This is a genomic window from Kribbella sp. NPDC048915, assembly GCF_040649595.1.
In the GTDB taxonomy this organism is placed as follows: domain Bacteria; phylum Actinomycetota; class Actinomycetes; order Propionibacteriales; family Kribbellaceae; genus Kribbella.
The window spans coordinates 1-54,125 of record NZ_JBEZFT010000027.1 but is presented as its reverse complement, the minus strand read 5'-3'; the positions used below and the strand labels follow the sequence as shown (position 1 = coordinate 54,125).

Genomic DNA, 54,125 nt, shown 5'->3' with positions numbered 1-54,125 from the left:
TGGTGTGCATGGTCCCGGGATGGTGTGCATGGTCCCGGGATGGTGTGCATGGTCCCGGGATGGTGTGCATGGTCCCGGGATGGTGTGCATGGTCCCCGTTGGGTGTGCCCAGGTCCCGGTTGGTGTGCGAGGTCCCGGTTGGGTGTCCAGCGTCCCGGATGGGTGTGCATGGTCGCGGGTGGGTGTGCACGGTCCCGGGACGTGGTGGACGGTCGCGGGTGGTGTGCGAGGTCCCGGGCTGGCGTGCACGGTCCCGGATGGGGGTTCGCGGTCCAGAGGGCCTCGGCTGCGGGGCGGGCGTGGTCGTGCAGCGCGGGCGCCGGCTCGGTCGCCCGGGCCCACCCACGGATCGGTCGCGAGAGCCGGAACCCGGATGACCCGGATTCGGTCCGTCGGTATGGGCGCCGTTGCGGCGCCATGGCGCGGCGGCGTTTCGGTCCGGCGGTACGGCCGCCTCTCGGTCCGGCGATACGGCCGCCTCTCGGTCCGGTGGTGCGGCGGCCGGTTTGGAGGCGGGGGCGCTTGTTGGTAACCTGAGTCTTCGCGCGCCCACGGGTGGTGTTCAGCCGTGCGCCGCAACACCTTCCGTAAGTACCCGCACACACCTGATCGAGGCTCTGCTCCGTGGCGAACATCAAGTCCCAGATCAAGCGCAACCGCCAGAACGAGGCTGCGCGACTTCGCAACAAGTCGGTGAAGTCGACCCTCAAGACGGCTGTTCGTCGCTTCCACGAGGCCGTTGAGGCCGGCGAGGCCGAGAAGGCCCAACAGACCGCCCGCACGGCCGGTCGGCTGCTCGACAAGGCCGTCAGCAAGGGCGTCATCCACGCCAACCAGGCGGCGAACCGCAAGTCGGCCATCTTCAAGAAGGCCGCGTCTCTCTGACGCTCGGGCCGCTCCGGCGGCCTGCCGAACGATCGGCCCGTCCCGCGAGGACCGGCCGGTCGTTTTTGCGTGTCCGCAGGCTTGACCTTTGCGGATCCACAGGCTCGAATCACGCGTGAACCGTCGGTTGGAGGGCGTCGTGCGGGTTGTCGTCATCGGTGGCAGTGGTCATATCGGCTCCTTTCTGGTCCCGCGGCTCGTCCGCGCCGGCCACGAGGTCGTCACGATCAGCCGCGGCGCCAGAACGCCGTACGTCGACGCGCCCGAGTGGCAGCAGGTCCGGACGGTGCTCGCCGACCGTCAGCAGGAGGATCGCGACGGCACCTTCGGCGACCGCGTCGCCGAACTGCGGGCCGATGTCGTCGTCGACCTCGTCTGCTTCACGCTCGAGTCGGCGACCGCGCTCGTCGACCGCCTCCGGGGTGAGATCGGGCATCTACTGCACTGCGGATCGATCTGGCGGTACGGTCCGAGCCACAAGCTCCCGATCGCCGAAGGCAGTGACTCGGCCGCGCCGCCGTCCGACGAGTACGGCATCCAGAAGGACCGGATCGCGCGGATGCTCAAGGCCGAGTCCGGGCTGGCCACCACCTCGCTGCACCCGGGTCACATCGTCGGGCCCGGCTGGCATCCGATCGGGCCGCTCGGCAACCTCGACCCCGCCGTATGGCGCACCCTGTCCGCCGGCGAACCCCTCCGGATCCCGGGCCTGGGCACCGAACTGATGAATCATGTCCATGCCGACGACGTCGCCCAGGCCTTCGACCTCGCCATCACTCACCGCGACGCGGCCGCCGGCGAAGACTTCAACGTCGTCGCCCCGACCGCGCTGACGGTCCGCGGGTACGCCGAGATCGCCGCCTCCTGGTTCGGCCACACCGCCGTACTCGAATCCGTCTCGTGGGACGACTTCCGGCACTCGACCGCCCCGGACCACGCCGATGCCAGCTGGGCGCACCTCCACCGCAGCCAGTGCTGCTCCATCGAGAAGGCCAAGTCCCTGCTCGGCTACTCGCCGCGGTACGAGCCCGAAGAAGCCATCCGCGAATCCATCCACTGGCTGACCACCCACAACCAACTCCCGGTAGCCAACCCCCTGCTGACCACCTAGCCTCGCTTGGCACGACCCGTGGCGACCGTAAGGATCCGGGGCGAACCTGGTCTCGCGCCCGACGCGACCGGTCAGCGGCGGCCGTGGGCTCGCGTGATGGTGAGGACCATGCGTTCGAGGGCGTAGCCGGCGTCGCCTGAGGCTCCCTTGACGTCGGCGTCGGCCTGCGCGACCGCCTTGATCGCGGTCGCGAGCCCGCCGGGCGTCCACCCCCGGGACTGCTGCTTGAGCTGCTTGAGCTTCCAGGGCGGTACGCCGACCTCGCGCGCGAGATCCGCCTCGCGCATCCCACTCGGCGCACTCGAGTACTTCGCGAGCCCCCGCAGTCCGCCCGCCATCGCGCTCGTCACCAGCACCGGCGCCACACCGCAGTCCAGCGCCCAGCGCAACTGCTCCAGCGCCGGCTCGGTCCGCCCAGCGATCGCCGCATCCGCGACGGCGAAGCTCGTGACCTCGGCGCGCCCACCGAAATACCGCCCGATGAGCTCGGTGGTCACCGCCTGACCGCCCGAATCCGAGACCAACTGCGAACACGCCCCGGCCAGTGCCCGCAGATCATGCCCGACCGCATCCACCAACGCCGCCGCCGCACCCTCGTCGATCGTGCCGCCGTGCAGCCGGATCTCCCCCGCCACGAACTTCGGCAGCTCCCACGTCTTCGGCGCCGTCGCGACGACCTCGTTGACCGATGCCTTCCGCAACTTGTCGAGGACGCCCTTCCCCTTCTGCCCGCCGGAATGCACCAGCACCACCAGCACGTCCTCCGACGGCGCCCCGGCGTACTCGATCAGATGCGGCGCCATCTCGCTCGGGAGATTCTCCAGCCCGCGCATCACGAGGACGCGCTCCGTGGCGAACAACGACGGCCCGGTCAGCTCCGCGAACACCCCGACGTCCAGCGTCGACGCCTCGAGCTCCGTCACCTCGACCGCACCCTCGCCGGCCGTCGCGCCCTGCGAGCCGGCGGCCTTCGACGCGCCCGCCTTCGACACCGCCGCGATCGCCGACCGCACCGCCCGATCCGCCAGGAACGATTCGGCCCCGGTCACGAGTAGCACATCGCCCAACTTCGGCGCAGAACCTTTACGAGCAGCCACCCGGCCAGCATCCCACGCCCCACCGACAATCCCGGTGCACCCCCACTTAATCCCTGCACGCCCACCCCAAACCGACCAAGATGACCCCATGCCCACCACAAATGCAACCAACACAAACCCGCGCACCACGAACCCGAGCGACACGGCCACGCGTGCCGGCGGGCAGCGGGCTTCCGAGGTGGTCGGGGGTCTGTTGGAGCCTGGCGGGTCGAGTGAGGCTGTCGACGCTCTGGTGCTGGTGGATCTGCAGACTGCGTTCGTCTCAGGCGAGGGCGCCGTACCGGGAGCGGACTCGCTGCTGAAGCGCGTACATGACCTGCTGGATCGCGCCCGAGCCGCGGGCGCCGTCGTCGTACACCTGCAAAACGACGGACCGCCCGGAGCAGACGACGAACCGGGTACGCCGGGCTGGGAGCTGTACCTACCGGTCCAACCCGGCCCACGCGAACACGTGATCCGGAAACCCCGCGACGACGGCTTCGACGGTACGCCGCTCGGCCCGGTCATGGTGTCCGCGGGCGTGCGCTCGATGGCGATCTGCGGCGTGATGTCGGAGATGTGCGTACGCGCCACAGCCGCCACCGCCTTGGCCCGCGGGTACCAGGTCGTTCTCCCGCACGACGCCCACGCGACGTACGACGTACCAGCCGTCCCCGGAATTGCTGACGAGATCCCCGCCCATGTCGCGTCCCGAGTAGCCGCCTGGTCGCTGGGGTCCGACGTCGACAACACCTCCTCCGCCGCCTCCGTCGCCTTCTGAGCCCTGCATGCTCTGGCGGCGCGCTTGTCACCTGGGGATGCTGCTGCCTGGTTGAGGGTGGGTGGTCAGAGACAGGTTGTTGTGGGTGTTGGCGATGGCCAGCGGGCCGCTGGTGACAGTGGTGGCCGTGCGGGTTGAGGTATGGGACAGGAGGTCGAGGGTCCTGGGGGCCGGGTGGCCGTAGTCGTTGTCGCGGCCGGCGGAGATGACGGCGAGCCGTGCTTGGACGGCCGCGATGAAGGTCGGGTCTTGCTGTGCCGAGCCGTGGTGCGGGACTTTCAGGACGTCTGCTTTCAGGTCGGCGCCGGTGGCGACGACGGCACGTTGGGATGCGGGTTCGAGGTCGCCGGTGAGGAGGATCCGGAGGCCGGCGAGCTCGACCATCATGGCGATGCTGGCGTTGTTCTCGGGCGAACCTTCGTCGGTGGCGGTCGCCGACGACGTACCCGGTGCGGGCAACGCCGGTACCCGCGCCGGCCACAGCGTCGTCCAGCGCACCTGTCCCGCCGTACGTTGCTCGCGAAAGGCGACGGTACGGACCGTGACGCGGTGCTGCGCTGCGAGTGCGACCACCCGGTCGTACTCTCGTCTCGGTGAGAAGTACGGTGTCACCTCGATCTCATCGACGCGCCGACCGTCGAGCACGCCCGCGAGACCGCCGACGTGGTCCGCGTGGAAATGACTCAGTACGACGACCGGGATGTGCTGAACATCGAGGTCCTGCAGACATCGATCCATCGCCGCCGGATCCGGCCCGGTGTCGACGACAACCGCCGCACGTGCACCCGCCCGTAGCACCAGACCGTCGCCCTGCCCCACATCGCAGACCACGAACACCCAGTCGCGCGGCGGCCAGCCCAGTGAGCCGACGGGACGCAGTACGACGACGGCCAGGATCGCCACCGCCAGGATCATCGCGATCGGGCGCGCGAGAATGCGATGCAGGCCGAGAACGAGTGCGAGGCAGAGCAGCGTCAGTACGGCGACGCCGACGACTGTTGCAGGCCATGCGTTCGCGGCGCCGGGGAGCTCGGCGCCTTCGCGGGCAACGAGGATGATCCAGCGCGCCGGCCAGCCCGCGGCCCAGCCGACGAGTTGTGCCAGTTCGCTGCTCACGAGGGCGACCCCGGCCGCGGCGAAGCCGAGAATGGTTGCCGGGCCGACCATTGGTCCCGCCAGCAAGTTGGCCGCGACCGCGACCAGCGACACCTCGCCCGAGATCCACGCGACGATCGGCGTACACGCCACCTGAGCGGCCAGCGGGCACGAGATCGCGTCGGCCAGCCAGCCCGGGAGCCACTTGGCCAGCGCCGCTCGCCAGCCGGGGCCGAGCAGGATGATGCCGCCGGTCGCTAGAACCGACAGGGCAAACCCGGGCGAACGCGCGAGCGACGTCTCCAGGAGCAGCAGCACGATCACCGCTGCGGACAAACTTCGTACGGCGCGGCGCTGTCCCGGCCCGCCGGTCATCGCGGCCAACGCGATCAAGCCCATGGCGGCTGCCCGGAGGACGCTTGGTTGTGGTCGTGCGAGCACGACGAAGACGACGACGGTGAGCAAGCCGACCACCGTCAGGCCTCGCGCGCGTACACCGATCAGCCGGGCCAGTGGGAGGAGGAACGCGAGGAGAAGCGTCAGGTTGGTGCCTGACACCGCTGACAGGTGGGTCAGCCCGGTGGTTTGGAAGTCTGCGTTGAGGTCTGCTGATACTCCGGATTCGTCGCCCATGACCAGCGCTGGGACCAGGCCGCGGACGTCGTCGGGCTCGTTCGCGACGGCGTTGCGGAGACCTGCACGGACGCGTTCTGCTGCGCGTAGCCACCATGGCGGACCCTCCAGTGTCTTCGGTGGTGAACGGGTTGAGAGCAGGGCGGACACTTCGGCGCCGTTGTCGGCCTGCTCCAGGCGGCCGGTTGCGTTGATTCGTTGGCCGAATCTGACGTGTTGCCATTGGGCGGTGCCGACGACGAGCACCGGCGTACGGACGCGTGTGTTGGCGAGGTGGTTGCCGGCGCGGATCTCCTCGACGGTTGCTCGGACGACGACGTACGGCGGTCGTCTGCTGGTGGTGCTTTGGCGTAGGGACGGGTCGCTGGTGATCTTGAGTTGGACGGTGACAGTTTTGGAGGTGGTCGCGAGGTCGTGGACCGGGCCTTGGCTGAGTGCCGCGGTGTGTAGGGCGGCGGCGATCGCGAGGCCGCCGACTACGACCAGCGAGCCGACGATCGTCCAGCCTGTTGACTGGGGTTTCGCCAGCCGACGGGCCAAGCCGAGTGGGGTGCGGGCTTCGGGCACGCGGGCTGTCCCGCGTGCGTGGTGGCGGAGTAGCAGAGCGAGGGTTGTGGCGAATACTAGGACAAGGGTGGCTACGAACCAGGCGGCTCTAGGGCTTTGAGCTACCAGAACTGCAGTGGTCAGCCAACCGGCGGCGGCTGGGACGAGCAGGCGTGCGTCCAGTCGGCCGTCGTCGGGGCTCGCTCCGGCCGAGGGGTCTGGCGTCGGTGACAGGCCCGGCGTCGGTGCGAAGTCTGGCGTCGGTGACGGGCCCTGCGTCGGTGCGAAGTCTGGCGTCGGCGAGAAGTCTGGCGTGGGTACGTGGTCAGGGGTGGGCGCGGGGGTGGGATCAGATGCGGACATGGGACTTCAGGGAGTCGAACTTCTTAGGGCCTACCCCCGGGACCTCTTGTAGTTGATCGATGCTCGTGAACGGGCCGTTCTCGGTGCGGTGATCGAGGATGCGTTGGGCCAGCACGGGGCCCACGCCCGGAAGGGCGTCCAACTCCGCAAGGGTGGCGGTGTTGAGGTTTACGGGTGTTGATGGGGCTTTCGTCGGCGGGCCGGTGGTGGACGGCGGTTGCTGGGTGGACGGGGGTTGGGTGGGTTGGCCGACGATGATCTGTTCGCCATCGGTTACCTGGCGGGCGAGATTGAGGGTCGTTAGGTCAACGCCGGGGACAGGGCCGCCGGCCATAGCCAGTACGTCCGCCACTCGGGAGCCGGCGGGGGCTCGGACCAGGCCGGGACGGCGGACCTTTCCGGCCACGTGGACGACCACCTGCGGTTGGGTTGGGGTTGCTGCCGTGCCGGCTGTCTGGGTGTTGCCTGGCTGGTTTACGCCCGGCTGCGTTGCGGGTGGGGACGGTTGCTGGCGTGTGGGTTGGACGACGGGACTGCCTGCGGTCGCGGTGGTTGGTTTGGTTTCCGGTATTGGTTCGGGGCGAGCTCGGAGGAAGGCCCAGGCAGCCCAGGTCAGGCCGAGGACGAGCACGACCGCCAGCACCATGACGTGGCGCGCGCTCAGAGTCCAGCGGGCGTCACGCAAGCGCTCGAGTCGAGGCAACTCTGGGCCTAGGTCGTCGGCACGTGGCGGGTCGGTCAGCCCATACTCTGGGTGGATGGTTTCGGGGGTGGGGTGAGCTGAGCGGAACTGGGTGGGATCGGATTGGTTGGGGGTCCAGCCGCCTCGCACCACTTCGCGCTCCTCAGGGGGATCGGGTTGGGTCGTGAAGATTGGATGGGGGCTCGCGGTGGTTGTGAACTGGGGTGTGGGTGGGGTGAGAAGGTCGGGCCGCGGGTCTGGGGTCGCGGCGAGGCGGGCAAGGGCGCGGGCTCGGCCGGCCGGGTCGGGTGGTGGGGTGCGGCGGAAGACCTTCACGCCCTGAGAAAGTACGAGCTTCGGGCGCGCGGCGAACCGGTACTTCGAGGCTGTGGATTAATCCGCGGGATGGACAGTCGAGCTGGAGTCGCACCGGGACCGAGCATGTCCCGCGATGTACGTCGCGCCGCGCCATCGTCGGATCGCCTCGCTGCATGCCCACCGCTGGCGGGCAGTGTCGCCGGCGGCGGGTTACAGAGCCTGTTGCAGAATCAACGCCCGGTCGAGCTTGGTGGGGGATAGAGCGGCGATATGGCTCGAATCTGCGGCTCAGGTGGAGTAAACCAGCCGCAATCGCTGGAAAAATCACTGCGTTTTGGTGCGGACGGAAACACCCAGATCCAATTTGCAACAGGCTCTACAAGCCGCCAGCGGCGACACAACCCGCCATTCAACGCCGCGGTCGGGCGAGTGGCGCGCGATCCCGCGCCGGGCGGGCAGGGCGGCGGTCGCGCGGGGCTCGGGCGGCGTCGGGTTCGGCTGGTTGAAGGAGGTCGCGGACGGCACTTTGTGCATGGGATCCGTACGTCGAGGGTCGCGGAGTACGGATCTGGTGCACAAAGTCGCGGCGACACCGCTCGGGGCGGGCGGCAGGTGCCGTTGGGGCGGTCAGAGGGGGCTGACCGGTCCGAGGGGTTACCGGTCCGAGAGGTTACCGGTCAGAGAGGGCTACCGGTGCGAGAGGGCTGACCGGTCCGAGAGGGTCACCGGTCAGAGAGAGCTGACCGGTCCGAGAGAGCTGACCGGTCCGAGAGAGCTGACCGGTCAGAGGGGGCTACCGGTCAGAGGGGGCTTACTACTACTGCTAAGAGGCCGGGGCCTACGTGGGCGCCGATGACGGCGCCTACTTCTCGGAGTACTACCTCTTTGGCCTGGGGGATTCGGGTGGTCAGGTCGTCGGCCAGGGTTTGGGCTTTTTCCAGGTTGGCCAGGTGGTGCACGGCCAGTTGGACGGGGGTTTCGCCGGCTCGTTGGACGGCTATGTCGGCGAGACGGGCGATGGCTCGGCTGGAGGTGCGGACCTTTTCCAGTGGGACGATGCGGCCGCCGCTGATGGTGAGGAGTGGTTTGACGGCCAGTGCTGTCCCCAGCAGCGCCTGGGCAGCGCCGATGCGGCCGCCGCGGCGGAGGTATTCGAGGGTGTCGACGTAGAAGTACGAGGAGATCGCCTTCATCCGGGCGCGGGCGGCGGCTTCGACGGCGATCGCGTCTTCGCCGGCGGCTGCGGCGGCGGCCGCGGCGAGGACCGGGAAGCCGAGGCCCATGCCGAGGGAGCGGGAGTCGACCACGTGCACCGGGACCGGGGACTCCTTCGCCCCGATCATGGCTGCCTCGAAGGTGCCGGACATGTCGCCGGAGAGGTGGATAGACACGATCGCTTCAGCTCCGTCGGCGGCGCAGGCGGCGTACGTGTCGGCGAAGGTCTGCGGGGCCGGGCGGCTGGTCGAGACCGGGGTGAACGTCTTGAGCGCTTCCGCGACGGCGTCCGCGGAGGTGGCGCCGTCGTCGTACGACGTCCCGCCGATCACGACCTGGAGCGGTACGACGATGAGCTGGTGGCGGAGCACCTCGTGCGTGGACAGACCGGCCGTGGAGTCGGTGACGACCTGCACGCGGGCTGCCATGAGGCGAGGTTACCGGACGGTTTATGTCGGAGCGCAGTGCCAAACTCCACAAGATGAGGGAGACAGCGGAGGAAGTCACACGGTTGCAGGAGTTGCTCGACGCCTCGTACGGACGGTCGACGGAGCATCTGCGCGGCATCATCACCGGAGACAGGCGGTTGAGCGCCGACGAGTTGGTGCGGGTCCTGACCGGAATGTGCACCCTGAATCTGGCCACCGTCACCGCGCGCGGTGAGCCGCGGATCAGTGCGGTCGACGGGCACTTTCTGCACGGGCGGTGGGTGTTCACCACGGCCGGGTCGGCGGCGAAGGCGCGGCAGCTGCGGGCGCGGCCGGCGGCGAGCATCTCGTACGTCGACGGTGAGCGGATCGGGGTGTTCACGCACGGGAGCGTCAAGTTCCTGACCGCGGACCATCCGGACTTCGCGGAGATCGAGGCGCACCTGACGGCGCACTACGGAAGTTCTCCGTCGAGCTGGGGCGACGACATCGTGTACTGCCGCCTCGAGCCGACCTGGATGGTCGGCTACGCCGCAGACAAGGCCGCACTCCTATAGGCCCCAGCGGTCCGGGGACACCGCGACCCGACCCCGTCACCGCCACCGTCACGGCCACCGCCACCGCCACCGCCACCGCCACCGCCACCGTCACGGCCACCGCCACCGCCACCGACACCGACACCGCCACGGTCGCCATCACCGCCACACAGCGAGCCCGGAAACGCCAGCGAGGTGAAGGCCACCCCTCCCGGGCCTTCACCTCGCTTCCTGGTTGTGCCGGGCTACTGACGTCCCCTGTGCGTCAACAGCCCGGCTCGTCGTGCTGACTCCCCCTGGTTGTCAGCTGAAATCGTGTGGGACCCCGGCGAACTACTCCCCGTTTCCGGCTCGCGCGGAGCCGGCCTGACCGCGAGTCCACCGAGGTCCCGGGAGGTCCCAGCGGCCGGCCCGCCGGCGGATGACCAAATCCGCCGGTTGTTCGGTGCCTGCCGGGTCGTGACACTCGTCCCCTGTTTCGTGTGCCCGACCTGGTGCTGGGACCCCGCCCCGGAAGCAGTGCCCTGACGGTGCGCCGCGCCCGGTACAGGCAGAACAGGTCCGCAGTCCGCAGCACTCCGGAGCTCTCGGTCGCCGGCCGGCGCCCCCACCGAGCCGGTGCCGGAGGCCCTCCGCGTCGCCGGCACCGGGCCGGGCAGTCGGGTGGTGTCCCATCGCCTCTTCATGGTCCACCGCCTTTCGCTGCCGGTCGCCGCTGTCGGTCTCTGCTTCGTGGAACCTGCCCTACGGCTGTAATTCTTCGTGCGACAGCCATGTCAGGACGAGGCAGAACAACCGGCAGTTACCCGGCAGCTTCAGCGGATCGGCGTCACGAAAGCGCGGTGAGTACGTCGTGGGCCAGCCGCTGCACCGCGGCCGCCGCATCGGGCTCCGGCCACCCGGCCGCGACCGATGCGCTCTCGCACGACTCCTGCAGGACGCCCCAGGCCGTCGGCAGCATCGGCGGGTCCATCGACTCCTGCCATGCGAGCAGCTCCCCGCAGACAGCGTCCCCAGCCTCCGAACGGCCGAGGGCATGCAGCACCGCCACAGCTTCGGGCAGTACTTCGAGCAGGTAGACGACCCGCCCCTCGAGCAGCATCCGGTTCAGTGCTTCGAGGATCGTCATGCGTGCCTGCTCGATCTCACCGGCCTCACGGGCGAGCCGGGATCGGTACAGCATCACCAGGTAGTCGAAGTACCCACGGTGCCCGCGGATGTCCGCCTCGGCCTCGTCGAGCAGTGCGCGCGCCGCGTCGTACCGGCCCTCGTGGTACTCGACCATGGCGAGGCAGCCGGCAACCTTGGTGCGCTCGGGGTCGTCCGATGCCTGGCTGTCGCGGGCGAGCTCCGCCCAATGGCGTGCGCTGGCCAGGTTCCCCAGCTCGAGCTCCACGCGGCTGAGCGCCATGTACGCGATCTCGTCGGGGTAGACACCCGGGTTGACCAGAGCGGCCTCCCAGGCGAGCAGCAGCTCCTTGGCCTCCTCCAGCCGTCCCCACCGCAGCAGCGCCAGTCCACAGGTCGCCTGGACCGTGGCAGAGCGCTGTACGTCGTCGTGCTTGCGGGCGTCCGCCACCAGCGCCGGAATCTCGGCCAGACTCTGTGTGTCGAGCAGATGCGAGCCCGAGGACACCCAGCCGCCACGAGCGAGCAGGCCCATCTCGGTCTCGCCCGGAATCCGTGTCCGCGCCTCGCCGTAGTACCGGCGCGCGCCTCGGATGTCACCGGTCAGGTTGGACAACCGGCCCGCGATGGCGAGCAGCCGACCACTCGTCTCCTTGTCGGCAACGTTCTCGGCGCACAGCGTCGCCCACCGGATCCCGCTCTCGGCCACACTCGCCTGGTACTGCCAGGCGATCCGGAAGCCGAGCACGATCCGCGCCGCCGTGTCCCAGTCCCCCAGCTCGGCAGCCCGGGTCAACGCGACCTCGAAGACCGCCGAGTTGGCGTGTGCTGCGCGGTACCGCCGGTCGCGGTCCGGCGACGACCACGCGCCCTCCAGCCCGGACACGTACGTCGCACACCATGCGACCGCACGGTCCCGGAACTCGGTCAGATCGTCCTGCGCCGACAGCCCGGCGTACGCGTGCTCGCGAATCGTTTCCAGCAGCTTGTAGCGCGCACCGTACAGCTGCTCGAACTCGTGCACCGGCTGCAGCAGCGACTTCTCCACCAGCTCGGCCAGCAGCATCGGTACGTCGAGCTCGTCGATCGGATCGCCTGTACAGACGCCCGCGACGGCGTCCAGCGTGAACGGCGACCCGAGCACCGATGCCCGGTACAGCAACTGCCGCGCCGCGTCCGACAACGCGTCGACGCTCCACGCGATCGTGTCCGCCAGCGTCCGCTGATGCGGCGCACCGAAGCGCCGTGGCCCCGACAGCAACCGGAAACGGTCGTCGAGCGCCGCCAGGATCGTCTCGACCGACAACGAACCGGCGCGCGCGGCGGCAAGCTCCAGCGCGAGCGGCAACCCGTCCAGCCGTCGGCACAGCCGCGCGACGGTCGGCGCGTTCGCCGGGCTCAGCTCGAAGCCGGGCCGCACCCGCGCCACCCGGCGGCAGAACATCTCGACCGCCGGCGACGCCGCGATCTCCTCGAAACTCTCGTCGTTGACCGGTACGTCGAGCACCTGGACGCGCCGTACGACCTCGTCCGGCAGCCCGAGCGGGATCCGCGACGTGACGAGCACGCCGACACCTGGGAAGCTCCGCACCATCCGGTTGGCAACCGTGGCGACGCCGTCGAGAACATGCTCGGCGTTGTCCTCGACGATCACCAGGTCACCGGGCCGGCGTCCGGACAGCACGTCGTCGAGGTCCGACGTACCAGGGGCGGTGCCGAAGGCGTCAAGAATCGCGGACGGTACGGCGGCGTCGCGCTGGACCGTGGTGAGGTCGACGACCACGACGGTGGTGTCAGCACCGGAGAACCGGTCCGCCGCGGCCAGCGCCAGCTCAGTCTTGCCGACCCCGCCGGGGCCGACGAGCGTGACGAGCCGGTTCTGCCGCAGCAACGACTCGAGCTCGGTCAGCTCCTGGTCGCGACCGACGAGCCCGTCCGGGATCGGACGCGTGCCACGCCACCGCAGCCCGGTCGTGGCGGCATCCGCCACGGACACGACCGGAGCGGCAGCAGCGGTCGGCCGTACGACGGGACGCGCCGAGCCGTGCCCTGCCGCGGCGAGGAACGCCGCCGCATCGCCGTCGCGCAGATCCAGCGCGGTGGCCAGCAGCCGGACGGAGTCCTTCCGCGGCCGCGCCACCCGGCCGGCCTCCATCTCGCGGATCGACCGGACGCTCAGCCCGGCCCGATCGGCCAGCTCTTCCTGGGACAGTCCGGCCTGGACCCTCAAGTCGAGCAACAGATCGGCGAATCCTCGCCGACCGCCCGCCCGGCTTTCCGCGTCCGACACAGCCCGTCACCCCTCTGAAGGCCCCTCGTCCTCCGCACAACATAGCGTGACGAGCGTGTCGTTGCGGGACCGGATCGGCGTGCGGGATGCGTCCTGGGTCACACAATTCGTTGACCGAGGCAACAGAAAAGACGAATGTGCACGTGCACAAATACAACGCTCAAGCAGTCGCCCGGACCGATTCCGGCGCATTGCCGACGGCATACTCAGCGGCATACTCAGCGGCATACTCAGCGGCATACTCAGGGCCGTAGTCAGGAGCGTAGAGAGAAAGCACCTCGGCCCAGTCGTCGAGCCGGGCGCGGGCGTCGGCACGACCGGAGTCCGCATTCAGCAGGCTGCCGGCGGAAATGCCCTGCGTGGCGCGAACCAGGAGCTCAGCGGTGACGTCGCGGAGCGTGTCGAAAGCAGCCATGCGGCTATTCAAGACCAGGCGTGTTTCGCACACGTAACGCGACCACCAACATCACGATAAGTCACCAAAATCCCCCAAATGCCTTTCTCAGGTGATCTTTTAACCGGGCAGCCAGGAAAGCCGGACCTGGCGCCGGGGATTGTCGACGTTGGTGTCGACCAGACAGATCGACTGCCAGGTCCCGAGCATGATCCGGCCGTCGAGCACCGGGATCGTGGCATGCGGCGGCACGAAAGCCGGCAGCACGTGATCCCGCCCGTGCCCGGGCGACCCGTGCCGGTGCCGCCAGGAGAAGTCGCGCGGCAGCAGCTCCTCGAGCACCGCGAGCAGGTCGGTGTCGCTGCCCGCGCCGGTCTCCAGGATCGCGATCCCGGCAGTCGCATGCGGAACGAAGACGTGGAGCAGCCCGTCGCCCTGGGCCTGATGGGCCTCAGCGGCGACGAACTGCTCACACCTGCTGGTCAGGTCGAAGACGACCTCGGAAGTCCCGGTCGGGACGTCGATGAGCTCGGAACGCATCTCGCCAGCGTGTCAGGCCGGGACGATGTTGACCAGCTTCGGCGCTCGGACGATGACCTTGCGGGTCCCGCGCCCGTCCAGGGCCTTCTGGACCGCCTCGGAGTCCAGCGCCAGCCGCTCCAGGTCGGCATCGGAGATGTCCGGCGCGACCTCCAGCCGGTCCTTCACCTTGCCGGCGACCTGAACGACGCAGGTGACCGACTCCTGCACCAGCAGTGCCGGGTCGACCGTCGGCCAGCCGGCCTTGGCGACGGTCGGCTCGTGACCCAGCTCGGCCCACATGTCCTCGGCTGTGTACGGCGCGACCAGGCTCAGCAGGATCGCGACCGTCTCGACCGCCTCGCGGACCGCCGGGTCGGCCGCACCGGGACCGGAGTCGACCGCCTTGCGGGTCGCGTTCACCAGCTCCATGATCCGGGCGACCATCACGTTGAACCGGTGCGAGTCGATCAGCTCGGCCGCGTCGGCCACCGTGCGGTGGGTCACCTTGCGCAGGGCGATGTCACCGGTCGCCGGGTCGGCGCCGACCGGTGACTCGACCGCACCGGCCAGTCGCCAGGCCCGCTGCAGGAACTTCAGCGAGCCACCCGGCGACATGTCGGCCCAGTCGATGTCATCCGCCGGCGGTCCGGCGAACACCATGGTCAGCCGGACGGCGTCGACGCCGTACTCGTCGATCTGGTCGCCCAGGTTGACGCCGTTGCCCAGCGACTTGCTCATCGCCTTGCCCTTGTTGATCACCTGGCCCTGATTCAGCAGCCGGGTGAAGGGCTCGACGGCCGTCAGCATGCCCATGTCGTGCAGCGCCTTGACGAAGAACCGCGCGTACAGCAGATGCAGTACGGCGTGCTCCTTGCCGCCGACGTACTGGAACACCGGCATCCACCGCTCGGCCGCAGCCTGGTCGAACGGGCCCTCGGTGTACTCCGGAGACAGGTAGCGCAGGAAGTACCACGACGAATCGACGAACGTGTCCATCGTGTCGGTGTCGCGCTCGGCCGGGCCACCGCACTTCGGGCACTCCACCTCGACCCACTCGCGAGCCGCAGCCAGCGGCGAGACGCCCTTCGGCGCCAGGTCGGCGCCGCGCAGGTCCGGCAGCTCCATCGGCAGCTGGTCGTCCGGTACCGGGACCTCGCCGCAGGACGGGCAGTGGATGATCGGGATCGGGCAGCCCCAGTAGCGCTGCCGGCTCAGCAGCCAGTCGCGCAGCCGGTAGTTGATCGTCCGCTCCCCCAGGCCCTTGCTCTCCAGCCAGTCGATGATCCGCGCCTTGGCCTCGTCGACGTCCAGGCCGTTCAGGTCGATCTCGTCGTTCGCGCTGTTGATCGCCGGGCCGTCACCGGTGTACGCCTTACCGTCGAAGTCCTCCGGCGGCTGCACGGTCCGCACGATCGGCAGGTCGAACTTCTCCGCGAACTCCCAGTCCCGGGTGTCCTGTCCGGGCACGGCCATGATCGCGCCGGTGCCGTAGTCGGCCAGCACGTAGTCGGCCGCCCAGATCGGGATCCGCTGCCCGGTCACCGGGTTGATCGCGTACGACCCCAGGAACACGCCGGTCTTCTCGCGCTCGGTGCTCTGGCGCTCGATCTCGGTGGTCGCCTTGACCTTGGTCAGGTACTCGTCGAAGGCGGCCTGCTGCTCCGGCGTGACCAGCTCGGCGGCCAGCTTCGCGTCCGGCGCGACCACCATGAAGGTGGCGCCGAACAGCGTGTCCGGGCGGGTGGTGAAGACCCGGATCGGCTCGTCGCGGCCCTCGACCTTGAAGTCGGCGAAGGCGCCCTCGGAGCGGCCGATCCAGTTCCGCTGCATCAGCAGGATCTCCTCCGGCCACTGCAGCTGGTCCATGTCGTCCAGCAGCCGCTGCGCGTAGTCGGTGGTCTTGAAGTACCACTGGGTCAGCTCGCGCTTGGTGACCTCGTGCCCGCACCGCTCACACCGGCCCTGCACGACCTGCTCGTTGGCCAGCACGGTCTGGTCGTTCGGGCACCAGTTGACGTACGACGCCTTCCGGTACGCCAGGCCGCGCTCGTACAGCCGGACGAACAGCCACTGCGTCCAGCGGTAGTACTCCGGGTCGGACGTGTGCAGCCGGCGCGACCAGTCGAAGCTCATCGCGTAGCGCCGGATCGACTCGGCCTGCGTCTCGATGTTGGCGTAGGTGTACGTCGCGGGGTGCTCGTTGCGCTTGATCGCGGCGTTCTCCGCGGGCAGGCCGAACGAGTCCCAGCCGATCGGGTTCAGGACGTCGTACCCCCGCTGGAACCAGTAGCGGGCCAGCACGTCGTGCAGCGCGAACACCTCGGCGTGGCCCATGTGCAGGTCGCCGGAGGGGTAGCAGAACATCGTGAGCGCGTACCGGCGCTCCGCCGAGCCGTCGTCCTTCGCCCTGAACGGGTCCAGCTTCTCCCACACCGGGCGCCACTTCGCCTGCATGGCGTTGAAGTCGTAGCCGCCCCGGTCGATCGAGGCGTCGTCTACCTGCTCGCTCACGGTCCTACTCCTGCTTCGTGGTCTGTTGAGCCCAAATCTGCCAGAAATGAAAAATCCCCTCACACAGGAGGGGGGTGCCGTACCGACCGGCGCTCGGCGCCTGGATGCCAGTACGGCTAGGTAAGGAGCAGGCTCACTCGCATGCGACCAGGATAACACCGGGGCCGCGACCGACCGGACCGACCATCGAGTCGTGGCGAATGGCTCCGCGCGGGATCACCGATTCGTGGAAAGTGCTTGCGGCCGCCGACCAGAATCCACGACTCGGCGGCACGGACCATTGCCGGGTCCTCAGACGAACTTGGTGCCGCCTGCGCGGCGGTGGTCACCTGGTGTGCGGCCGTAGTGTCGTTTGAAGGCTGTGGAGAACGGGCGGACGTCGGAGTATCCGCAGGCCTTCGCGACCTCGGTGACGGACAGCGTGTGGTCCATCAGGAGCTGCGCGGCCAGCTCCAACCGCAGGCGGCGCAGCGTGGACATGATCGACGCACCGGTCTGCTGGGTGAACAACCGCTCCGCGTGCCGTTCGGAAAGATGCGCGGCGGCTGCGACGTCCCGGACCGTGATCGGACGGGACAGGTTGTCGCGGAGGTGACGCTGCATCGCCTCCACCACCAGCGGACCACGGTCGCGCCGGACCGGTTCCACAGCGAGGTCGTCGCCCAGGGCGAACGCTCGCGCGGTCTCCAGGACCAGCGTGGACCCCAAAGCACCGAGTGCGGTGCGGTAGCCCGACACCGGAGCAGCTGCCTCCGCAGCGAGCGCACTGATGAGAGCCGGCAACGAACCGACCCGGTCCGACAGCACCGGCCCGTCCGTGCGCGTCAGCCCGGACCACCACTGCCCGTCCTCCCCCACCGTCCCGCCGCCGCCCGTCGCCCCACCTGCAGCCGCCCCACCTGCAGACGCGCCACCGGCCGGGGTCCCACTGGCCGACGCCCCACCGATCGATGCCGGGCGGAACGTGAAGCCCCAGAAGGCGATCCCCAGCGGCGCACTGTGCGACGACTCGATCTCGTGGATGTCTCCCGGCCGGGCCAGGAACACCGAGCCCGGCGCCACGTCGTACTGCGTCTCGCCGTTGTTGAAGCGCCCCTCGCCGGAGTACGCCAGGCACACCTCGTGGAACGAGTGGCTGTGCCAGTAGTTGCGCCAGTACTCCGGCCGGTAATGCCCCCAGCTGAGGAAGTCCGCGCGGAAGCCGTCGACCTCGCAGGACTCGAGCAGCCCTACGAGGTCGACGAAACGATCCGCCGCGGCCACCGCGGCCAGACCTGCTGAGAGGGTCAAACACTGCTCCTGCCGGTCGGGTCGATCCCTCGCAGCATCATGCCCTGGCCGAGCGACCATTCGTGGGTCTTGACCGTCGGCGGGTCCGCCGGGTCGCGGTACTGGATCAGCCAGGTGGTGCGAGCCTCGTCGCTGGTGTTCACACCGGACCCGTGCACGGTCAGGTAGGTGAAGAACAGTACGTCGCCCGCCTCGGCCGGCTGCGGTGTCGCCGCGTCGAACGACGGCTCGAGCAGGTGGAACGAGCCCTCCGGGCTGTGCTCGCGCGGCCCGTCCTTGTGGCTGCCCGGGATGACCCGGACACAGCCCTTCTCCTCCGGCGCGTCGTCGAAGTGGAAGATCGCCGCGCCGACCCGGTGGTACGCGTGCGGGAAGAACGGGTGGTCCTGGTGCAGCGGGAACGGCGAGCCGTTCTCCGGCGGCTTCACGAACAGCTTGGTGTGATGCAGCTGGACGTTGTCCACACCCATCACCGCGGCGGCCACGTCGGTGAACCGCGGGTCCACCAGCAGCTTCGCGAACTCCGCGTCGTAGAACTGCGCGTCGTGCAGGTGCTGCAGCTTCGTCGGCGCCTCGGTCATCTCCTTGGCCGCGCCCCAGGTGGGGTCGTCGGACTTGTTCAGCCGCGCCAGCAGGTCGTGGCTGCGCTGCCGGTAGTAGGCCGCTTCTTCCTTGCTGAGCAGGCCTTTCACCAATACGAAGCCCTGGTCGGCGTAATGCTGGGCGAGCGTCGCGAGTTCGGGACGCTCGGACGTGATCGTCATCTCGGAGTACCTCCTGATCGGGTACTTCGAGACTACGAACGCCGGCGTCCGCGCGGGAGGACCCGACCGGACGCCGATGTTCGTGAAACGGACATGCCTACTCGCCCGCGGCGCCGTCGCTGTCGGTGGATCCGGTCGGTACGACGATCGGCCGCAGCCGGGCCCACGCCACGAACAGGGCCGCGAACACCAGCATCGCGATCCCGCCCCACAGGTTGATGTTGATCCCGGCCGCCTTGTCGATCTCGGGCTGCTTCTCGACGATCCCGAGGATCGTCAGCACCAGGCCGTAGATCCCGATCAGCGCCGCGATCACCACCCGGATGTCGAACGCTCCGGCCTTCTTCTTCGGTGCGGTCTTGTCTGCCATGACGCTGCTCCTTTCGCCGAAGCTCAGCCGAAGATGATGTTCAGGGCGATGGTCATCGCCAGCGAGATGCCGGCGAGCAGGACCGGCCGGCGGTACCAGCCGTGGTCACCGCGCACGGTCACCTCGGTGCGCTGTTCCTTCGGCGTCAGCGAGTACACCAGGCCGACCAGGTCGGACTCCTCCTTCGGCCGGGTCAGCTTGCTGACCACGACACTGACCAGGATGTCGACCACGAACGCCGCGCCGGCGCCGACGAAGCTGGCGCCCTGCCCCGGCAGGTTGATCACGCCGGTCTCGGACAGGATGAAGACCAGCACCGCGGTCGCCGTACCGCTGACCAGGCCGATCCAGCCGGCCGCGGCGGTCATCCGCTTCCAGAACATACCGAGAATGAAGGTGGCGAACAGCGGCGCGTTGAAGAACGAGAACAGCTGCTGCAGATAGTCCATCAGGTTGCTGTAGCCGGAGGCGATCGCGGCGGTTCCGATCGCGATCACCGTGCCCGCCACGGTCACCCAGCGGCCGGTGCGCAGGTAGAAGGCGTCCGGCCGGTCCTTGATCACGTACCGCTCGATGATGTCGTACGACATGACCGTGTTGAACGAGCTGAGATTGGCCGCCATACCGGCCATGAACGACGCCAGCAGACCGGTGATGGCCAGGCCGAGCATGCCGTTCGGCAGCAGGTCGCGCATCAGCAGCAGCAACGCGTCGTTGTAGTCGACCTCGCCGCTGCCGGTCTGCTTGAACTGGGCCAGCTCCGGCACCAGCACCGCGGCGATCATGCCGGGGATGATCACGATGAACGGCACGAACATCTTCGGGAACGAGCCGATGATCGGGGTCCGCCGGGCGGCCGACATGTTCTTCGAGGCCATTGCCCGCTGCACCTCGACGAAGTTCGTCGTCCAGTAGCCGAACGAGAGCACGAACCCGAGACCGAACACGATGCCGATCACCGACAAGAAGTTGTTGCTGAAACCGCTGAGCGCGTTGCCCGGCCAGGCGGACAGCTGCTCGCTACCGCCCGGCGAAGCCGACACCTTGTCGACCAGACCCTGCCAGCCGCCGACCTTGTGCAGGCCGACCAGGGTCAGCGGCAGCAGCGCGGCGACGATCACGAAGAACTGCAGCACCTCGTTGTAGATCGCCGCGGACAGGCCGCCGAGGGTGATGTAGCTGAGCACGATCAGCGCGGCGACGATCACCGACACCCAGATCGGCCAGCCGAGCAGGACGTTCACGATGGTCGCCAGCAGGAACAGGTTCACGCCCGCGATCAGGACCTGGGCGAGCGCGAAGCTGATCGCGTTCACCAGGTGCGCGGGCCGGCCGAACCGGCGCAGCATGAACTCGGGCACGCTGCGGACCTTCGACCCGTAGTAGAACGGCATCATCACGACGCCGAGGAACAGCATCGCCGGGATCGCGCCGATCCAGAAGTAGTGCACGGTCGGCATGCCGTACTGCGCGCCGTTGGCCGACATGCCCATGATCTCGATCGCGCCGAGGTTGGCCGAGATGAACGCCAGACCGGTCACCCAGGCCGGCAGGGAGCGGCCGGACAGGAAGAAGTCCAGGCTGTTGGAGACCGCCCGTCTGGCCAGGTACCCGATGCCGAGCACGAAGCCGAAGTACAGCGCGATGATGATGTAGTCGATCGCCGTGGCATCCAGTCTGAGGATGGATTGTTGCGCGAGCATCGGGCCTCCGGGTCGCCGCTGTGCCAAGAGTCAGTGCAGAAAATCGGTGCAGTGCCAGACTCGGTCACAACACGTGTTGTTACCGCTCAGGAACGTTACTCCCCCTTTCAACCAGAACAATGCAGACCCGTCGGACGACGGATCTGCACCCGAATCTCCACCCCCGGCATCTCGGTAGGAAGACCGCGCACCCCTAACCTTTGTGACGCGGGCCGAGGCGAGCGGAGGCGTAGGGTCATCGACGGAACGCAGGCGGCCGCGCGGATCACCGCCGACCACCCGGACGTCGCGGTCCTCGTGCTGGCGACGTACGCCGACGACGCGTCGATCGCGAACGCACTTCGCGCCGCGCGGCTGTTCATCGGCGAGGCGACCATGAAGACGCATGTCAACAACACGTTCGCGGACATCGGCGCCCAGCACCGAAGAGAAGCGGTGCGCTACGCGTAGGAGAACGGGATCGCGTCAGATCCGTAGCTCGGCGACCACGGGCCGATGGTCGCTGCCCGTCGAGCCCATCACCCACGCCTTGGTCGGGGTGACGCCGCGGACCAGGATGTGGTCGATCCGCGCCATCGGGAACGCGGCCGGCCAGGTGAACCCGAACCCGGTCCCTGCCGCGCCCTGCGCCGACCGGAGCCCGTACGTCAACGGGGCCAGGCTGCGGTCGGTCGCCGTACCGTTGAAGTCACCCATCACGATCACGCCCGCGAGCTTCTCGTCGGCGATCTGCCGCCCGAGCGCCTTGATCGTGTCGTTGCGCTGATCGGACGTGAACCCGCTGGTGCCGATCCGGACCGACGCCAGGTGCGCGACGTACACCGCGACCTTGCCCTCCGGCGTGCCGACCTCGGCCCGCAGCGCCCGCGTCCACTTGAAGCCGACGTCGACGGACTTCGTCTCCACCACCGGGTACTTCGACCAGAGAGCGACCGTGTCACGTGAGACCTGGTACGGGTACTTCTGCGCGAACGCGGACTTGTAGATCTTCAGATCCGCGGAGGTCAGCTCCTCCAGCGCCATCACGTCCGCGTCGGCCGCCAACAGATCCTGCGCCGTCTTCTCCGGGTCGGGGTTCGCCGCGTCGACGTTGTGCGTCAGTACGCGCAGGTCGTACGGGCCGCCGCTGCCCTTCCCCGGAATCATCAGGTCGCCGAACATGTAGGTCCACACCAGCGCGGGAACCAGCAGCGCCACGCCGGCCGTCGCGGACCGCCGTACCAGCGCCGCGATGCCGAGCACCGGCACGGCGACGCCGACCCAGGGCAGGAACGTGTCGAGCAAACTGCCGAGGTTGCCGATCGAGTTCGGCACGTAGCGGTGGAAGATCAGCGGAACCGCCGACAGGATGGCCAGCACCGCGATCACCCGGCCGCGCTGCCACTTGCCGCCCTTCTTCCGCCGCGACGCACTCCTGCGCCGCGGCTGCGGTTGGCGGGTGACGACTGCGGTCTGGCGGTCCGGCATGCAGCGATTGTTGCGGACGCCCGGGCTGCACCAAAGTCGCTCCCCGCTCGGCGGAGGCGAATTCATCCGTACGAACGACGGGCAGGCACCGGAATGATGAGGAATCGGCGAGGGGTCTGGCGCCTTCGGGTGAGGACCACCACAATGCCCGTATGCCGTCAGTGCAGGCCGCCGAACCGTTCGTCGTCAAGCGCCATGGGCTCGGGACGACGCGGACCGCGCTCGCGCTCGGCACCGCGGTGTTCGGGCTGATGGTCGCGCTGACGCTCGCCATCGTGATCGTCCAGGCGATCCGCGGCGCCTCGATCCGCGAGCCGCTCGAGGCGGTCTGGCTGAGCTGGGGCGGGACCCCGCTGATCTTCGCCGTCGGTCTCCCGATCCTGCTCCTGGTCGGCGCGATCACGGCGTACGAGGAACGTCGTGAGGAGGACACCGAGGACGTCCTGCTGACCGTCGACGCGACCGGAATCCACCTCGGCGGCGAGCAACCGCGGACGATCCCGTGGGGCGAGATCCGCGGTGTCTGCCGGGTCGAACGGCACGAGGTGAACGACGAGGGCGAGGAGACCTGGGAACCGCGCCTGGTCGTGATGCTGCTCGACGAGGCCGCCCTGCCGCGCAGCAGCAAGGCCTGGGGCCCGTCCTGCCCGTGGCCCGGGACCCACGAAATCCTGAGCCGTTCACTGCCGTACGACGACCTCGCCGCCGCCGTCGCCCGCTACGCGCCGCACATCCCGGTCACCGACCGCGGACGGGTGACCGACTGATCACGGATGGATAGTGTGGCGCGATGAGCGCACTCGTCTACGCCGCCATCTGCTCCGCTGACGGCTATGTCGAAGACGCCACCGGCGACTTCCAGTGGGCCGCGCCGGACGACGAGGTGCACGCCTACGTCAACGACCTCGAGCGGTCGATCGGCACCTATCTCTACGGCCGCCGGATGTACGAGACGATGGCGTACTGGGATACCGCGACGGACCTGCCGCCGGTGCCGCAGGACTACGCCGAGGTGTGGCGCGCCGCGGACAAGATCGTGTACTCCCGCACCCTCGCCGCCACCACGACCCAGCGGACCCGCCTGGAACGCGAGTTCGATCCCGAGGCCGTCCGCCGGCTCAAGGAGACCTCGGCCACCGACCTGAGCATCGGCGGCGCCGAACTGGGCGGGCAGGCACTGACGGCGGGCCTGGTCGACGAGATCCACCTGATCCTCGTCCCGACTGCGGTGGGCGGTGGCAAGCGCGCCCTCCCGGACGGACTCACCACACCGCTGACCCTGGTCGGTACCCGCTCCTTCCGGAGCGGGTTCGTCCACCTGCACTACACGGTGGGCTGATCAGCCCTTCGGGCCGAGCAGCTTCTGCAGGTCGTCGAGGACCTTCATCGCGCCGATCGGGCCGAGCCCGAGGAACCAGACCTCGTCGTCGACGCGCGCCGACTTGCCGTTTTTCACCGGCGGCAGCGACTTCCACAAGTTGCCGTTGACAACCTTGTTCTCGTCGGTGGCGTCGGGTTTGCCGTAGCTGGAGTAGAACAGCCAGTCGCCGTCGGCCTGGCCGATGTTCTCCTGCGAGACCTCGACCGCGAGGTCCTGGACGTCCTGCACCTTCGGGCGCGGCAGGCCGACGTCCTTCAGAATCACGCCGATGAACGACAGGTTGCCGTACAGCCGGATCTCGCCGGGACGGAAGCGGACCAGCGAGATCGTCGGCGATCCGCTGACCTCGGCCTTCACCTCGTCGGCGCGCTTCTGGTAGGCGTTCAGCAGCTCGACGGCCTTGTCCTCCGCACCGACCGCGTCCGCGACCAGCAGGAAGTTCTCCTTCCACGGGAACCCGGGCCGGATGCTGAACACCGTCGGCGCGATCGCGTTGAGCTTGTCGTACAGGTCGTTGGCGCGCAGCTTGCTGCCCAGGATCAGGTCCGGCTTCAGCTCGGCGATCGCCTCGAGGTTCAGCTCGCTGATCCCGCCGACGGTCTTGATCCCCTGGGCCTTGTCGGCCAGGTACGACGGGACGCCGTTCTGGCCCGCCGTCGTCGCCATGCCGACCGGGGTGATCCCGAGCGCGAGCACGTCGTCGAGCTCGCCGCTGTCCAGGACGACGACCCGCTCCGGCTTCTTCGGGATCTCGACCGAGCCGAGGGCGCCCTTCACCGTCCGCGGGAACGCGCCGGGCGCGGCGTCCGAGCCGAGCTTCGCGGTCTCGGTGTCGGCGGTCGAGAACAGCCGCCCGCCGGTCGCCACTTCCTTGTCACCGACACCGGTGTCCGCACTCTTCGTGCTCCCGCCGCCACAGCCGGCCAGCGCCAGCACGGCGCCCGCCACCACGATCCCGATCAGCTTTTTCACAGCCGCTGACTCTACAACAAAACTTAGGCTCACCTAACCCACGGTCCACTGACTAGACGAGCACCTGCGACGCACCGGCTGCCAAGGTGAGGCCGATTTCACCGCTGGGCAGGGCGATCCGGAAGGTGCCGGCGTGCGCGGCCCGTACGACGGCACTTGTCAGCTCGCCATCACGCCAGGCGGCGTCGAAGGTCAGACCGCCGCGCGCCCTCAGACCGCGGAACGCGCCGTCCGGCCATCCGCTTGGCAGGGCGGGCAGGACGCGGATGACGTCGGTGTGGCTCTGCAGCAACAGTTCGGGGATGCAGCCGGTCATGCCGAAGTTCGCGTCGATCTGGAAGATGTCGCCGTCGCGGTGCATCAGGTTGCCCGACACCAGCCGGCTCAGGTAGTCCTGGATCACGGCGAATGCACGGTCCGGCTCGAACAGCCGGGCCCACAGCGCGACCAGCCAGGCCGCGGTCCACCCACCGTTCACAGCGCCGTCTGTGCGCGTCTCCAGTGAGGTACGGGCAGCTGCGGCCCACTCCGGCGTACGCACCGGGTCGATCTCCGCGCCCGGGTAGAGACCGTAGAGATGCGACTGATGCCGGTGATGAATCTCGGACGGCTGCCAGTCGGTCGGCCACTCGTGCAGCCGCCCGTCCGGCGTCACGCGGATCGCCGGCAACCGCTCCGCGGCCGAGGCCGCTCGGTCCGCCAGTTCAGACGCGACGCCCAGCACCTCTTCCGCCGCACGCAGATTCGCGAACAGCTCGCGGATCAGCCAGAGGTCGTACGTCGACGTGAGATCGACCGATGCCTTCGCACCGGAGGGCAGCACGAAGTGATGCTCCGGCGCCGTCGACGGGACGAACTGCAGCACGCCGTCGCGGTCCTCCACGAGCATCGCCAGGACGAACTCCGCCGCACCGGCGATCACCGGATAGGCGCGCTCGCGCAGGAAGCCGACATCCAGCGTGAACCGGTAGTGCTCCATCAGATGCGCGGTCAGCCACACGCCGCAGGTCGCGCACATCGCCCAGACGGGATCGTCCCCGCCGTCGCCGACCGGCCAGGTCGCCCGCCACAGGTCGGTGTTGTGGTGCGTCACCCAGCCGGGTGCGTCGTACAGGATCCGTGCCGTCTCGGCTCCGGACTCGGCCATGCCGTCGAGCAGGTCGGCGAGTGGTTCGAAGCACTCGCTGAGCCCGGTGAGGTCGGCGAGCCAGTAGTTCATCTGGGTGTTGATGTTGTTGGTCCAGTCGCTGGCCCACATCGGGCGGCGATCCCGGTTCCAGATGCCCTGGAGGTTCGCGGCCTGCGTCCCGGGTCGGGACGACGCGATCAACAGGTACCGGCCGAGGTTGAAGGTCAGCGCGACCAGATCCGGATCGTTGCCGCCGGCAGCGACCGCGCGCACCCGCTCGTCGGTCGGGAGGTTCACGAGCGGGCCGAGCTCCAGCGACGCGCGGTCGTACAACGACACGTGATCCTCGACATGCCGATGACGCAGCTTGTCCAGGTCGACCGCATCCAGAGCAGCCGTCGCCTGCGCCAGCGCGACGGAGAGGTCGCGCCCCGGTGGGACATTCCACCCGGCGAAGGTGCTGGCCGCGGATACCAGCACTGTCACTCGCGAGGCTCCACGCACCACGACCCCGGCGGCCGACGTCGTGACGTCACCTCCCGCCGTGACCACCCGCAGCGCGACACCGAACCCGATGCCGCGGCCTTCCTCGTACCGAATCGGGTCCGGCCGATCCCGGTACTCGATGGTCAGGTCCGACGGTGCCCGGCCGGTCACGCTGTAGGTGCCATCGGCAACTTCTGCCACGATCGGGTGCTGGCTTTCCAGGCTCAGGTGCAGGGAGATCGCACCGGGACGATCAGCGGTGAGAGTCCACGCCAGCACCTGATCCGGCGCGGACACGAAGGTTTCGCGCCGGAACCGCACACCGTCGACCGTGTAGTCGACGGCGGCGATCCCGGTGCTGAGATCCAGACTCCTCCTGTAGTCCGCGGCACCTGAAGCACCCGGTGACCCGGCAGTCCGGATCACCAGGTCCGCCAGTGGCTGGTACGACTCCACCAGCGGCCCCTGCAGCGCACGGGTCCGCTCGGTGGCCGCCAGTTGATCACGGTCGTCCAGCAGCAACCGGCGTACGTCGGCCAGCACCGCCGGCCCGTCCGGGACGGTCAGCGTGCGCGGACCGTCGCCGGACCAGACGTCGTCGAGGTTCAGCGCGATCCGCTCATCGGCGACCCGGCCGTACACCTTGGCACCCAGATGCCCGTTGCCGAGCGGCAGCGCCTCGAACCAGTCCGCCGCGGGCTGGCGGAACCACAGGAGGTGGGACAACTACTTGCCCCCGGACTTGTACTTGTCGTAGGCCTGCTGGTTGATCTCCAGGTACCGCGGCAGGCCGGTGCTCTCCAGACCCTTCACGTACGCGTCCCAGTCGGTGTCGATGTTCTTCGACCCGGTGATGAAGGCCAGCTGGTTCTGGTTCACGTAGGTGCTCAGGTTGGTCTGCAGTGTCGCGACCTCACCACTCAGGCTCGGGTCCGGCCAGACCGAGGTCTGCGGGTACCACTTGGACTTGTCCACGTGGCTCTCGTAGAGCTTGGTGGCCTCCAGCAACCGCCGCTCCAGGCCGGCGCCGGTGTAGATGTCCTTCGGCACGACCTGCGCGTTCCGGTAGGCCAGCGTGTTGTTGTACTGACCGAGCGCGCCCCAGCTGATGTTCTTCGGTGCGTTCGACGCCGGCTTGTACATCGGCTTCACACTGTCGTCGAGGGCGATGTCACCAGGGCCGGGCTTCGTCCAGCCAACACCCTCCGGACCCATGTTGCTGATCATCTGACCTTCGTCGGAGAAGATCCAGTCCAGCATCTTGATCGCGGCGACCTGGGCCTCCTTGCTGGCCTTGTTCGTCAGCATGAACGTGTAGCCGGTCGACGTCGGGTGGTTGTACCCGGTGTAGCTCTTGCCCTGCGGACCGGTCAGCGGCGGCACGGCGTCGTACTGCTTGTCCCGTCCGTCCTTGGAGTCCAACTGGACGAAGATGCCCGGCCAGAGCACCGGTACCGAGCCGAGCACGACGGCCTTCGGGTTGTTGCCCTGCGCCTGCAGCGCCTGTGCGTTCTGCGTGAACGCGGCCTGGTCGATCAGCCCCTCGGCGTACAGCGAGTGGATGTATTTCAGGCCTTCCTTCCACTCCGGCGTGTTCACCGGCGTGACGACCTTGTCGCCGTCCAGCGCCAGCAGCGAGCGGACACCGTTGTTCGCACCGACCGGGTTGTAGGCGAACGCGCCCATCAGGTACGCGATCAGGCTGCTGTCCTGGGTGTCGGTCGTCATCGGGATCTCGTCGGCCTTGCCGTTGCCGTTCGGGTCCTGCGTCTTGAACGCGCGCAGCACGTTCCGCAGGTCCTCGGTCGTCTTCGGCGGCTGCAGCCCGAGCTTCTTCAGCCACGTGCTGTTGATCCACAGCTTGTCCGGGTACGTGCAGTGGTAGCAGTCCGCCCACTGCGGCAACGCATAGATGTGACCGTCCGGCGCGGTCGACATCTCCTTGTACTCCTTGTTGGAGTCCAGCACCTTCTGGATGTTCGGCGCGTTCTCCTTGATCAGGTCCTCGAGCGGGACCGCGATGCCCTGCTGGCCGAGCTTGAGCACCTCCACCTGGGTGAACGCGTCGACCCACGGGATCAGGAAGAACAGGTCCGGGTAGTCGCCGCTGGCCAGCGAGATCTGCCGCTTCTCCTTCGCCGGACCGGCGTCGTACGTCGTGGTCTGCCAGCGAAACTGGATCTTGAACTTGTCGCTGACGATCTTGGTCACCTGGTTGGTGTCCATGTTCGTGCTCTGGTCGGCCGGCGTGAACGTGTCGATCACGACCTTGCCGTCGGCGGTGGTTTCGTTCGCCGCCCCCTTGCTGTCCTTGTCCGAGCTGCACGCCGCCAGGGCGAGTGCGCCGGCGGCGGCCAGCGCGACCACCTTGCTCACGGATGAGCGCATTGCTGTGTTCCTCTCTGAAATGGCTTGTCAGCCCTTGACCGCGCCGACCATCACGCCCTTGGTGAAGTGGCGGGCGACGAACGGGTAGATGACCAGTACGGGCAGGCTCGAGATGACGATGAGCGCGTACTTGAGGACGTTGGCCAGCTGTTGCTGTTCGAGCTGCTGGGCCAGACTCGTCGTGGTGGTGGACCCGGTGAGGGTGTTCAGGATCAGCACGTTCCGCAGCACGATCTGCAGCGGGTACAGGCCGGGATCCTTGAGGTAGATGAGCGCGTCGAAGTAGCTGTTCCACTGGAAGATCGCGTACATCAGCGCGATCACCGCGATCACCGGCTTCGACAGCGGCAGCACGACCGACCACAGGAACCGCAGGTCACTGGCACCGTCGATGGTGGCCGCCTCGTACAGCTCGTCCGGAATCGTGCTGCGGAAGAACGTCCGCGCGATGATCACCTGCCAGACGCCGATCGCACTCGGGATCACCATCGCCCAGCGGGTGTTCAGCAGGCCGAGGTCCTGGACCACCAGGTACGTCGGGATCAGGCCGCCGGAGAACAGCATGGTGAAGATCAGCACGCTCATGATCACGTTCCGGCCGAAGAACGTCCGGCGCGACAACGGGTACGCGATCGCGATCGTCAGCGTGACGCTGATCAGCGTGCCGCCGATCGCGTAGATGAAGGAGTTCAGGTACCCCTTCATGATCAGCGGATCGCTGAACGCCTCCTGGTACGCCTTGATGCTCGGCTCGATCGGCCACAGCAGCACCCGGCCGGCGCTCACCGCGGACGGGCTGCTGAACGAGTTCGCGACGATGTAGATCAGCGGTACGGCGACCACGATCAGCGCGATCCAGAGCATGATCTTCACACCGATCAGGAAGATCTTGTCGGTGCGCGTCTCCTCGATCGTGGTCCGCTGCGATTCCTGCGGTCGCGCCGTACGACGGAATCCTTGAAGAGTGATGCTCATCCACGTCCTCGCTTCGCTCCGGGCGCGGATGAGGCACGGATCGCGCTGTGCTTTCTGATGAACTCACTTCGTTCGTTCATGACCACAGTCCGTTTCCGGTGATGCGCTTGGCGGCGAAGTTCACGCCGAGCAGCAGGAAGAGATTGACGACCGAGTTGAACAGCCCGATCGCGGTGGCCATGCTGAAGTCGGCGTTCAGCAGACCGGTCTTGTAGACGTAGGTCGCGATGATTTCGGACTGCGCGGTGTTCAGCGGGTTCTGCAGCAGGAACGCCTTCTCGAACCCGATCGACATGATGTTGCCGACGCCGAGCACGAGGATGATCACCGCGGTCGGCATGATGCCCGGCAGGTCGACGTGCCGGATCCGCTGCAACCGGCTCGCGCCGTCGATCCGTGCGGACTCGTGCAGCGCCGGGTCGATGCCGGCCAGCGCGGCGAGGTAGATGACCGCCGAGTACCCGGTGGTCTGCCAGACGTCGGACCAGACATAGATGTGCCGGAAGTAGTCCGGGTTGCCGAGGAAGTCGACCGCCGGGACGCCGAACAGGCCGATCGCGTCGTTGACGAACCCGAGCCGCGGCGACAGCACCAGGATCGTCATCGAGACCACAACCACGGTGGAGATGAAGTACGGCGCGTACGTGACCAGCTGGACGATCTTCTTGAACCGGCCGTTGCGGATCTCGTTCAGCGCGATCGCCAGGATGATCGGGATCGGGAAGCTCGCCAGCACCGTGTAGACCGACAACAAGAAGGTGTTCTTCACCAGGGTCCAGAACACCGGGTTGGCAAAGAACAGCTCGAAGTTGCGGAAGCCGACCCACTCACTGCCCCACGGACCCTTGATCGGGCTGTAGTTCTTGAACGCGATCACCGCGTTGGCGATCGGGATGTACTTGAAGATGACGAAGTACGCGAGCGGTACGACGACCAACAGGTAGAGCTGCCAGTGCCGCCGAAGACTGCGCCAGGCCTGCGTCCGGCGACTCGTTCGCGGTGGCTTCCGGGCGGTCACCGCCGCCGGCGGCGCCGGTGCCGCGGGAGCCGGTTTCACCTCGAAGGTTGCGCTCACTCCGCATCCTTTCCCTCACGCGCTGGAGTGGAACCGATATCCGATAGGATCTCGGGTTTTCGCTATCCCGGAGGATGACACAGATCCCTGAGCAGCGGAAGAGTTCCCGGGCCGGTCGATACCGGACGGTGATTTTCCCTTACAGGCAAGGGAAAATTGGCGTTGCTGGCGGCAACTACCTCTGCACAACGCCGAATGATCCGGTGACACGGCCACCGGATCTGAGCACAGACGAACCAGGCCCGGAGTCGCTCTGAGCCACCGACACCGGTCCGATCCAGAATTTTTTTCTCGCGTTAACTATATCGAAGTCAACCCGCCCGCCGCCGCTGCTGTCAAGCCCCCTCCCACCGAACCCCCGGCATCACGCCTACTGCTCCGCGAGGGTCCGCGGCGGCCGCTCCCCAAGGGTCCCCGGCCGCCGCCCGCAGGGGCCGGTTTGGGGAGTTCTACTGGTCATTTCCGGTATGCAGCACTCCCCAAACGCTCCCCCAGGCGCACGCCGACGCTCACCGGGTGCCCCGGCGCCGAGCCTCGTGGTACCGCCTCGTGGTACCGCCGGACCACGAGGCGGTACCGTCCGTGGTGGCCTGATGGTGCTGTGGTCATAGGGGCTTCCGGGTTTCCGCCCCACGGTGGGTTCACCCACCGTGTTGTGGGTTCCGCACTCTTCACACGGGTTGGGAACCCACAACACCATGGGTGAACCCACCGCGCGGGCACGCGCGCGGTCGTCCAGCGCGGGCACGCGCGCGGCCGTCCGGCGCGGGCGCCGACTCGGTCACCCGGCCCCAGACCCACCCACGGATCGGTCACAAGGGGCCCAATATCGGGTCCCCACCCACCACAACCCGTCCACACCCCGGCAATTGACCCGCCGCACAGGTCAGGAGCGCCCCTCGACAGCGGAGAGGTGCCGGGTGATCGCGCCTGCGTCGAACCGCCCGCCTTGCTGCCCACTCCACAACTCGGCCATCACCATCAGCACCCGGTACACAACCTGCAACGGCCCGATCGCCGCCAGTTCCTGGTCGGTCAGCGGATGGGTCGCGGCGCTCTGGTACCCCTTGATCAGTTCGGGCTTCGCCCGCGCGATGACGAGCTCCCAGGCGCGGCTGTCCGGGTGGCACAGGTCGAAGTCGATCACCCCGGCGAGACGGCCGGCGTCGTCGAAGTGCAGGTTCCAGGCGGCGAAGTCACCGTGCACGATCAGCCGCGGCAGCTCGAGCAGTCCCTCGCGCCGGACCAGCTCCTGGGCAGCACCCATCGCTCGCGCACACCGGTCCGCCAACCCGGGCCGCCGTACGCCGAGGCGCTCGACACCCCGGTCCCAGTCCTGGAACTCCCCCATCGCGCCGAGATCCGCCGCCGGCCAGAACCCGGGCCGCTCACCGAGCTCGAGCTCACGCAGATCGGCATGCAACCGCGCCAGCAACACACCACGCTCACGCTGATGAGCACAGGTCTCCTGCTGGTGAGGTTGCCCTGGGACGAACCGCGTCACGGCCCACAACCGCCCGCCGAACTCCACTGGGGCAGTCAGCGGCGCCGGCACACACCAGCCTCGCGACGCCACATGAGCGAGCACTCGCGCTTCGTAGTCCAACGATGCAGGGGTTTTCAGTACGTGGTACCGCCGCAGCACGTATCGGCCGTCACTCGTCCACACGTGCCAGTTGCCGTTGGCCGCCGACACCTCGTCACCCGCTCGGGTCGGCTCCCACCGCACCACGTCCACCCCGAGCACCCGAAGCACCTCATCCACCACGGCCATCCAGCCATCCTGGCAGCCGACGGGGATTCGTGCAGAGAAAACCTGACCCGACCATCACGGGGGAACGGCCGGGCCAGGCACTACTTATCGTACTCCTGATGACCAGGCGCGGTCTGGTAATTCGGAGGCAGGCGCGCCGCTTGCTGCCCTACTCTTTCGGCATGCGAACTCGTTCCTGAACGCGCACCACGACGTGCGCCAAGCCAAGCGTTTGACTGATCCGTTGGTTCGATCTCGGTCGCGCTGATCCCTGCCCGCACGTGCCTTCAGGAGCACCCCGCGATGCCTTCGTTCCGCTCGGCCGACCCCACCCGGACGTACTACGTCTACCGGGCGTCCTGGTCTTTTCTCTTCGCGCTCGCGTTCGCGCTGAGCCTGGTGTACTACGTCCGCGACGCCGGACTCGACCCGCTGCAGATGGTGCTCGTTGGCACCACCCTCGAACTCACCTGTTTCCTGTTCGAGGTCCCGACCGGCATCGTCGCCGACCTGTACAGCCGCCGGCTCTCGATCGTGATCGGCGTCCTGCTGATCGGCGCCGGCGTACTGCTCCAGGGTCTGGTCCCCACCTTCGTGGCGATCCTGGTCGCGCAGGTGCTGTGGGGTGCCGGCTACACGTTCACCTCCGGCGCCGATCAGGCGTGGATCTCCGACGAGATCGGCACCGATCGCGCTGCCCGCGTGTTCATCCGCGCGCAGCAGTTCGAGCTGGCCGCGAAGTTCGCCGGTACCGTCACGGCCGGTGCACTCGGGCTGATCAGCCTGCCGCTGCCGATGGTCGCCGGCGGCGCCGGAACGATCGTCCTCGGTCTGCTGCTCGCCCTGTTCATGCGCGAGCAGAACTTTCACCCGACGCCACGGTCCGAGCGGGAGACCTTCCGCCACCTGGCGGAGACGTTCAAGCACGGCGTCAGCGTTGCCCGGCAGCGTCCCGTCGTACGGACGTTGGTCGTCATCAGCCTGATCGCCGGGTTGGCGAGCGAGGCGTTCGACCGACTGTGGACGGTCAAGCTGCTCGAGTACGACTTTCCGACGGTCTTCGGGACGTCGGACCCGGCGCTCTGGTTCACGCTCCTCGCGCTGGCCGGCACGATCCTTTCACTGACGGCCTCACTGCTGCTGAATCGCTTCTGGGCCGGGCGGTTGCAGGCCTCGCATCCCACGATCGCCCTCGCCACGCTCGCGGCCGTCGACGTACTCGGCATCTTCCTGTTCGCGCTGGCGGGACCGTTGTGGCTCGCGCTGGCGGCGCTCTGGTTGCGCGACATCGCGGACACCCTGACGACGCCCGTCCACTCCGGCTGGCTGAACCGGCACATCGACTCCCGTTCGCGGGCGACGGTGATCTCGATGGTGTCGCAGACGAACGCGATCGGCCAGGTCATCGGCGGCCCGCCACTCGGCGCGTTCGGCCGCGTCTCGCTGCGCGGCGCACTGCTCGCGTCCGGGCTGATCTGGTTGCCGATCCCCGCGTTGTACCTGCGGCTCAAAGAGTCTCGCCGTACGCCCGAACCGGTGTGAGCCGTCAGTCGTCGACCTTCACCCGGACGGCAGCGCGGCGGTTGTCGTACGACGTCTTGAGCAGGCTGGCGACCGTCGTGACGAACAAGGTGCCGACGATGAAGCCGAGTGACGTCAGGATGCCGATATGTGGGAGGTGGATCGCCCCGATGTCGTCGATGTGCGAGCCGTGCAGCGCTTCGACGATGAGCTTGATACCGATGAATCCGAGGATCACCGAGAGGCCGACGTTCAGGTAGACGATCCGCTCCAGCAGGCCGCCGATCAGGAAGTACAGCTGCCGCAGGCCCATCAGCGCGAACGCGTTCGCGGTGAGCACGACGTACGCGTCCTGGGTGAGACCGAAGATGGCCGGGATCGAGTCGAGCGCGAAGATCACGTTGGCCATGCCGATCGCGGAGATCACGATCACCAGCGGGGTGAGCCGGCGGCGGCCCTCGTGCTTGGTGATCAGCTTGGCACCGTCGTAGTCGTGCGCCAACGGCAGGACCCGGCGCAGGCCGCGCAGGACCGCGTTCTCCTGGAAGTCGCTCTCGTCGTTGTCACCCTCGAGCGCCAACCGGACCGCCGTGTACACCAGGAACGCGCCGAAGATGTAGAACACCCAGCTCGCCGCCGAGATCGCCGCGGCACCGGCCAGGATGAAGACCGCGCGGAGCAGCATCGACACCACGATGCCGATGTACAGCACCTTGTCCTGTGCCAACCCCGGTACGGCGAACCGCGCCATGATGATCACGAACACGAACAGGTTGTCGACGCTCAGGCTGTACTCGGTGATGTACCCGGCGACGAACTCGCTGCCCGACTGCCCCGGACTGAACAGGAACAGGCCGAGCGCGAACAGCCCGGCCAGGCCGACGTAGAACAGCACCCACCGGGTGGCGTCCTTGATCGTCACGGCGTGGTCGCGGCGCGCAATCACGATCAGGTCGAACGCGACGATCGCGAGCAACCCGACGATCGTCAGCACCCAGACGGCAGGGGACATGACTGAAACCATGACGAACCTCCGGACGTCGGCGACAGCGTGGTCCGGAGGTCTCTCCCACCCGAGCGGCTGATCTCAGCGGACCGAAGCTCGGGCCGGCAGCACCGGTTCGGCCGCCCAGGCCTCCCGTGATGACGACGCTGCCGTGGCGGGATACTCCCCTCCACAAACGCGCCAAGTGTATCGGCGACCGATCCAATCCTGGCGTCGGATCGGTCACACCTCGCGCGCTTCGGCAGGATCGTATACCGGATACTGACTGCAAAACTAGATCGGTTACCAATATGAGACATGACTGTCTCACATGAGCTATGCTTGTCTCATGGCTGTTGATCGGGAGCAGGTATTGCGGGCCGCGGCGGGACTGTTGATGCGCAAGTCCTCCGCGACCATGGACGAGGTCGCCCGCGCGGCCGGAATCAGCCGCGCCACGCTGAACCGGCAGTTCGCCGGCCGAGACGCGCTCGTCCGCGCGCTCGAGGAGCTCGGGATCGCCGAGTGCGAGCGCGCGGCGGTGACGGCTCACGTCGACGAGGGCCCGGTCGTGGACGCCGTGCGGCGCCTGGTGCGCGAGCTCGAGCCGGCCGCCGGACTGCTCGCGTTCCTGTACTCCGAGAACCAGCTGTTCGAGGGCGACGAGCAGAACGAGGGCTGGGCACGTCTCGACGCCCGCCTGGTCGCACTGTTCCGCAGGGGTCAGGAAGCCGGGGAGTTGCGGATCGACCTCAGCCCGGTGTGGCTGACCGAGGCGCTGTACGGGCTGCTGGTTTCCGCCGCCTGGGCGATCGCTGAGGGCCGGGTCGCGCCGAACGACTTCACCGCGAACATCACCGAACTGCTGCTCGCCGGTGCGATCCGGCGGCCGGAGTAGGGGGTGCGGAAATGAAGCAGCAGGCCACACCGGCACCGATGACGCGGGCAGCACGCTGGCTCGCCCTCGCCGTACTGGTGCTCGCCGTGCTCCTGATCGCGGTCGACTCGACTGTGCTGGGGCTGGCGACACCGTTCCTGTCCGAGGATCTGCAGCCGTCGGGCAACCAGCTGTTGTGGATCGGCGACGCGTACTCGTTCGTGCTCGCCGGGTTGCTGGTGTCGATGGGCAGCCTCGGCGACCGGATCGGCCGCAAACGGATCCTGCTGATCGGCGCGACGGCCTTCGGTGCGATCTCGGTGCTGAACGCGTACGCGAACTCCGCCGAGCTGATGATCGTGGCGCGGGCCTTGCTCGGTGTCGCGGGTGCCACGCTGATGCCGGCCACGCTCGCCCTGATCCGCAACCTGTTCCACGATCCGCGCGAACGCAGCGTCGCGATCGGCATCTGGGGCGCCGCGGCGTCGGCGGGGATGGCGGTCGGCCCGATCGTCGGCGGCGTACTGCTGGAGCACTTCTGGTGGGGTTCGGTGTTCCTGATCAACCTGCCGGTGATGGCGGTGCTGGTCGTCGTCGGCGCGAAGCTGCTGCCGGAGTCGCGCAACCCGCGGCCAGGCCCGTGGGACCTGGTCAGCGTGGTGTTGTCGATGGCCGGAATGATCGGGATCGTCTACGCCATCAAGGAGTTCGCCGCGCACGGCTTCGGCTGGATCGGTGTCGCCGCGGGCGTCGCCGGGGTGCTCGGGCTCTACGGTTTCGTCCGGCGCCAGCGGCGATTGCCGACTCCCCTGCTCGATCTGCGGCTGTTCCGCAGCCGCGGGTTCAGCAGCGCCGTCATCGCGGATCTGCTCACGATTCTCGGGTTGTCGGGGCTGATCTTTTTCCTGTCGCAGTTCCTGCAACTGGTGCAGGGGCTGCGGCCGATCCAGGCCGGGCTGGCCGAGTTGCCGGCCGCGATCGGCTCGATCGTTGCCGGGTTGCTCGCCGGGCAGGTCGCGCGGCGGTTCTCGGTTCGTGCCGTCGTGGCCGGTGGGCTCGCGGCGATCGCGCTCGCGCTGGCCGCGCTCACCACGATCACCGCCGACACCGGCTACCTCCTGCTGGGTACGGCGTTGCTCGTCGTCGGGGCCGGTGCCGGGTTCTCCTTCACCGTCACGGCCGACGTGATCCTGGCCGCCGTACCGAAGGAGGAGGCGGGTGCGGCGAGTGCGGTGTCGGAAACGGCGTACGAGCTCGGTGCTGCACTCGGGATCGCATTGCTCGGGTCGATCGTGACCGGCGTGTATCGCGGGTTCGCCGGTCCCGTGGGTACGCCGGACGCGGCGCACGAATCGCTCGGCGCAGCGGTCGAGGCAGCTGCTCAGCTCCCTCCACAGGCTGCGGCCGAGCTGTTGGAGGCGGCCCGTGCGGCGTTCGCGGAGGGTGTTGCGATCGCTGCCGGGGTCGGTGCGGCCGTGCTGTTCGGCACCGCGATCGCCGCCTGGTTCCTGCTGCGCGGCCAGCAGCTCGGCACCGGTCGTCAGGTCGCCCAACGGTCGGAGCGCTGAGCCCTTCCACCTCTTCCACACAGACGAAAACCTGGGCAAAAAGTTTCCGTTTCTGTGGTTACCTCTGGGAGATTCCGGCGAATCGGAGTACAAAAGAAGTTCTGTAGGTCTTTGTCCGCCCCCTAGGCCTAGGAGGAATTTCTCATGGCCGGATTCAACGGCGAAGCGTCCTGGTTCTGTTGCGGCAACGCATGGGGACCTTGTGCGAGCACCGGTCACGGTGCCTGCGGCACGTGCAATTCCGGAAGCATGCAGCACGCGTGGCCGAACACCTCGGACGCGTGCCTGGCCATCACCCGTCCGGACCGTTGCGGGTTCACCGGCATGTCCCGGCGTACCTGCGGCTTCCGGCACGCCACCACCAACCTGTGCAACGGAAAACGGGTCGTCACCTCGATCGCGGACTGCGGTCCGCAGACCGACCTGTTCTGCGGCGAGCGCGCCTGCTGCGGCGGGACGTGCGCCGCGAACCGCCTGCTCGACCTCACGCCGGCCGCGTTCTCCGCGATCGCGAGCCTGAGCGCCGGTCTGATTCCCGCGAACATCGATGTCGGCTGAGGAGTGAGCTGAGATGACTGCAACCATGGATCGCCGCGCCCTGCTCACCCGCGCCGCCCTCGGTGCGACCGGCCTGGTCGCCGCCAGCGCGATGGGTTCGCTCGCCCCCGAGGCCGCGTTCGCCACCGCCGCCCAACTGCCCGAGCCGGGACAGCCGGACCCGAACTTCGCCGAAGGCGTGATCGTCGGTCGCAGCAAGGATCTCCTGCAGGTCCGCGGCTCCGACGGCCGGATGCACCGGATCCAACTGACCGGTGTGACCAGCGTTTGGAAACTCCGCCCGACCACGATCGACCAGGCGATGATCGGCGACGGCCTGTACGCCCGCGGCGTCCTGCTGCCGGACGGGATCCTCGCCGCCGAGGCGATCTGGGTCAACATCGTCAACCTCACTGTCTCGATCACGTCGATCGGCCGCAGCGGTGTGCAGTTCGACCACCACGGGCAGAAGGTCGTCGGCCACGTCCAGCCCGGGACCACAGCGGCCGTGTACAACGGCACGCCCGCGGTGTCGGACCTGTCGATGCTCAGGGTCGGCCGGCACGCGCAGGTGATCGGTGCCTGGCGACCGGGCACCAACGAGATCGACGTCGCGACCATCTACACGTCGAACTGACATGGGCGCGTTCGCGGCTGCTCAGCCGCTGCTGATCGGATTGCTGCTGCTGTGGTCGTCGTACGGCAAGTTCGCCGACCCGAAACAGGCCGAACGTACGGCGCTGCCGCGGCTGGTCGGCGAGTCCCGCGCAGGGTTCGCCTATCGGACCGTTGCCGGTGTCGAAGCCCTGGTGGCGTTGGCGTTGGTACTGCCACCGTTCTGGGTGATCGAGGCCGTCGCCGCGGTCGCTCTCGCGTTGGGTTTCACCGGGTTCCTCGGGTACTCCAAGATCGTCGTACCCGAGGCGTCCTGCGGATGTTTGAAGGCGTCGGCGAAACCTGTCGGTGTGCGGGCGATCGCGCGCGCCTTGTTGCTGCTGGCAACTGCTGGCGTCGCGGTCTTCGCGCCCGGTGGTTGGTGGACGGCAGGCCCGATGCTTCTCGTCCTCGTCGTCGAGGCGACGGCGTTCGCGATGCTGTCCGCCGAACTCGACCGGTACTGGTTGCTGCCGCTGCGGCGCTTCCGGATCCGACTCAGCCACCCGTACGCCGGGACCGCCTCGGACGACACACCACTCGTCGCGACCCAGCGGCGCGTGCTGCTCAGCCCGGCGTACCGCGCGGTCGACGGCATGCTCAGCTCCGACATCCACGACTACTGGGACGAGGACGGCTGGCGCTTCGTCAGCTACGCCGCCCGCTACGACGGCCACCGCGCCACCGCCGTCTTCGCCGTACCCCACCACGACGACTCCCCGGACGCCATCCGCGTAGCCGTCGTCGAGGAATCCACCGGCCTGACCCTTTACCGCCCCACCGTCCTCGCCACCACCTGAACAAGCAACTCACCGACGCCCGATCCCACCCCGTCACAATCCACCCTCACGGCTCCCGCCCCCGCTCGCCGGGGCCGGGAGCCGTTCATTGTGATGGCCTGCAGATCCGCCACCTCGCCGATCCCGCCGGTCGATGACAGTGGCGGGGCGGACCTCCACCACTCACTAACCTCGGCTGACGGCGACCTCCGTGGGCTGTTCACGCGTGGAGTGGGCCGGTGGCGCGAGGTTAGTGAGTGGTGGAGGTCCGCACTCGCACCACGATGACCGCGGTGGCGCTACGCGGCGAGGGAGTCCGGCCACCCGGCTCTCGACGGCCGGGCGGACTGTTCGCCGGGCGGATTACCGGGGGCGGCCGAAGTCGGCGTAGTGGGTGGTGCCGGTGGTGAGGGCGTCGAGGGCGAGGGTGAGGCGGCGGGTCATCGAGGGGCGGAGGCGGGAAGCTACATCGGCGAGGGTGAGGTAGTGATGGGCCCGGGCTTCGGTGGGGTCGAGGGTGAGGGTGATGTCGTCGAGTACGCCGCCGTCGAAGACGAACGCGAGCTGGTCGAACCATGGGCCTTGCGCCGGGATCCAGTCGACGACGAGGAGGCGGCCGATCGGGAGGTCGAGGCCGATTTCTTCGCGGACCTCACGACGGCAGGCATCGTACGGCGACTCGTCCGCCTTGACGATGCCGCCGGGGATGTCGAAGGTGGGTTTGTACGTCGGCTCGAGGAACAGGATGCGCCCGTCCCGGTCGCGGATCAGCGCGCCACCGGCAACGGTCTTGCGTGGCATCCGCGCCGCGATCCCCGGATTGAACTCCTGCTCCGGCACACCCTCGGCCGCGAGGTCCTCGTCTCGACTCACCGTCCCAGTCTCCCCGCCGCGACCGATTTTCGTCGGCGGGCCCTTCTAGTGTCGGACGAGAAACCCAAGGAGGTACGGCGATGCTCAGAGGGCGATCCGCGAAGGGCCACTACTTCGGTACGGTGATCGACGCACCGGACCCGCAGGCGCTCGGGATGTTCTACCACGAGGTGCTCGGGTGGGAGATCTACCGGAACGAGCCGAACGAGTTCACGCTCGCGGTGCCCGGCGACTCCGAGACGTATCTGGCCTTCCAGCCGCAGACCTCCGCGCCATGGGCGCGCCCGGTCTGGCCGGCTGTGGAGGGGCAGCAACAGATGATGATGCATCTGGATATCGAGGTCGGCGACCTGGAGGCCGCTGTCGAGCACGCCCTGGAGCTCGGCGCCACCCTCGCCGACTTCCAGCCTCAGGACACTGTCCGCGTTCTGCTCGACCCGGCCGGCCACCCGTTCTGCCTCTACACCTGACGCAGCCGGCAGCATCCCGGCGACCCCTGCGCGGCAACCTGCAAAGCCCGGACAAGCGATCGATCAGTTTTCAAGAAGCACGGCCTCCCCCGGCCTCATACGGTGTGAAGCACAGCAGCAAACACCGAGCAGAGGACATCGAGATGGCCACCACGAAGACCAGCAAGACCGCCAAGACCACGCAGTCCGCCAGAACCACGGCGCAGAAGAAGTCGTACGACGGATTCACCGCGGAGGAGCAGGCCGCGATGAAGGAGCACGCGAAGGACCTGAAGAGCAAGCAGGACCCGGCCGAGGCGCAGGCGGAGAAGATCGCCGCCATGGCCGACGCCGACCGGGTGATGGCCGAGCGGCTGAACGAGCTGATCCCGCAGATCGCGCCCGAGCTCACCCCGAAGACCTAGTACGGCATGCCGGCCTGGGCCACGAAGGACGGCAAGGTCGTCTGCTTCTTCCAGGACGCGGCCAAGTTCAAGGCTCGCTACGCGACCTTCGGCTTCAACCCGCCGGCGCAGCTCGACGAGGGCGACTTCTGGCCGACGTCGTTCGCGATGCTCGAGCTCACCCCCGAGGTCGAGGAGCAGATCGTCACGCTGGTGAAGCGCGCCGTGAGCTGACGCAGCGGCGTGACACAATCTGGCCCGTGCAGATCGGGATGCTGGGACCGTTCGAGGTGCGGGACGACGACGGAAAGGTCGTCGACGTACCCGGCGCACGGCTCCGCGGTCTCCTGATCGCGCTGGCGCTCGACGCCGGGCGGGTGGTGCCGAAGGCGACGCTGGTCGACTGGATCTGGGGCGAGCAGCCACCCGCGGACGCGGCGAACGCGCTGCAGCGGCTGGTCTCGCGGCTGCGCAAGGTGCTCCCGGTGGAGGGACACACGGACGGTTACCGGCTGCACCTCGATCCCGACGCGGTGGACGCCGTACGGTTCGAGCGGCTGGTCACCCGCGCCCGCGCCAACCCCGGACCGCAGGATGTGCAGCTGCTACGGGAGGCGCTCGGCCTGTGGCGTGGGCCTGCGATGCAGGACGTCGGCCTGACCGAGAGCGGGGCGTTCGACGCGGCGGTGACCCGTCTCGACGGACTGCGCCTGACCGCGACCGAGGACCGCTTCGACGCCGAGATCACGCTCGGCCACGGCGCGGACCTCGTCACGGAACTCACCGATCTGGTCACCGCGCACCCGCTGCGCGAACGTCTCGTCGCCGCCCTGATGCGCGCACTGGTCGCCTCGGGGCGCGACACCGACGCGCTGGGCGTGTACGAGCGCACCCGGGAGCGGCTCGCCGACGAGCTCGGTGTCGACCCCTCCCCCGAACTCTCCGCCCTGCACGTCGCCCTGCTGCGCGGCGAACTGATCCGCCGGGACGAGAAGCGCAACACGAACCTCCGGGAGGAGCTGACGACGTACGTCGGCAAGGACGCAGACCTCGCCGCCGTACGGGACCTGGTCGTCGGCCACCGCCTCACCAGCCTGATCGGACCGGGCGGCTCCGGGAAGACCCGCCTCGCCACCGAGACTGCCCGCGCGATGCTGCGCGACCAGGCCCAGGAGCTGCCCGACGGCGCCTGGATGGTCGAGCTCGCGGCGATCGGGCCGGACGGCGACGTGGCGCAGACGACGCTCGGCGCGCTTGCGTTGCGGGACGCCCTGCTCGGTGACGTACCGGAAACGGATCCAACCGACCGGGTGATCGCCGCCCTCCGCGAGCGGACGATGCTGCTGATCCTGGACAACTGCGAGCACGTGATCGAGTCGGCCGCGACGTTCGCCCATCGCGTCCTCGGCGAATGCCCGCGGCTGCGGATCCTCGCCACCAGCCGCGAACCGCTCGGCATCACCGGCGAGGCTTTGTGGCCGGTGGCACCATTGGCGCTGCCAACGGATGATGCCGACCTCGAGGACATCGAGGCGTCACCGGCCGTCCAGCTGCTGCTCGACCGTGCGACGGCCGTCCGTGCGGAGCTGACCGCGGACCGCGAAACCCTGGCCCGGATCTGCCGCGCGCTCGACGGGATGCCGCTGGCGATCGAGCTGGCGGCGGCTCGGTTGCGCACGATGTCGCCGGCGCAGCTCGCGAATCGTCTCGACGATCGCTTCCGGCTGCTGACCGGCGGCAGCCGTACGGCGCTCCCGCGGCACCGCACGCTGCGCGCGGTGATCGACTGGAGCTGGGAACTGCTGTCCGACGCCGAGCGCGCTGTCCTGCGCAGGCTTTCGGTCTTCTCGGGCGGCGCAGGACTCGAGGCGGCCGAGCAGGTGTGCGCGGGTGGCGAGGTAGAGTCGTGGGAGGTCCTCGACCTGCTCACCGCCCTGACCGAGAAGTCACTGGTGGTCGCGAAGGACGAGGGCGCACCTCGCTATCGGTTGCTCGGGACGATCAAGGAGTACGCGCAACAGCGCCTCGACGAGGCAGGTGAATCCGACCAGGCCCGCCGTACACACCTTGCGTTCTTCACCGACCTGGTGGAGCGGGCCGACCCGCACCTGCGCCGTACGGAGCAGGTGGAATGGCTGGCGATCGTCGAGGCCGAGCACGACAACATCGCCGCGGCCATGCGCGCCGCGCTCGCGGCGGAGGACGCCCGCGGCGCGATGCGGCTCGCCGCGGCCGCCGGGTGGTACTGGTGGCTGGCCGGCCACAAGGTCGAAGGCAACGAGTTCCTGCTGGCCGCACCGGCCGTGCCGGGTGAAGTGCCGGACGAGATTCGCGCCGTGGTGTACGCGTTCGTCACCGGCATCATGACGTCGGGACGGGGACGCGACCAGTACGCCGCGGAGGACTGGATCCGTAAGGCTGCCGACGTCAGCCGACGGGTCGCCACGCCGCATCCGGCCGTCACGCTGTCCGCAGCGGTGGAACGTCTGCTGGACGGGCCGGACGCACTCGTCTCCGCGTTCGAACCGCTGCTTGGCGATGACGATCCCTGGGTACGGGCGTTGGCGCGGTTGCAGACCGGCAAGATGCGGATCATGCTCGGCGACGGCAGCCGGGACGCCGATCACGCGCTCGAAACCGCGCTGGCGGAGTTCCGGGCGATCGGCGAACGGTGGGGAATCTCGTTCGCCTTGACCGAGCTCGCGGACCGGGTCGCCGTCCGCGGGGACTTCACGGCCGCATGCGAGTACTACGAGCAGGCGATCGCCGTCGCCACGGAGGTCGGCGCGATCGAGGACGTCGTACGGCTGCGGTCACGGCAGGCCGAGCTGTACTGGCTGGCCGGCGACGCGAAGGCCAGCGCTGCCGCAATGGCCGAGGCCCAGCACCTGGCCGAACGGGTGGCCTGGCCCGAGGCGCTCGTCGAGCTCACCTTGTCGAAGTCGGCGCTCGCGCGCTGGCAGGGCGATACCGACGAGGCGCGTGCGCAACTCGATCGGGCGACGACCCTGCTCGGCCGCGAGGCGGAGAGCGCGAACCTGCGCGCGACGATCGAGGACACCCGCGGCTATCTGACCGACGATCTCGACGAGGCCCGGCAGCACCGCGCAGCGGCGTACCAGGCGGCCGGCGAGGGTGGTCATCTGCCAGGGATCGCCCAGATTCTCGTCGGTATCGCGGACCTGGCGTCGCGCACCGGCCAGGACGAGCAGGCGGCGCGACTGCTGGCCGCGAGCGCTGTCGTCCGCGGCCTGCCCGATCGGTCGAACCCGGACGTGATCCGGCTCGAGGACCAAACGCGCCGTCGCCTCGGTGACACCAGGTTCACCGAGGCGACGGAAGCGGGCCGGCGGGCGAGCTGGCGTGAGCTCGCGGAGGTCACGCTCGCTTCGTGAACGTCGAGGTCGCCCAGAAGTAGCCGACCACGGCGATCCCGACGCACCACGCGACCGCGGCAACCAGGTCACCGGTCTGCGGGGCGCCGTTCAGCAGACCACGCAGCGATTCGATGATCGGCGTGAACGGCTGGTATTCCGCGAACTGCTTCACGCCGGGACCCATCTTGTCGGCCGGCACGATCGCGCTGCTGAAGAACGGCAGCATGATCAGCGGCACGGAGGCGAGTCCCGCGGTCTCCGGCGACTTCGCGAACAGCCCGAGCGCGACGGTCAGCCAACCGGTCGCGAGACCGAGCAGGACGACCAGGCCGATCACCCCCAGCCATTGCGCGAAGCTTGCCGACGGGTTGAACCCGAGCGCGAACGCGACCCCGATGACCGCGGCGATCGCGATCAGATTGGTCAGCACGCTGGCCACCACGTGCCCGGTCAGGACCGCGCCGCGCGGCACGTCCATCACCTTGAACCGGTTGATGACACCCTTGGTCATGTCCGAGTTCACCGCCGTCGCCACGGCGCCGAGTCCGTAGCAGACCGCCAGCAGGAGCATCCCGGGCGTCGCGTAGTCGACGTACGGGACGCCGACACTGAACGCGTCGCCGAGCATGTAGACGAACATCAGCATCACCACGACCGGCATCAGGACCGCATTGAAGACCGAGGTCGGGTTCCGGGTCAGGTGCTTGAAGTTCCGGCGCAGCATCACGATCGAAGGGTTCTTCGTCATGCGGTCACCTCCGCGGTGTCGTGCCCGGTCAGGGCGAGGAAAACGTCGTCGAGATCAGGGGTGTTGACCGAGAACTCGTCGGCCTCGAGCGCGTACTCGTCGAGCCGGTCGAGCAGGTTGCGGACCGACCGGGTCCCGCCGTCGCTGGGCACCCGCAAGGTCAGCTGGTCGTCGTCGCGGGTCGCGTCCGGCAGGACCCGCGCGGCCCGGTCGAGTTCGCCGAGCGAGCCGAACCGGAACCGGACATGGGTGCCCGGGATCTGCCGCTTCAGCTCGTCCGGGGTGCCCTGGGCAACCAGCCGGCCCTTGTCGAGCACCGCGATCTGGTCGGCGAGCTGGTCGGCCTCGTCGAGGTACTGCGTGGTCAGAAAGATCGTCACGCCGTCGGCGAGCAGTTCGCGAATGATCGTCCACATGGTGCGCCGGCTGCGCGGGTCGAGACCCGTCGTCGGCTCGTCCAGGAAGATGATCCGCGGGTTCCCCACCAGCGTCATGGCCAGATCGAGCTTGCGGCGCATCCCGCCGGAGTACGTCGCCGCGGGCTTGTCCGCCGCCTCGGTCAGCTCGAAGCGCTCGAGCAGTTGCGCAACCGTCGTACCGGCGGCCTTCGGGCTCAGGTCGACCATCAACTGGAGGTTCTCCCGCCCGGTGAGCAGGTCGTCCACCGCCGCGAACTGACCGGTCACCCCGATCGCGGAGCGCACCGCCTTCGCCTCGGACGCAACGTCGTACCCGGCCACGCGGACCGTACCGCCGTCAGCCTTGATCAATGTGGTCAGCACGTTGACCGTAGTCGTCTTGCCGGCCCCGTTCGGGCCGAGCAGCGAGAAGACGGTGCCCGCCGGGACGTCGAGGTCGATCCCGTCGAGCACGGTCCGGTCGCCATAGGTCTTGCGCAGTCCAGTGACCGCGATCGCCGAAGTTGTCATGCGACCACTGTCGGCGGGTGCCCTGACACCACCCTGACACGCGACCTACACGGCCTTTCCGCCGTGTCAGCGGGAGGGGTTCCGGCTCGTGTGACCGATCCGTGGCGGGTCCGGACGACCGAGCCCCGCCCCGGTACGACGATCCGCACCGGCTCGGCGCCCGCGCTGGACGCCGCGCGCGTTCCCGCACGGTGGGTTCACCCATCGTGTTGTGGGTTCCTGACCCGTGTGAAGGGTGTGGAACCCACAACACCGTGGGTAAACCCACCGTGGGTGGACACCAGAAACCCCTACGACCACGCCACACCATCACGCGCCGCACCATCACGCCACGCCGGACCACGCCACGCCACGGCACGCCACGGCACGGCACGGCACGGCACGGCACGGCACGGCACGCCACGCCACGCCACGCCACGCCACGGCACAGCACCACGCCGCACCACGCCGCACCGGCACCGTTTGCCGAACACCGCCGACCCCATCACCGTCGGCTAGATCACCGCCGGCTGCTCCCCCTCAACACGCGCGGATATCCGTTCGTACGAGGTCGGCTGCGCCGGTCGTCGTGCGGGCTGAAGACGGGGGCTTGGACAGGGTGTGGTGGGTGTGGACCGGTTATTGCTTGTCCAAGGTCCCGGGTGGGGTGCACGGTCTCGGATCGGTGTTTGCGGTCCCCGGTCTGGGCTCAAGGGCCCTCGGCGCGGGCACGCGCGGTCGTACAGCACGGTCGTACAGCATGGTCGTACAGCACGGTCGTACGGCACGGTCGTACGGCGTGGTCGTACGGCACGGGCGCCGACTCGATCGCTCAGACCCGCCCACGGGTCAGTCACGAGAGCTGGTTTCCGGACCATGCCAGTGTTGGACACTGGACCGACGACGATTTGTGAACGCGATGTCAAAGCGGGTCGGCCGGCTCCGACCTTCTCGTGAGGGCGCCGGAGGGCGGCGCCGCGAGCGGGAGGAAGCGAGCGATGGCAAAGGTACGGGTTCACAATTTCGCGATTTCGCTGGACGGGTTCGGCACCGGCGAGGGGCTGTCCCGCGAGGCGCCGTTCGGGCACGCGGGCGAGCGGCTGCACGACTGGCTGGTCGGGACGCAGTTCTTCCACGCGAGTGACGGGCGGGAGGGCGGCACGGTCGGGGTCGACAACGCGTTCGCCCAGCAGCACGATCCCGGGATCGGCGCGGAGATCATGGGCGCCGGCAAGTTCGGTCCGCCCGGCTGGCAGGACGACCCGGACTGGAAGGGGTGGTGGGGCCCGAATCCGGTGTTCCACCAGCCCGTGTTCGTGCTCACCCATCGGCCGCGCCCGTCGATCGAGATGGAGGGCGGTACGACGTACCACTTCGTCGACGCGTCGCCGCAGGAAGTGATCGAGCAGGCGAAGACGGCCGCGAACGGGCTCGACGTCCGGGTCGGCGGTGGCGCGACGATCATCCGGGACTTCCTCGCCGAGGACCTGATCGACTACGTGCACGTCGCGCAGGTCCCGATCCTGCTCGGTCGGGGGGAGCGGCTGTGGGACGGGCTGGAGGGTCTCGAGGACCGGTACGACGTCGAGACCGTGGCATCACCGAGCAGTGTCACGCACCTCACCTTCACGCTGAAGAAGCGCTGATGCCGGCCGACTGACCCACCCGGACGGCCGGGTGGGTCAGTGCCTCACCGGTACGGGTGAGTCAGAGCCTCACCGGTACGGGTGAGTCAGAGCCTCACCAGTACGGCCGGGTCCGTGCTTGACCGGTAGCTGGACGGTGGCGCGGAGGCCGCCGCCGAAGCGTGGGAGCAGGGTGAGCTCGCCTCCGTGGGCGCGCGCGATCGTGTCGACGATCGCCAGGCCCAGGCCGACGCCGCCATGGTCGCTGCGGGCCCGTTCGGCGCCGCGCTGGAACGGCTCGGTCAGGGTCCGGACCGTGCTGAGCGACAGCTCTCGACCGGTGTTCTCGACGGTCAGCTCGACGGTGTTCTCGTCGGTGTTCGCACGGGTGCCGGTGGTGATCCACACGGTGCCGGCCTCGGGCAGATTGTGGACGATCGCGTTGTGGACCAGGTTGGTCGTCAACTGCAGGAGGAGGGGCCGCGAGCCCTGGACCATCGTGACGTTGCCGGAGACGTGAACGGCCAGACCGCGCTTCTCGGCGAGCGGCAGCAGGGTCTCGACGGCCTCCTCCACCAGCAGGGAAAGGTCCACAGGCTCCGGCGTGAACGAGCGCTGATCGGCGCGGCTGAGCAGCAGCAGCGCCTCGGTCAGGTCGATCGCCCGGTTGTTGACGACGCGGAGGCGGTCGACGAGGGCCCGGTTGTCGCTGTTCAGGTCGTTGTGCGCGACGTCGAGCAGCGTCTGGGTGATCGCCAGCGGCGTCCGCAGCTCGTGCGACGCGTTGGCCGCGAACCGCTGCTGCTCGAGGACCTTCGCCTCCAGCCGCGCCAGCATCGTGTCGAACCCGTCGGCGAGCTCCCGAAACTCGTCGTTGCGTCCGCGCAGCTCGATCCGGTGCGACAGCGACCCGGTCGCGGCCAGCCGGGTCGCCTCGGTGATCCGGGTCAGCGGCGCCAGCATCCGCCCGGCCAGGATCCACCCGCCCGCCAGCCCGAAGACCAGCAGGACCAGCATCACGATCGCGGCCCGCGGCGCGAACGTCCGCAGCAGGACGGAACGGATCGGAAAGACGTCCCCCTGCAGTCCGTCGGGCACGATGAGCATCGCGCGGTCGGGCACGTACCGCAGCAGGAAGACCCACACGGCCGCCAGCAACAAGCCGCCGGCCAGCATCAGGAAGCCCGCATAGCTGAGGGTCAGCTTGAGCCGGACGCTCATCCCGGCTCCCTATCCACGCGCCCGCCCTGCCTCTCCGACCGCGGCGTCGTCGGACTCCGCGGTGCTGATGCGGTAGCCGACGCCCGGGACGGTGGTGATCAGCCACGGTTCGCCGAGGCGTTTGCGCAGCGCCGAGACGGTGATGCGTACGGCGTTGGTGAACGGGTCGGCGTTCTCGTCCCAGGCCCGCTCGAGCAACTCCTCCGCGCTCACCACGCCGCCCTCGGCCGCCATCAGCACCTCGAGGACGGCGAACTGCTTCCGGGTGAGCGCGACGTACCGCCCGCCCCGGAAGACCTCGCGCCGGAACGGGTCCAGCCGCAGCCCGGCGATCTCCCGCACCGGCGGCCGGTTGTGGGCGCGCCGCCGGTCGAGGGCCCGCAACCGGAGGACGAGCTCCTGCAGTGCGAAGGGCTTGGTCAGGTAGTCGTCCGCCCCGAGCTCGAACCCGGACGCCTTGTCGTCCAGCCGGTCCGCCGCGGTCAGCATCAGGATCGGCATACCGCTGCCGGAGGCAACGATCCGCTGCGCGATCTCGTCCCCCGACGGACCCGGGATGTCGCGGTCCAGGACGGCGATGTCATAGGTGTTGACGGCAAGCATTTCCAGCGCGGTCTCGCCGTCACCGGCCACGTCCGCGGCGATCGCTTCCAGGCGTAGGCCGTCCCGAACGGCTCGCGCCAGCTCTGGTTCGTCCTCGACGATCAGCACCCGCACACTGTCGATGGTACGAGGCGGGACATATCGCCGGTGTATCGAAAACCGGATACGCGCTCGCAACCTGCTCTTCTTTTGACTGAGCGCATGTCTGTCAACGCACCAGACCGTACCGCATCCCGCCGGAGGCGCAGGTCGCTGCGCGCGGCCCTCGTGGTCGCCAACGTGGCGATCCTCGGCGTGTTCATCCACCAACTGTTGGCGTTGCCGTCGATCTCGACCAACTCGGTCACACTCGGGGTGCCGGACGGCGCGATACCCGACGGGACGACGGTCTTCGACGACCATGTCGCCGGCGTCGCCAACCTCGATCCCGCGCTGCTCGAGGCGGTCCGCCGGGCCGCGACCGACGCCGGGCGGGACGGGATCACGTTCTACGTCAACAGCGGCTGGCGAACGGCGGCGTACCAGCAGAGTCTGCTCCGCGAGGCGGTGGCGAAGTACGGCTCCGAGAAGGAGGCTGCTCGCTGGGTCGCCACGCCGGAGAAGTCGCCACATGTCGCGGGGCAGGCCGTCGACATCGGCCGGACGGACGCGACGCGGTGGTTGGCGCGGAACGGTTCCCGGTACGGGTTGTGCCAGATCTACGACAACGAGCCGTGGCACTACGAGTTCCGCCCGGAGGCGATCAGCGGCGGCTGCGCACCGCGGTATCCCGACCCGACGCACGACCCGAGGATGCAGGGGTGAGGCTGACCGTCACGCCGATCAGCACGGCGGAGCATCTGGCCTACATCGCGACCCAGCGGTCGGTCAGCTTCCTCCAGACGCCTGCCTGGGGTGAGGTGAAGACCGAGTGGCGCAGTGAGTCGCTCGGTTGGTACGACGGCCCGCGACTCGTCGGCGCCGGACTCGTCCTGCACCGCCCGGTCCCGCGCCTCGGCACCACGTTGGCGTACCTGCCCGAAGGCCCGTCCATCGATTGGGCCGGCGATCTCAGCAGCTGGCTCGATCCACTGGCGACGTACCTCAAGGCCCATGGCGCGTTCGCGATCAGGTTGGTGCCGCCGGTGCGTACGCACACCTGGAGCGCCGCCGTCGTCAAGGCTGCTGTGGCGAATCCGGAGGTCCGGCGGCTGACCGAGCTGCCTGGCTGCGCCGACCCAATCGGTGCTCGCGTAACGGAACAACTCCTTCAGGCCGGATGGTTGCCGCAGAGTCCGGATGACGGTTTCGGTGTCGGGCAGCCGCAGTTCAAGTACGAGGTACCGCTCGCCGGCCGCACCGAGGACGACGTACTCGCGGGCATGAACCAGCTCTGGCGGCGCAACATCAAGAAGGCTGCGAGAACTGGTGTCGAAGTCACCGTCGGGGACGATCTAGCGGCCTTTCACGAGCTGTACGTACACACCGCTGCACGTGACCACTTCACGCCGCGGCCGCTGCCCTACTTCGAGACGATGTTCAGCGCGCTGCGTGCCGAGGATCCCACACGTCTGTCGCTCTACTCGGCACATCATCAGGGTGATCTCGTCGCCGCGAGCATCCTGGTCCGCGTCGGTGGGCGCGCGTGGTACTCGTACGGCGCCTCCGCAACGGCGAAGCGTGACGTCCGCGGCTCGAACGCGTGCCAATGGGCGATGATCCGCGACTCCCTCGCGGCCGGGTGCGACGTGTACGACCTCCGCGGCATCACCTCGACGCTCGACGCCAACGATCCACACGTCGGGCTGATCCAGTTCAAGGCCGGCCTCGGCGGTCAAGCGGTACGGTACGTCGGCGAGTGGGATCTGCCGCTCCGACCGGTGCTGTACCGCGGATTCAGCCTGTACCTGAGGCGGCGAGGGAAACGGCTCAGGACAACTTCGGTGGGGTCGTTGACATGACCTACGCAGCAAGGATCGAAGCTCCTTCGGTCGAAGGACTGACAACTATCGCAGTGTTCGGGTGCGAGCCGGACGAGGCCGCGGTGTTCCGTGAGTTGGCAGGACCCCTGCGGTTCGTTCCGCTGCTGACCGCGGACCCCGTCGAGGTGATCAACGTCGATCTGGCGGCCGGGAGTCGGTGCATCAGCATCGGTCACAAGACGCCGGTCACGCGCGGCACGTTGCGGGCGCTGCGTCGCGCCGGTGTGCGGTACATCTCCACGCGGAGCATCGGCTGCAACCACCTCGACGTGAAGTACGCCGAGCACCTGGGCCTCCGGGTCGAGAACGTCAGCTACTCCCCCGACAGTGTCGCGGACTTCACGGTGCTGTTGATGCTGATGGCGATCCGTCACATTCGGTCGATTCTTCGGCGTACGGACGTCCACGACTACCGTTTGGACGCGGTCCGCGGCCGGGAACTGCGGGACCTGACCGTGGGCGTCGTCGGGACGGGGCGGATCGGCACCGCGGTGATCGATCGACTGCGCGGTTTCGGGTGCCGGGTGGTTGCCTACGACAAGTATTCGGGCGATCTCGAGGCGGTGTTGCGGCAGAGCGACGTCGTCACGTTGCACACACCGCTGACCGCCCGGACGCATCATCTGCTCGACCGCCGGCGGATCGCTCAGCTCAAACCCGGCGCGTTCGTGATCAACACCGGACGCGGCGGTCTGATCGACACGCCGGCGCTCGTGGACGCCTTGGAGGGCGGGCGCTTGGGCGGCGCCGCTCTCGACGTACTCGAAGGCGAAGAAGGGATCTTCTACGTCGACCGCCGGCACGACCCGATCGACAACGACCTGCTGCTGCGCCTGCACCGCCTGCCCACCGTGGTGATCAGTCCGCACACCGCCTACTACACCGACCACGCACTCCGCGACACGGTCGAGAACTCCGTCCGCAACTGCCTGAACTTCGTGAAGGAGCATCATGGATAAGGTCAAGCTCGGCATCCTCTTCGGCGGCGAATCCGAGGAGCACGGCGTCTCCGTCAAGTCCGCCCAGGAGATCGCCAGGAACCTCGACCTCGCGAAGTACGACCCGTACTTCATCGGGATCACCCGCCACGGCGCGTGGAAACTCTGCGCCGGTCCTGCTGCGGATTGGGAGACCAGCGCATCGACGCCGGTCGTGCTGTCGCCGGATCGCAGCGTGCAGGGCCTGCTGCTGCTCGAATCCGATCGGCTCGGATCGCGAATCCGGCATGGTCAGTACCGGACGGTCAACCTGGACGTCGTCCTGCCCGTTCTGCACGGCAAACGCGGTGAGGACGGCGTGATCCAGGGACTGCTGGAGCTGTCCGGGATTCCGTACGTCGGGTGCGGCGTGCAGGCCTCCGTGCAATGCATGGACAAGTCGCTCACCTACACCGTCGCTCGTCAGGCCGGTATCGCGACGCCGAACTTCTGGCTCGTCACGGGTGAGCTCGATCCGGCCGAGTTGCCTTATCCCGTGTTCGTGAAGCCGGCGCGCTCCGGGTCGTCCTTCGGCGTCGGCAAGGTCACGCGCGCCGCGGGCCTGGCTGCGGCGATCGAGACCGCGAGCCGGTACGACGGGAAGGTCCTGATCGAGGAGGCGGTCGCCGGCAGCGAGATCGGCTGCGCGGTGATGGGCAACGAACTCGACCTGATGACCGGCGAACTCGACCACATCGCGCTGACCCACGGATTCTTCAAGATCCACCAGGAGGACTCGCCCGAGACCGGCTCGGAGAACTCGACGCCGATCGTTCCGGCCGACATCCCCGAGTCCGCTCGAGTGCTGGTTCAGGAGACGGCGCAGGCGGTGTACGCCGCGCTCGGGTGCAGTGGGCTCGCTCGTGTCGACATGTTTCTCACACCGGACGGTCAGGCGGTGCTCAACGAGGTCAACACGTTCCCGGGCATGACGTCGTACAGCCGCTATCCGCGGATGATGGCGGCGGCCGGCGTACCGCTCGCCGAGGTGATCGACCGACTCGTCACGCTGACTCTGACCGGGAAGCTCCGATGAACGGCGACTTCGTTTTCGTGGACGAGGCGGTGCCGGGGATCCGCTGGGACGCGAAGTACGCGACCTGGGACAACTTCGTCGGCACGCCGGTCGACGGGTACCTGGTGAATCGCATCGTCGGGACCAGGGCGCTGTGCGCGGCGCTGGAGGTCGCTCGCGCGAAGGCGGCGGCGCGCGGGTTCGGGCTGCTGCTGTGGGACGGGTACCGCCCGCAGCGCGCCGTGAACCACTTCCTGCGCTGGTCGGAGGAACGCGAGGACGGGCGGACGAAGCAGCGTTTCTACCCGAACATCACCCGCGCGTCGATGATCTCCTCCGGGTACGTCGCCACGCGGTCGGGCCACAGTCGCGGAAGCGCCGTCGATCTGACGCTGTACGACCTGACGACCGGCGACCTGGCCGCGATGGGCGGCGGCCACGATCTGATGGATGTCCGCTCACACCATGGCGCTGCGGAGCTCTCGCCTGACGAGGCACAGAACCGCCTGCACCTGCGGACCGTTATGGAGTCCGCCGGCTTCGAAGCCTGCGCCCACGAGTGGTGGCACTACTCACTACACGACGAGCCCCACCCCACGACGTACTTCGACTTCCCCATCACGTCCTCGCTCTGACCCGGACCTCGCGCGACGGCGGGTTGTTTCGCCGCCGGCGTGCTACAGAGCCTGTTGAGTTTTGGTGTGGGGTGCTGGGTTGGGTCAGGGGTGGGCGGTGCCCACCCCTGGGTCAGGTGGCTGGTTGGAGGGTGTGGGTGC

Annotated in this window: 48 protein-coding genes; 23 read left to right on the top strand and 25 right to left on the bottom strand. The window is 68.4% G+C overall.

Going from position 1 to position 54,125, the window contains the following annotated elements:
• The first annotated feature begins 624 nt into the window (after window positions 1-624).
• Window positions 625-885, top strand: a complete 261-nt coding sequence (gene rpsT / locus AB0B82_RS16660; RefSeq protein WP_360168295.1) for a 30S ribosomal protein S20 — start codon at window positions 625-627, stop codon at window positions 883-885.
• 115 nt (window positions 886-1,000) lie between these two features.
• A complete protein-coding gene (locus tag AB0B82_RS16655; protein ID WP_360168292.1) occupies window positions 1,001-1,996 on the top strand; it encodes an NAD(P)-dependent oxidoreductase in 996 nt (331 codons plus the stop codon).
• Between the two features lie 71 nt (window positions 1,997-2,067).
• Here the strand turns inward: AB0B82_RS16655 and holA are convergent, their stop codons facing one another.
• Complete coding sequence (holA, locus tag AB0B82_RS16650; RefSeq protein WP_360168289.1) at window positions 2,068-3,045, bottom strand: DNA polymerase III subunit delta; 978 nt, start codon at window positions 3,043-3,045, stop codon at window positions 2,068-2,070.
• Window positions 3,046-3,331: 286 nt separating this feature from the next.
• Between holA and AB0B82_RS16645 the strand changes: the two genes are divergently transcribed.
• Complete coding sequence (locus tag AB0B82_RS16645; protein ID WP_360168286.1) at window positions 3,332-3,853, top strand: isochorismatase family protein; 522 nt, start codon at window positions 3,332-3,334, stop codon at window positions 3,851-3,853.
• Window positions 3,854-3,880: 27 nt separating this feature from the next.
• On the opposite strand, the gene AB0B82_RS16640 is transcribed toward AB0B82_RS16645, so the two are convergent.
• The 3 genes from AB0B82_RS16640 to AB0B82_RS16630 form a co-directional block, all read right to left on the bottom strand.
• Complete coding sequence (locus AB0B82_RS16640; protein ID WP_360168283.1) at window positions 3,881-6,148, bottom strand: ComEC/Rec2 family competence protein; 2,268 nt, start codon at window positions 6,146-6,148, stop codon at window positions 3,881-3,883.
• A gap of 328 nt (window positions 6,149-6,476) precedes the next feature.
• Window positions 6,477-7,136: a helix-hairpin-helix domain-containing protein gene (locus AB0B82_RS16635; protein WP_360168343.1), complete on the bottom strand. Its 660-nt coding sequence runs from the start codon at window positions 7,134-7,136 to the stop codon at window positions 6,477-6,479.
• Between the two features lie 1,154 nt (window positions 7,137-8,290).
• On the bottom strand, window positions 8,291-9,133 hold the full coding sequence (locus AB0B82_RS16630) for a DegV family protein (RefSeq protein WP_360168280.1): 843 nt from the start codon (window positions 9,131-9,133) through the stop codon (window positions 8,291-8,293).
• A gap of 53 nt (window positions 9,134-9,186) precedes the next feature.
• Between AB0B82_RS16630 and AB0B82_RS16625 the strand changes: the two genes are divergently transcribed.
• Window positions 9,187-9,690 (top strand): pyridoxamine 5'-phosphate oxidase family protein, encoded by a 504-nt coding sequence (locus tag AB0B82_RS16625; RefSeq protein WP_360168277.1) that lies wholly within the window; start codon window positions 9,187-9,189, stop codon window positions 9,688-9,690.
• 808 nt (window positions 9,691-10,498) lie between these two features.
• On the opposite strand, the gene AB0B82_RS16620 is transcribed toward AB0B82_RS16625, so the two are convergent.
• The 8 genes from AB0B82_RS16620 to AB0B82_RS16585 form a co-directional block, all read right to left on the bottom strand.
• Complete coding sequence (locus tag AB0B82_RS16620) at window positions 10,499-13,036, bottom strand: helix-turn-helix domain-containing protein (protein ID WP_360168274.1); 2,538 nt, start codon at window positions 13,034-13,036, stop codon at window positions 10,499-10,501.
• 211 nt (window positions 13,037-13,247) lie between these two features.
• On the bottom strand, window positions 13,248-13,502 hold the full coding sequence (locus AB0B82_RS16615) for a hypothetical protein (RefSeq protein WP_360168271.1): 255 nt from the start codon (window positions 13,500-13,502) through the stop codon (window positions 13,248-13,250).
• Between the two features lie 99 nt (window positions 13,503-13,601).
• Window positions 13,602-14,021: a YjbQ family protein gene (locus tag AB0B82_RS16610; RefSeq protein ID WP_360168268.1), complete on the bottom strand. Its 420-nt coding sequence runs from the start codon at window positions 14,019-14,021 to the stop codon at window positions 13,602-13,604.
• Between the two features lie 12 nt (window positions 14,022-14,033).
• Window positions 14,034-16,514, bottom strand: a complete 2,481-nt coding sequence (gene leuS, locus AB0B82_RS16605; RefSeq protein ID WP_360168265.1) for a leucine--tRNA ligase — start codon at window positions 16,512-16,514, stop codon at window positions 14,034-14,036.
• Window positions 16,515-16,805: 291 nt separating this feature from the next.
• Window positions 16,806-17,804, bottom strand: a complete 999-nt coding sequence (locus tag AB0B82_RS16600; protein WP_360168262.1) for an AraC family transcriptional regulator — start codon at window positions 17,802-17,804, stop codon at window positions 16,806-16,808.
• Window positions 17,801-18,568, bottom strand: coding sequence for a phytanoyl-CoA dioxygenase family protein (locus tag AB0B82_RS16595; RefSeq protein ID WP_360168259.1), 768 nt, complete (start codon window positions 18,566-18,568; stop codon window positions 17,801-17,803). Before AB0B82_RS16595 ends, AB0B82_RS16600 begins: the two co-directional genes overlap by 4 nt.
• A gap of 97 nt (window positions 18,569-18,665) precedes the next feature.
• The gene (locus AB0B82_RS16590; protein ID WP_360168256.1) at window positions 18,666-18,938 is read right to left on the bottom strand and encodes a hypothetical protein; all 273 of its coding nucleotides are present in this window, start codon (window positions 18,936-18,938) and stop codon (window positions 18,666-18,668) included.
• A 23-nt stretch (window positions 18,939-18,961) separates the two neighbouring features.
• The gene (locus tag AB0B82_RS16585) at window positions 18,962-20,641 is read right to left on the bottom strand and encodes a sodium:solute symporter family protein (RefSeq protein WP_360168253.1); all 1,680 of its coding nucleotides are present in this window, start codon (window positions 20,639-20,641) and stop codon (window positions 18,962-18,964) included.
• A 297-nt stretch (window positions 20,642-20,938) separates the two neighbouring features.
• On the opposite strand from AB0B82_RS16585, the gene AB0B82_RS16580 reads away from it, so the two are divergent.
• Window positions 20,939-21,091: a hypothetical protein gene (locus AB0B82_RS16580; RefSeq protein ID WP_360168250.1), complete on the top strand. Its 153-nt coding sequence runs from the start codon at window positions 20,939-20,941 to the stop codon at window positions 21,089-21,091.
• 15 nt (window positions 21,092-21,106) lie between these two features.
• Here the strand turns inward: AB0B82_RS16580 and AB0B82_RS16575 are convergent, their stop codons facing one another.
• A complete protein-coding gene (locus tag AB0B82_RS16575; protein WP_360168247.1) occupies window positions 21,107-22,108 on the bottom strand; it encodes an endonuclease/exonuclease/phosphatase family protein in 1,002 nt (333 codons plus the stop codon).
• A 152-nt stretch (window positions 22,109-22,260) separates the two neighbouring features.
• Between AB0B82_RS16575 and AB0B82_RS16570 the strand changes: the two genes are divergently transcribed.
• Window positions 22,261-22,875, top strand: coding sequence for a hypothetical protein (locus AB0B82_RS16570; protein ID WP_360168244.1), 615 nt, complete (start codon window positions 22,261-22,263; stop codon window positions 22,873-22,875).
• Between the two features lie 23 nt (window positions 22,876-22,898).
• Window positions 22,899-23,447 carry a dihydrofolate reductase family protein gene (locus tag AB0B82_RS16565; protein ID WP_360168241.1) on the top strand — a complete coding sequence of 183 codons (549 nt, stop codon included), beginning with the start codon at window positions 22,899-22,901 and terminating at the stop codon, window positions 23,445-23,447.
• Here the strand turns inward: AB0B82_RS16565 and AB0B82_RS16560 are convergent, their stop codons facing one another.
• From AB0B82_RS16560 to AB0B82_RS16535, 6 genes are all read right to left on the bottom strand, one after another.
• Entirely contained in the window at window positions 23,448-24,461 is a 1,014-nt protein-coding gene (locus AB0B82_RS16560; RefSeq protein ID WP_360168238.1) for an iron-siderophore ABC transporter substrate-binding protein, read from the bottom strand. It lies immediately after the preceding gene.
• A gap of 52 nt (window positions 24,462-24,513) precedes the next feature.
• Window positions 24,514-26,802 carry a glycoside hydrolase family 95 protein gene (locus AB0B82_RS16555; RefSeq protein ID WP_360168235.1) on the bottom strand — a complete coding sequence of 763 codons (2,289 nt, stop codon included), beginning with the start codon at window positions 26,800-26,802 and terminating at the stop codon, window positions 24,514-24,516.
• The gene (locus AB0B82_RS16550) at window positions 26,803-28,464 is read right to left on the bottom strand and encodes an extracellular solute-binding protein (RefSeq protein ID WP_360168232.1); all 1,662 of its coding nucleotides are present in this window, start codon (window positions 28,462-28,464) and stop codon (window positions 26,803-26,805) included.
• A 27-nt stretch (window positions 28,465-28,491) separates the two neighbouring features.
• Window positions 28,492-29,439: a carbohydrate ABC transporter permease gene (locus AB0B82_RS16545; RefSeq protein WP_360168229.1), complete on the bottom strand. Its 948-nt coding sequence runs from the start codon at window positions 29,437-29,439 to the stop codon at window positions 28,492-28,494.
• 76 nt (window positions 29,440-29,515) lie between these two features.
• Window positions 29,516-30,514, bottom strand: a complete 999-nt coding sequence (locus AB0B82_RS16540; RefSeq protein WP_360168226.1) for an ABC transporter permease subunit — start codon at window positions 30,512-30,514, stop codon at window positions 29,516-29,518.
• Between the two features lie 886 nt (window positions 30,515-31,400).
• Window positions 31,401-32,288, bottom strand: coding sequence for a phosphotransferase (locus tag AB0B82_RS16535; RefSeq protein WP_360168223.1), 888 nt, complete (start codon window positions 32,286-32,288; stop codon window positions 31,401-31,403).
• Between the two features lie 282 nt (window positions 32,289-32,570).
• Between AB0B82_RS16535 and AB0B82_RS16530 the strand changes: the two genes are divergently transcribed.
• Entirely contained in the window at window positions 32,571-33,809 is a 1,239-nt protein-coding gene (locus tag AB0B82_RS16530) for an MFS transporter (RefSeq protein WP_360168220.1), read from the top strand.
• Window positions 33,810-33,813: 4 nt separating this feature from the next.
• On the opposite strand, the gene AB0B82_RS16525 is transcribed toward AB0B82_RS16530, so the two are convergent.
• Window positions 33,814-34,800, bottom strand: coding sequence for a TerC/Alx family metal homeostasis membrane protein (locus AB0B82_RS16525; protein ID WP_360168217.1), 987 nt, complete (start codon window positions 34,798-34,800; stop codon window positions 33,814-33,816).
• A gap of 322 nt (window positions 34,801-35,122) precedes the next feature.
• Between AB0B82_RS16525 and AB0B82_RS16520 the strand changes: the two genes are divergently transcribed.
• From AB0B82_RS16520 to AB0B82_RS16500, 5 genes are all read left to right on the top strand, one after another.
• The gene (locus AB0B82_RS16520) at window positions 35,123-35,671 is read left to right on the top strand and encodes a helix-turn-helix domain-containing protein (RefSeq protein ID WP_360168214.1); all 549 of its coding nucleotides are present in this window, start codon (window positions 35,123-35,125) and stop codon (window positions 35,669-35,671) included.
• A gap of 11 nt (window positions 35,672-35,682) precedes the next feature.
• Complete coding sequence (locus AB0B82_RS16515; RefSeq protein ID WP_360168211.1) at window positions 35,683-37,218, top strand: MFS transporter; 1,536 nt, start codon at window positions 35,683-35,685, stop codon at window positions 37,216-37,218.
• 249 nt (window positions 37,219-37,467) lie between these two features.
• Window positions 37,468-37,776: a hypothetical protein gene (locus AB0B82_RS16510; RefSeq protein ID WP_360168208.1), complete on the top strand. Its 309-nt coding sequence runs from the start codon at window positions 37,468-37,470 to the stop codon at window positions 37,774-37,776.
• A gap of 13 nt (window positions 37,777-37,789) precedes the next feature.
• Window positions 37,790-38,392 (top strand): cell wall protein, encoded by a 603-nt coding sequence (locus AB0B82_RS16505; RefSeq protein WP_360168205.1) that lies wholly within the window; start codon window positions 37,790-37,792, stop codon window positions 38,390-38,392.
• A gap of 1 nt (window position 38,393) precedes the next feature.
• Window positions 38,394-39,209, top strand: coding sequence for a MauE/DoxX family redox-associated membrane protein (locus tag AB0B82_RS16500; RefSeq protein WP_360168202.1), 816 nt, complete (start codon window positions 38,394-38,396; stop codon window positions 39,207-39,209).
• A 342-nt stretch (window positions 39,210-39,551) separates the two neighbouring features.
• Here the strand turns inward: AB0B82_RS16500 and AB0B82_RS16495 are convergent, their stop codons facing one another.
• Complete coding sequence (locus AB0B82_RS16495; RefSeq protein ID WP_360168199.1) at window positions 39,552-40,061, bottom strand: NUDIX hydrolase; 510 nt, start codon at window positions 40,059-40,061, stop codon at window positions 39,552-39,554.
• Window positions 40,062-40,141: 80 nt separating this feature from the next.
• Between AB0B82_RS16495 and AB0B82_RS16490 the strand changes: the two genes are divergently transcribed.
• The 4 genes from AB0B82_RS16490 to AB0B82_RS16475 all read left to right on the top strand — a co-directional run bounded on the left by AB0B82_RS16490 (window position 40,142) and on the right by AB0B82_RS16475 (window position 44,309).
• Entirely contained in the window at window positions 40,142-40,531 is a 390-nt protein-coding gene (locus AB0B82_RS16490; protein ID WP_360168196.1) for a VOC family protein, read from the top strand.
• Between the two features lie 143 nt (window positions 40,532-40,674).
• Window positions 40,675-40,935, top strand: a complete 261-nt coding sequence (locus AB0B82_RS16485) for a hypothetical protein (RefSeq protein WP_360168193.1) — start codon at window positions 40,675-40,677, stop codon at window positions 40,933-40,935.
• A gap of 6 nt (window positions 40,936-40,941) precedes the next feature.
• Window positions 40,942-41,148 carry a hypothetical protein gene (locus AB0B82_RS16480; RefSeq protein WP_360168190.1) on the top strand — a complete coding sequence of 69 codons (207 nt, stop codon included), beginning with the start codon at window positions 40,942-40,944 and terminating at the stop codon, window positions 41,146-41,148.
• A 26-nt stretch (window positions 41,149-41,174) separates the two neighbouring features.
• Window positions 41,175-44,309 carry a BTAD domain-containing putative transcriptional regulator gene (locus tag AB0B82_RS16475; protein ID WP_360168187.1) on the top strand — a complete coding sequence of 1,045 codons (3,135 nt, stop codon included), beginning with the start codon at window positions 41,175-41,177 and terminating at the stop codon, window positions 44,307-44,309.
• Here AB0B82_RS16475 and AB0B82_RS16470 read toward each other — a convergent pair.
• Both AB0B82_RS16470 and AB0B82_RS16465 read right to left on the bottom strand, forming a co-directional pair.
• On the bottom strand, window positions 44,293-45,039 hold the full coding sequence (locus AB0B82_RS16470) for an ABC transporter permease (protein WP_360168184.1): 747 nt from the start codon (window positions 45,037-45,039) through the stop codon (window positions 44,293-44,295). The two genes, AB0B82_RS16475 and AB0B82_RS16470, sit on opposite strands and share 17 nt — an antisense overlap.
• Window positions 45,036-45,968, bottom strand: coding sequence for an ATP-binding cassette domain-containing protein (locus tag AB0B82_RS16465; protein ID WP_360168181.1), 933 nt, complete (start codon window positions 45,966-45,968; stop codon window positions 45,036-45,038). Before AB0B82_RS16465 ends, AB0B82_RS16470 begins: the two co-directional genes overlap by 4 nt.
• A gap of 977 nt (window positions 45,969-46,945) precedes the next feature.
• Here AB0B82_RS16465 and AB0B82_RS16460 point away from each other — a divergent pair.
• Entirely contained in the window at window positions 46,946-47,593 is a 648-nt protein-coding gene (locus AB0B82_RS16460) for a dihydrofolate reductase family protein (protein WP_360168178.1), read from the top strand.
• Window positions 47,594-47,662: 69 nt separating this feature from the next.
• Here the strand turns inward: AB0B82_RS16460 and AB0B82_RS16455 are convergent, their stop codons facing one another.
• Window positions 47,663-48,793 carry a HAMP domain-containing sensor histidine kinase gene (locus tag AB0B82_RS16455; RefSeq protein ID WP_360168175.1) on the bottom strand — a complete coding sequence of 377 codons (1,131 nt, stop codon included), beginning with the start codon at window positions 48,791-48,793 and terminating at the stop codon, window positions 47,663-47,665.
• Window positions 48,794-48,802: 9 nt separating this feature from the next.
• Window positions 48,803-49,510, bottom strand: a complete 708-nt coding sequence (locus AB0B82_RS16450; RefSeq protein ID WP_360168172.1) for a response regulator transcription factor — start codon at window positions 49,508-49,510, stop codon at window positions 48,803-48,805.
• 87 nt (window positions 49,511-49,597) lie between these two features.
• Here AB0B82_RS16450 and AB0B82_RS16445 point away from each other — a divergent pair, with 87 nt between their 5' ends.
• The 5 genes from AB0B82_RS16445 to vanX are packed head-to-tail and all read left to right on the top strand — an operon-like array spanning window position 49,598 to window position 53,984.
• Window positions 49,598-50,200 carry a M15 family metallopeptidase gene (locus AB0B82_RS16445; protein WP_360168169.1) on the top strand — a complete coding sequence of 201 codons (603 nt, stop codon included), beginning with the start codon at window positions 49,598-49,600 and terminating at the stop codon, window positions 50,198-50,200.
• Window positions 50,197-51,336 carry a peptidoglycan bridge formation glycyltransferase FemA/FemB family protein gene (locus AB0B82_RS16440; RefSeq protein ID WP_360168166.1) on the top strand — a complete coding sequence of 380 codons (1,140 nt, stop codon included), beginning with the start codon at window positions 50,197-50,199 and terminating at the stop codon, window positions 51,334-51,336. Before AB0B82_RS16445 ends, AB0B82_RS16440 begins: the two co-directional genes overlap by 4 nt.
• Window positions 51,333-52,316, top strand: coding sequence for a D-isomer specific 2-hydroxyacid dehydrogenase family protein (locus AB0B82_RS16435; RefSeq protein WP_360168163.1), 984 nt, complete (start codon window positions 51,333-51,335; stop codon window positions 52,314-52,316). The genes AB0B82_RS16440 and AB0B82_RS16435 overlap by 4 nt, the downstream gene beginning before the upstream one ends.
• Window positions 52,309-53,370 carry a D-alanine--(R)-lactate ligase gene (gene vanA, locus AB0B82_RS16430; RefSeq protein WP_360168160.1) on the top strand — a complete coding sequence of 354 codons (1,062 nt, stop codon included), beginning with the start codon at window positions 52,309-52,311 and terminating at the stop codon, window positions 53,368-53,370. Before AB0B82_RS16435 ends, vanA begins: the two co-directional genes overlap by 8 nt.
• The gene (gene vanX / locus AB0B82_RS16425) at window positions 53,367-53,984 is read left to right on the top strand and encodes a D-Ala-D-Ala dipeptidase VanX (protein WP_360168157.1); all 618 of its coding nucleotides are present in this window, start codon (window positions 53,367-53,369) and stop codon (window positions 53,982-53,984) included. The genes vanA and vanX overlap by 4 nt, the downstream gene beginning before the upstream one ends.
• Window positions 53,985-54,125: the final 141 nt, after the last annotated feature.

What these genes read in the sequence shown, in the direction of transcription:
- AB0B82_RS16635 (WP_360168343.1), bottom strand. Translation starts at nt 7,136, where the DNA reads ATGGTGCTGGCGGTCGTGCTCGTCCTCGGCCTGACCTGGGCTGCCTGG.
- AB0B82_RS16630 (WP_360168280.1), bottom strand. Translation starts at nt 9,133, where the DNA reads ATGGCAGCCCGCGTGCAGGTCGTCACCGACTCCACGGCCGGTCTGTCC.
- AB0B82_RS16625 (WP_360168277.1), top strand. Translation starts at nt 9,187, where the DNA reads ATGAGGGAGACAGCGGAGGAAGTCACACGGTTGCAGGAGTTGCTCGAC.
- AB0B82_RS16615 (WP_360168271.1), bottom strand. Translation starts at nt 13,502, where the DNA reads ATGGCTGCTTTCGACACGCTCCGCGACGTCACCGCTGAGCTCCTGGTT.
- AB0B82_RS16610 (WP_360168268.1), bottom strand. Translation starts at nt 14,021, where the DNA reads ATGCGTTCCGAGCTCATCGACGTCCCGACCGGGACTTCCGAGGTCGTC.
- AB0B82_RS16595 (WP_360168259.1), bottom strand. Translation starts at nt 18,568, where the DNA reads ATGACGATCACGTCCGAGCGTCCCGAACTCGCGACGCTCGCCCAGCAT.
- AB0B82_RS16590 (WP_360168256.1), bottom strand. Translation starts at nt 18,938, where the DNA reads ATGGCAGACAAGACCGCACCGAAGAAGAAGGCCGGAGCGTTCGACATC.
- AB0B82_RS16585 (WP_360168253.1), bottom strand. Translation starts at nt 20,641, where the DNA reads ATGCTCGCGCAACAATCCATCCTCAGACTGGATGCCACGGCGATCGAC.
- AB0B82_RS16575 (WP_360168247.1), bottom strand. Translation starts at nt 22,108, where the DNA reads ATGCCGGACCGCCAGACCGCAGTCGTCACCCGCCAACCGCAGCCGCGG.
- AB0B82_RS16570 (WP_360168244.1), top strand. Translation starts at nt 22,261, where the DNA reads ATGCCGTCAGTGCAGGCCGCCGAACCGTTCGTCGTCAAGCGCCATGGG.
- AB0B82_RS16565 (WP_360168241.1), top strand. Translation starts at nt 22,899, where the DNA reads ATGAGCGCACTCGTCTACGCCGCCATCTGCTCCGCTGACGGCTATGTC.
- AB0B82_RS16550 (WP_360168232.1), bottom strand. Translation starts at nt 28,464, where the DNA reads ATGCGCTCATCCGTGAGCAAGGTGGTCGCGCTGGCCGCCGCCGGCGCA.
- AB0B82_RS16545 (WP_360168229.1), bottom strand. Translation starts at nt 29,439, where the DNA reads ATGAGCATCACTCTTCAAGGATTCCGTCGTACGGCGCGACCGCAGGAA.
- AB0B82_RS16535 (WP_360168223.1), bottom strand. Translation starts at nt 32,288, where the DNA reads ATGGCCGTGGTGGATGAGGTGCTTCGGGTGCTCGGGGTGGACGTGGTG.
- AB0B82_RS16530 (WP_360168220.1), top strand. Translation starts at nt 32,571, where the DNA reads ATGCCTTCGTTCCGCTCGGCCGACCCCACCCGGACGTACTACGTCTAC.
- AB0B82_RS16525 (WP_360168217.1), bottom strand. Translation starts at nt 34,800, where the DNA reads ATGTCCCCTGCCGTCTGGGTGCTGACGATCGTCGGGTTGCTCGCGATC.
- AB0B82_RS16520 (WP_360168214.1), top strand. Translation starts at nt 35,123, where the DNA reads ATGGCTGTTGATCGGGAGCAGGTATTGCGGGCCGCGGCGGGACTGTTG.
- AB0B82_RS16515 (WP_360168211.1), top strand. Translation starts at nt 35,683, where the DNA reads ATGAAGCAGCAGGCCACACCGGCACCGATGACGCGGGCAGCACGCTGG.
- AB0B82_RS16510 (WP_360168208.1), top strand. Translation starts at nt 37,468, where the DNA reads ATGCAGCACGCGTGGCCGAACACCTCGGACGCGTGCCTGGCCATCACC.
- AB0B82_RS16505 (WP_360168205.1), top strand. Translation starts at nt 37,790, where the DNA reads ATGACTGCAACCATGGATCGCCGCGCCCTGCTCACCCGCGCCGCCCTC.
- AB0B82_RS16500 (WP_360168202.1), top strand. Translation starts at nt 38,394, where the DNA reads ATGGGCGCGTTCGCGGCTGCTCAGCCGCTGCTGATCGGATTGCTGCTG.
- AB0B82_RS16490 (WP_360168196.1), top strand. Translation starts at nt 40,142, where the DNA reads ATGCTCAGAGGGCGATCCGCGAAGGGCCACTACTTCGGTACGGTGATC.
- AB0B82_RS16485 (WP_360168193.1), top strand. Translation starts at nt 40,675, where the DNA reads ATGGCCACCACGAAGACCAGCAAGACCGCCAAGACCACGCAGTCCGCC.
- AB0B82_RS16480 (WP_360168190.1), top strand. Translation starts at nt 40,942, where the DNA reads ATGCCGGCCTGGGCCACGAAGGACGGCAAGGTCGTCTGCTTCTTCCAG.
- AB0B82_RS16470 (WP_360168184.1), bottom strand. Translation starts at nt 45,039, where the DNA reads ATGACGAAGAACCCTTCGATCGTGATGCTGCGCCGGAACTTCAAGCAC.
- AB0B82_RS16465 (WP_360168181.1), bottom strand. Translation starts at nt 45,968, where the DNA reads ATGACAACTTCGGCGATCGCGGTCACTGGACTGCGCAAGACCTATGGC.
- AB0B82_RS16460 (WP_360168178.1), top strand. Translation starts at nt 46,946, where the DNA reads ATGGCAAAGGTACGGGTTCACAATTTCGCGATTTCGCTGGACGGGTTC.
- AB0B82_RS16455 (WP_360168175.1), bottom strand. Translation starts at nt 48,793, where the DNA reads ATGAGCGTCCGGCTCAAGCTGACCCTCAGCTATGCGGGCTTCCTGATG.
- AB0B82_RS16445 (WP_360168169.1), top strand. Translation starts at nt 49,598, where the DNA reads ATGTCTGTCAACGCACCAGACCGTACCGCATCCCGCCGGAGGCGCAGG.
- AB0B82_RS16435 (WP_360168163.1), top strand. Translation starts at nt 51,333, where the DNA reads ATGACCTACGCAGCAAGGATCGAAGCTCCTTCGGTCGAAGGACTGACA.
- vanA (WP_360168160.1), top strand. Translation starts at nt 52,309, where the DNA reads ATGGATAAGGTCAAGCTCGGCATCCTCTTCGGCGGCGAATCCGAGGAG.
- vanX (WP_360168157.1), top strand. Translation starts at nt 53,367, where the DNA reads ATGAACGGCGACTTCGTTTTCGTGGACGAGGCGGTGCCGGGGATCCGC.